This window comes from Nostoc sp. NZL, from assembly GCF_015714705.1.
Lineage (GTDB): Bacteria > Cyanobacteriota > Cyanobacteriia > Cyanobacteriales > Nostocaceae > Nostoc > Nostoc foliaceum_A.
This window is the reverse complement of the sequence record NZ_WBKL01000165.1, coordinates 115343-173013: the sequence shown is the minus strand read 5'-3', so window position 1 is coordinate 173013 and position 57671 is coordinate 115343. Positions and strand designations below refer to the sequence as shown.

At 42.2% G+C, this 57671-nt stretch carries 49 protein-coding genes and 2 pseudogenes (2 of these 51 running past the window's edge); 22 read left to right on the top strand and 29 right to left on the bottom strand.

Annotated elements, in window-relative coordinates; translation table 11 throughout:
- A protein-coding gene (locus tag F8R90_RS24180; protein ID WP_196512797.1) for a diacylglycerol/polyprenol kinase family protein crosses the window boundary here: on the top strand, nucleotides 1–197 show its end. 514 nt of this gene lie to the left of the window's left edge; the window shows 197 of its 711 coding nt (coding positions 515–711); the start codon falls outside the window, past its left edge; its stop codon occupies nucleotides 195–197.
- 39 nt (nucleotides 198–236) lie between these two features.
- Here the strand turns inward: F8R90_RS24180 and F8R90_RS24175 are convergent, their stop codons facing one another.
- The 3 genes from F8R90_RS24175 to F8R90_RS24165 form a co-directional block, all read right to left on the bottom strand.
- Nucleotides 237–1691, bottom strand: a complete 1455-nt coding sequence (locus tag F8R90_RS24175; protein WP_196512796.1) for a dihydrolipoyl dehydrogenase family protein — start codon at nucleotides 1689–1691, stop codon at nucleotides 237–239.
- Between the two features lie 102 nt (nucleotides 1692–1793).
- Entirely contained in the window at nucleotides 1794–2933 is a 1140-nt protein-coding gene (cobD, locus tag F8R90_RS24170; RefSeq protein WP_196512795.1) for a threonine-phosphate decarboxylase CobD, read from the bottom strand.
- Nucleotides 2934–2959: 26 nt separating this feature from the next.
- Entirely contained in the window at nucleotides 2960–3244 is a 285-nt protein-coding gene (locus tag F8R90_RS24165) for an HU family DNA-binding protein (protein WP_010998076.1), read from the bottom strand.
- Between the two features lie 910 nt (nucleotides 3245–4154).
- Here F8R90_RS24165 and F8R90_RS24160 point away from each other — a divergent pair.
- Nucleotides 4155–4274, top strand: a pseudogene (locus F8R90_RS24160) (Uma2 family endonuclease); the annotation flags it as partial.
- 60 nt (nucleotides 4275–4334) lie between these two features.
- Here F8R90_RS24160 and F8R90_RS24155 read toward each other — a convergent pair.
- The 5 genes and pseudogenes from F8R90_RS24155 to pilM form a co-directional block, all read right to left on the bottom strand.
- A pseudogene (locus F8R90_RS24155) lies at nucleotides 4335–4909 on the bottom strand (Uma2 family endonuclease).
- A gap of 220 nt (nucleotides 4910–5129) precedes the next feature.
- A complete protein-coding gene (locus tag F8R90_RS24150; protein ID WP_196512794.1) occupies nucleotides 5130–7472 on the bottom strand; it encodes an AMIN domain-containing protein in 2343 nt (780 codons plus the stop codon).
- Nucleotides 7473–7598: 126 nt separating this feature from the next.
- Entirely contained in the window at nucleotides 7599–8369 is a 771-nt protein-coding gene (locus F8R90_RS24145; protein ID WP_196512793.1) for a pilus assembly protein PilO, read from the bottom strand.
- Complete coding sequence (locus F8R90_RS24140) at nucleotides 8366–9142, bottom strand: PilN domain-containing protein (RefSeq protein ID WP_196512792.1); 777 nt, start codon at nucleotides 9140–9142, stop codon at nucleotides 8366–8368. Before F8R90_RS24140 ends, F8R90_RS24145 begins: the two co-directional genes overlap by 4 nt.
- Before the next feature lie 4 nt (nucleotides 9143–9146).
- Nucleotides 9147–10253, bottom strand: a complete 1107-nt coding sequence (gene pilM / locus F8R90_RS24135) for a type IV pilus assembly protein PilM (RefSeq protein ID WP_190899348.1) — start codon at nucleotides 10251–10253, stop codon at nucleotides 9147–9149.
- A gap of 142 nt (nucleotides 10254–10395) precedes the next feature.
- On the opposite strand from pilM, the gene F8R90_RS24130 reads away from it, so the two are divergent.
- Entirely contained in the window at nucleotides 10396–11694 is a 1299-nt protein-coding gene (locus F8R90_RS24130; RefSeq protein WP_196512791.1) for an ABC transporter substrate-binding protein, read from the top strand.
- Between the two features lie 37 nt (nucleotides 11695–11731).
- Here the strand turns inward: F8R90_RS24130 and F8R90_RS24125 are convergent, their stop codons facing one another.
- The 3 genes from F8R90_RS24125 to F8R90_RS24115 all read right to left on the bottom strand — a co-directional run bounded on the left by F8R90_RS24125 (nucleotide 11732) and on the right by F8R90_RS24115 (nucleotide 14032).
- On the bottom strand, nucleotides 11732–13030 hold the full coding sequence (locus F8R90_RS24125; RefSeq protein ID WP_196512790.1) for a bifunctional folylpolyglutamate synthase/dihydrofolate synthase: 1299 nt from the start codon (nucleotides 13028–13030) through the stop codon (nucleotides 11732–11734).
- Nucleotides 13031–13188: 158 nt separating this feature from the next.
- Nucleotides 13189–13314 (bottom strand): photosystem II protein Y, encoded by a 126-nt coding sequence (locus tag F8R90_RS24120; RefSeq protein ID WP_069072075.1) that lies wholly within the window; start codon nucleotides 13312–13314, stop codon nucleotides 13189–13191.
- A gap of 190 nt (nucleotides 13315–13504) precedes the next feature.
- Complete coding sequence (locus tag F8R90_RS24115) at nucleotides 13505–14032, bottom strand: gamma carbonic anhydrase family protein (protein WP_196512789.1); 528 nt, start codon at nucleotides 14030–14032, stop codon at nucleotides 13505–13507.
- A 242-nt stretch (nucleotides 14033–14274) separates the two neighbouring features.
- Here F8R90_RS24115 and F8R90_RS24110 point away from each other — a divergent pair, with 242 nt between their 5' ends.
- The 5 genes from F8R90_RS24110 to map all read left to right on the top strand — a co-directional run bounded on the left by F8R90_RS24110 (nucleotide 14275) and on the right by map (nucleotide 20173).
- Nucleotides 14275–14784: a TIGR02652 family protein gene (locus tag F8R90_RS24110; protein WP_442946757.1), complete on the top strand. Its 510-nt coding sequence runs from the start codon at nucleotides 14275–14277 to the stop codon at nucleotides 14782–14784.
- Nucleotides 14785–14843: 59 nt separating this feature from the next.
- On the top strand, nucleotides 14844–15287 hold the full coding sequence (locus F8R90_RS24105; protein WP_196512788.1) for a VOC family protein: 444 nt from the start codon (nucleotides 14844–14846) through the stop codon (nucleotides 15285–15287).
- A gap of 142 nt (nucleotides 15288–15429) precedes the next feature.
- Nucleotides 15430–18279 carry a M16 family metallopeptidase gene (locus F8R90_RS24100; RefSeq protein WP_196512787.1) on the top strand — a complete coding sequence of 950 codons (2850 nt, stop codon included), beginning with the start codon at nucleotides 15430–15432 and terminating at the stop codon, nucleotides 18277–18279.
- Between the two features lie 262 nt (nucleotides 18280–18541).
- Nucleotides 18542–19066, top strand: coding sequence for a cupredoxin domain-containing protein (locus F8R90_RS24095; RefSeq protein ID WP_196512786.1), 525 nt, complete (start codon nucleotides 18542–18544; stop codon nucleotides 19064–19066).
- 279 nt (nucleotides 19067–19345) lie between these two features.
- Complete coding sequence (gene map, locus F8R90_RS24090; RefSeq protein WP_196512785.1) at nucleotides 19346–20173, top strand: type I methionyl aminopeptidase; 828 nt, start codon at nucleotides 19346–19348, stop codon at nucleotides 20171–20173.
- Between the two features lie 135 nt (nucleotides 20174–20308).
- On the opposite strand, the gene F8R90_RS24085 is transcribed toward map, so the two are convergent.
- The gene (locus F8R90_RS24085) at nucleotides 20309–21787 is read right to left on the bottom strand and encodes a hypothetical protein (RefSeq protein WP_196512784.1); all 1479 of its coding nucleotides are present in this window, start codon (nucleotides 21785–21787) and stop codon (nucleotides 20309–20311) included.
- 208 nt (nucleotides 21788–21995) lie between these two features.
- Here F8R90_RS24085 and F8R90_RS24080 point away from each other — a divergent pair, with 208 nt between their 5' ends.
- Nucleotides 21996–23393, top strand: coding sequence for an amidase (locus F8R90_RS24080; protein WP_196512783.1), 1398 nt, complete (start codon nucleotides 21996–21998; stop codon nucleotides 23391–23393).
- 8 nt (nucleotides 23394–23401) lie between these two features.
- A complete protein-coding gene (locus tag F8R90_RS24075) occupies nucleotides 23402–24100 on the top strand; it encodes a Crp/Fnr family transcriptional regulator (protein ID WP_196512782.1) in 699 nt (232 codons plus the stop codon).
- An 84-nt stretch (nucleotides 24101–24184) separates the two neighbouring features.
- On the opposite strand, the gene F8R90_RS24070 is transcribed toward F8R90_RS24075, so the two are convergent.
- The 8 genes from F8R90_RS24070 to F8R90_RS24035 all read right to left on the bottom strand — a co-directional run bounded on the left by F8R90_RS24070 (nucleotide 24185) and on the right by F8R90_RS24035 (nucleotide 31018).
- Nucleotides 24185–24676: a hypothetical protein gene (locus F8R90_RS24070; protein ID WP_196512811.1), complete on the bottom strand. Its 492-nt coding sequence runs from the start codon at nucleotides 24674–24676 to the stop codon at nucleotides 24185–24187.
- Between the two features lie 21 nt (nucleotides 24677–24697).
- Nucleotides 24698–25045 (bottom strand): cupin domain-containing protein, encoded by a 348-nt coding sequence (locus tag F8R90_RS24065; RefSeq protein WP_196512781.1) that lies wholly within the window; start codon nucleotides 25043–25045, stop codon nucleotides 24698–24700.
- 92 nt (nucleotides 25046–25137) lie between these two features.
- Nucleotides 25138–25914 carry an SAM-dependent methyltransferase gene (locus tag F8R90_RS24060; protein WP_196512780.1) on the bottom strand — a complete coding sequence of 259 codons (777 nt, stop codon included), beginning with the start codon at nucleotides 25912–25914 and terminating at the stop codon, nucleotides 25138–25140.
- Between the two features lie 83 nt (nucleotides 25915–25997).
- A complete protein-coding gene (locus F8R90_RS24055) occupies nucleotides 25998–26537 on the bottom strand; it encodes a GNAT family N-acetyltransferase (RefSeq protein WP_230966748.1) in 540 nt (179 codons plus the stop codon).
- Between the two features lie 143 nt (nucleotides 26538–26680).
- Complete coding sequence (locus F8R90_RS24050; RefSeq protein ID WP_196512779.1) at nucleotides 26681–27517, bottom strand: EndoU domain-containing protein; 837 nt, start codon at nucleotides 27515–27517, stop codon at nucleotides 26681–26683.
- Nucleotides 27518–27688: 171 nt separating this feature from the next.
- Nucleotides 27689–28555: an aldo/keto reductase gene (locus F8R90_RS24045; protein WP_196512778.1), complete on the bottom strand. Its 867-nt coding sequence runs from the start codon at nucleotides 28553–28555 to the stop codon at nucleotides 27689–27691.
- A gap of 308 nt (nucleotides 28556–28863) precedes the next feature.
- Nucleotides 28864–29370: a pentapeptide repeat-containing protein gene (locus F8R90_RS24040; protein ID WP_196512777.1), complete on the bottom strand. Its 507-nt coding sequence runs from the start codon at nucleotides 29368–29370 to the stop codon at nucleotides 28864–28866.
- 133 nt (nucleotides 29371–29503) lie between these two features.
- A complete protein-coding gene (locus tag F8R90_RS24035) occupies nucleotides 29504–31018 on the bottom strand; it encodes an LCP family protein (protein WP_196512776.1) in 1515 nt (504 codons plus the stop codon).
- A gap of 115 nt (nucleotides 31019–31133) precedes the next feature.
- Between F8R90_RS24035 and F8R90_RS24030 the strand changes: the two genes are divergently transcribed.
- From F8R90_RS24030 to F8R90_RS24010, 5 genes are all read left to right on the top strand, one after another.
- On the top strand, nucleotides 31134–32255 hold the full coding sequence (locus tag F8R90_RS24030) for a mannose-1-phosphate guanylyltransferase (protein WP_196512775.1): 1122 nt from the start codon (nucleotides 31134–31136) through the stop codon (nucleotides 32253–32255).
- A gap of 78 nt (nucleotides 32256–32333) precedes the next feature.
- On the top strand, nucleotides 32334–32630 hold the full coding sequence (gene yidD, locus F8R90_RS24025; protein ID WP_196512774.1) for a membrane protein insertion efficiency factor YidD: 297 nt from the start codon (nucleotides 32334–32336) through the stop codon (nucleotides 32628–32630).
- A gap of 31 nt (nucleotides 32631–32661) precedes the next feature.
- Entirely contained in the window at nucleotides 32662–34308 is a 1647-nt protein-coding gene (locus F8R90_RS24020) for an ABC1 kinase family protein (protein WP_196512773.1), read from the top strand.
- A 160-nt stretch (nucleotides 34309–34468) separates the two neighbouring features.
- Nucleotides 34469–35449, top strand: a complete 981-nt coding sequence (locus tag F8R90_RS24015) for an ABC transporter ATP-binding protein (protein ID WP_190901481.1) — start codon at nucleotides 34469–34471, stop codon at nucleotides 35447–35449.
- 72 nt (nucleotides 35450–35521) lie between these two features.
- Nucleotides 35522–36310: an ABC transporter permease gene (locus F8R90_RS24010; RefSeq protein ID WP_196512772.1), complete on the top strand. Its 789-nt coding sequence runs from the start codon at nucleotides 35522–35524 to the stop codon at nucleotides 36308–36310.
- A 9-nt stretch (nucleotides 36311–36319) separates the two neighbouring features.
- On the opposite strand, the gene F8R90_RS24005 is transcribed toward F8R90_RS24010, so the two are convergent.
- The 3 genes from F8R90_RS24005 to F8R90_RS23995 all read right to left on the bottom strand — a co-directional run bounded on the left by F8R90_RS24005 (nucleotide 36320) and on the right by F8R90_RS23995 (nucleotide 40110).
- Nucleotides 36320–38056 (bottom strand): serine/threonine-protein kinase, encoded by a 1737-nt coding sequence (locus tag F8R90_RS24005; protein WP_196512771.1) that lies wholly within the window; start codon nucleotides 38054–38056, stop codon nucleotides 36320–36322.
- Between the two features lie 178 nt (nucleotides 38057–38234).
- A complete protein-coding gene (locus F8R90_RS24000) occupies nucleotides 38235–39071 on the bottom strand; it encodes an alpha/beta fold hydrolase (RefSeq protein WP_196512809.1) in 837 nt (278 codons plus the stop codon).
- 118 nt (nucleotides 39072–39189) lie between these two features.
- Nucleotides 39190–40110, bottom strand: coding sequence for a bestrophin family protein (locus F8R90_RS23995; RefSeq protein WP_196512770.1), 921 nt, complete (start codon nucleotides 40108–40110; stop codon nucleotides 39190–39192).
- Nucleotides 40111–40232: 122 nt separating this feature from the next.
- Between F8R90_RS23995 and F8R90_RS23990 the strand changes: the two genes are divergently transcribed.
- Nucleotides 40233–40430 (top strand): hypothetical protein, encoded by a 198-nt coding sequence (locus F8R90_RS23990; protein ID WP_196512769.1) that lies wholly within the window; start codon nucleotides 40233–40235, stop codon nucleotides 40428–40430.
- 445 nt (nucleotides 40431–40875) lie between these two features.
- Here the strand turns inward: F8R90_RS23990 and F8R90_RS23985 are convergent, their stop codons facing one another.
- The 4 genes from F8R90_RS23985 to F8R90_RS23970 all read right to left on the bottom strand — a co-directional run bounded on the left by F8R90_RS23985 (nucleotide 40876) and on the right by F8R90_RS23970 (nucleotide 44834).
- A complete protein-coding gene (locus tag F8R90_RS23985) occupies nucleotides 40876–41262 on the bottom strand; it encodes a VOC family protein (RefSeq protein WP_196512768.1) in 387 nt (128 codons plus the stop codon).
- 581 nt (nucleotides 41263–41843) lie between these two features.
- On the bottom strand, nucleotides 41844–42668 hold the full coding sequence (locus F8R90_RS23980; protein ID WP_196512767.1) for an SIMPL domain-containing protein: 825 nt from the start codon (nucleotides 42666–42668) through the stop codon (nucleotides 41844–41846).
- A 190-nt stretch (nucleotides 42669–42858) separates the two neighbouring features.
- Entirely contained in the window at nucleotides 42859–43236 is a 378-nt protein-coding gene (locus tag F8R90_RS23975) for a hypothetical protein (RefSeq protein WP_196512766.1), read from the bottom strand.
- Between the two features lie 533 nt (nucleotides 43237–43769).
- On the bottom strand, nucleotides 43770–44834 hold the full coding sequence (locus tag F8R90_RS23970; protein ID WP_196512765.1) for an NAD(P)/FAD-dependent oxidoreductase: 1065 nt from the start codon (nucleotides 44832–44834) through the stop codon (nucleotides 43770–43772).
- 144 nt (nucleotides 44835–44978) lie between these two features.
- Between F8R90_RS23970 and F8R90_RS23965 the strand changes: the two genes are divergently transcribed.
- The 5 genes from F8R90_RS23965 (at nucleotide 44979) to F8R90_RS23945 (ending at nucleotide 51163) form a co-directional block, all read left to right on the top strand.
- A complete protein-coding gene (locus tag F8R90_RS23965) occupies nucleotides 44979–45821 on the top strand; it encodes a hypothetical protein (protein ID WP_196512764.1) in 843 nt (280 codons plus the stop codon).
- A complete protein-coding gene (locus F8R90_RS23960) occupies nucleotides 45803–47128 on the top strand; it encodes an O-antigen ligase family protein (RefSeq protein WP_196512763.1) in 1326 nt (441 codons plus the stop codon). Before F8R90_RS23965 ends, F8R90_RS23960 begins: the two co-directional genes overlap by 19 nt.
- Before the next feature lie 450 nt (nucleotides 47129–47578).
- Nucleotides 47579–48100, top strand: a complete 522-nt coding sequence (locus F8R90_RS23955) for a Ycf51 family protein (RefSeq protein ID WP_190896596.1) — start codon at nucleotides 47579–47581, stop codon at nucleotides 48098–48100.
- 661 nt (nucleotides 48101–48761) lie between these two features.
- Nucleotides 48762–49961, top strand: a complete 1200-nt coding sequence (locus F8R90_RS23950) for an iron-containing alcohol dehydrogenase family protein (protein ID WP_196512762.1) — start codon at nucleotides 48762–48764, stop codon at nucleotides 49959–49961.
- The gene (locus F8R90_RS23945) at nucleotides 49958–51163 is read left to right on the top strand and encodes an aspartate aminotransferase (protein WP_196512761.1); all 1206 of its coding nucleotides are present in this window, start codon (nucleotides 49958–49960) and stop codon (nucleotides 51161–51163) included. The genes F8R90_RS23950 and F8R90_RS23945 overlap by 4 nt, the downstream gene beginning before the upstream one ends.
- A gap of 19 nt (nucleotides 51164–51182) precedes the next feature.
- Here the strand turns inward: F8R90_RS23945 and F8R90_RS23940 are convergent, their stop codons facing one another.
- A complete protein-coding gene (locus F8R90_RS23940; protein ID WP_196512760.1) occupies nucleotides 51183–52454 on the bottom strand; it encodes a helix-turn-helix domain-containing protein in 1272 nt (423 codons plus the stop codon).
- A 611-nt stretch (nucleotides 52455–53065) separates the two neighbouring features.
- On the opposite strand from F8R90_RS23940, the gene F8R90_RS23935 reads away from it, so the two are divergent.
- Nucleotides 53066–57253, top strand: coding sequence for an FG-GAP-like repeat-containing protein (locus F8R90_RS23935; RefSeq protein ID WP_196512759.1), 4188 nt, complete (start codon nucleotides 53066–53068; stop codon nucleotides 57251–57253).
- A gap of 192 nt (nucleotides 57254–57445) precedes the next feature.
- On the opposite strand, the gene F8R90_RS23930 is transcribed toward F8R90_RS23935, so the two are convergent.
- A protein-coding gene (locus F8R90_RS23930; protein ID WP_196512758.1) for a DUF4351 domain-containing protein crosses the window boundary here: on the bottom strand, nucleotides 57446–57671 show its final stretch. The gene runs 659 nt beyond the window's last position; the window shows 226 of its 885 coding nt (coding positions 660–885); its start codon lies off the right edge, out of view; the stop codon is at nucleotides 57446–57448.

Below are 57671 nucleotides of genomic sequence, written 5' to 3'. Positions count from 1 at the left end.
TAGTGCTGTTGCTGCTACCTGGTTCGTCGCTGAGTCCCCTAGCAATGCCTTTAGGTTTAGGATGGGCCTTGTTGACGGCGGTGATAACTGCCACTTTTGCAACCCTAGCAGAGGCAGTCTCGCCCCACGGCACAGATAACCTCAGCGTGCCTCTAGTAGCTGCGGGAGTAGTTTGGATTGTCATGCAGGGTTTTTAAGGCACTCCCAATAACCTCTCCTAACTCCTAACTCCTAACTTACAAATTCCAATTGCGGCGGAAATGGAAGAAGCCTTCTAAAAACTCTTGCAAAGCAATGTTGCTATTTAACTTTTGCTTACTCCACTCTCTTGCTGTCTGTTCCAGAATTTCTGAAAAACTCGGATAGACAGGAGATAAATTTGCTAAATCTTTGACTTTAATTTTTTGGGACATTGCCAAGGCAATCAAATTAATTAATTCTCCAGCTTCTGCCCCCAATATCGAAGCTCCCAAAATTTCGCCGTTACGTAGCACAATTAATTTACACATACCAGTGGTTTCATCCCGAATTTGGGCTGCTGCCACTGTTTTAAAATACTGTCGAAAAACTAAAACTTCATCTCGACTAAATAGGCGTTTTGCCTGCACCTCTGTCAAACCTACTTGCGCCAGCATTGGCACAGAAAACATTGCCCAAGGAATAGAGCGATAATCTACTCGTAACCTGGGGAAAAAGAGTGCATTGTTCAGGGCAATTTTTGCTTCATAATTAGCGATATTGGCAAAGTCGTAACCACCAATTACATCACCACAAGCGTAAATGCGCTGGTTAGTGGTTTGCAGTTTATCATTCACCACTAAGCTACGCCGATGCCATTTCACACCTACTGTTGCCAAATTTAGAGATTCAATATTCGGCTGTTGTCCAGTCACTACTAAAATTTCATCAGTTTCAATAGCTTTATCTCCTGCTTGAACCCACTTTTTATCCTCAATTAGCCTCACCTGAGTTACTGGTCTTTCGGTGAGGACGCGCACACCTTCGACTTCCAACTGTGCCTGAAGAAATATGGCTATCTCAGGGTCAATATTGGGTAGAAGATAAGGGTGCTTGACTACCAGCGTCACACTGCAACCAAACCGGGCTAAAGTTTGAGCAATTTCAATGCTTTGGGGAATTCCGCCGATAATTACCCAATTTTTGGCTAATGTCCCTCGCTGTAAAGATTGCCAAATATTAGATAGGGTTAGGTAGCCAGTGCTTTGCAATCCCTCAATCTCTGGAATTTCTGGACATGAACCACTGGCTAGCAAATAGGTACGAGCGCGTAGTAGGCGATTATTAACGGCAAAAGTTAGTTGGGATGAAGATTGAAATTGACCACTGCCAACGATGATATCTACCCCCAGCGCGGCTAGGATGGTTGGGGAATGCTGTTCTTTGAGATTTGAGGCTACGCATTGAGAATACAGCATAGCTTCTTGCCATGCCATAGATATGTGGCATTCTTCTGAAGTACCAGTGTGTGTGGCATGAATACCAAAACTAGCAGCATCATTCAACTTCTGCGCCAATTTACCGATTTCGGTAAGAGCATGGTGATGAGTAAACCCGTAGTCTACTTTGGGTTCCACCAGGGCAACTGTGGCACGTAGTTGGGTTGCAGCAAGGGCAGCGTAGTATCCAGCAAGACTGCCGCCAATAATTACAACATCGTAGTCAACGGTCACTTGAATTAAGAGTTAGGAATTAAGAGTTAGGAATTAGAAATTAGGAATTAGGAATTAAAACCCTTCTTAAATTTATAACTCCTAACTTATAACTTATAACTCCTAACTCTCTTTTAACGCTGTTAGTAAGCGTTGGTTATCGGAGTTGGAACGTATAGCAACCCGGAAAAAGCGATCGCCTAGTTCTTTAAAACTAAGGCAATCGCGGATTAAAATCTGGTGATGCTTGAGTAATTGTTGCTGTAACTGCGAAGTAGACTCTTGGGACTTAACCAGTAAAAAGTTAGCAGCACTTACTTGGGGTTGCAATCCTGATATTTCAGCCAAACCCTGAAAGAGTTGGTTTCGTGCAGGTGGTAGCCATGCCCAGGTTTGCTGCTGAAACTCCGTATCCTGGAGTGCCGCAATTGCCGCCGCCGCCGCTAGCGTGTTTACGGGCCAGGGGTCACGCCATAGCTGCCATTTAGCTAGGCAGTCGGGGTGTGCGATCGCATATCCTAATCGCAGCCCAGGAAGACTGTAAAATTTGGTTAGCGATCGCAATACTACTAAATTCGCATATTCCTGTACCACCGGAATCAGGCTTTGTTCCTCATTGGGTGGCACAAAATCCATAAATGCTTCATCTACCACAACCAAAGCAAATTGCTCCAGATAGGGCAAAATAGAGTCCCGTGAAAAAATTTTTCCGGTTGGGTTGTGGGGATTATTCAGCAATAATCCTTTGTCGTTTGTCCTGTCTCCTGTGTCAAGAAATAATGACCAATGACCAGTGACCCTTCGGGTTCGCAGTTGCTCATGGGGGAAACCCCCATCGCCCTTGGCGTCTCCCCTTGGGAGAAGACCGCACTGGCTCACTAATGACAAAGGACACTCCAGCACATTAGCGTTGTACGCCCTCAGGGTTCGGTAGTAGTCGCCAAAGGCTGGAGTTATTAAAATTGTCGCGGCTAATTCAGCTAATTCCCTGCCTATGAGAGTGAGTAATTCTGCGGAGCCGTTACCCGGCAGAATCCACTCAGGAGGCAATTGATGGAAGTGACTGAGAGCTAGTCTCAGTTCACTATAGTTTGGGTCTGGATAGTGCTTAAGATTACCAATTTGGGACTGGATAGCAGCGATCGCGCTGTTTGGAGGCCCCAACGGGCTGATGCTAGCAGAAAAATCCAGAATAGCATCAGGGGGACAGCCAGCCAGTGCTGCTGCCCAGGCTAAATTTCCCCCGTGTGCAGGTTGCCGCATTAAAAAATGGTTCCCGAAGACAGAACCTATGCTTTTGGGGGTGCTACCTTTTCTCTAAACAGTTTTCCTGCCGAGAAGGCAGGAACCCTCGTCGCTGGAATTTCCATCTTTTCATTTGTTTTCGGGTTGCGACCTTCGCGGGCTTTACGTTCCCGTGATTCAAATGAGCCAAATCCTACCAACGTTACCTTATCACCAGAGGAAACCGCTTCAATAATCGTTTCCAAAGCGGCAGTTAAGACTGCATCCGCTTGTTTCTTGGTAACACTAGCTTTTTCAGCTACGGCATCAACTAATTCACCTTTGTTCATGTCAAACTCCTGAAGGTTTACTTGAGATTTTTTACGGATGCACCCTGATGCATCTGTACTGAAATCTCTGTTCGCAGAAATACAAAAATCATCCTTTGGGAGTATTTTTACTCAAAACGGCTGTACATCCCATCGGCTCGACTTTTCAATGAATCATTCTAAGGTGTTGTAGCCTGATGTGGATAGATGAAACCATTAATTTATATAGATTTCAGGATTTTTTGTAATTTTAGGGTAGTTGTTTCACTAAAAACTACCCCAAAAGTAGGAAAAAATACCTAGTAAATACCCCTATTGCCAATAAAACAGAGGAGTGGAGAGGTGGAAGATGGTCAGCGTTTGTTGGGATTAATTACCGTTGTTGAAGAGTTATTGCTGAGATTAACCAATTTTTATGGAAATCGAAGGCTCAGGTTACCGATTTCTCTAAAAAATCGGGGATTTTGATCACTTTTCACGTGATGTGGAAAAGCCAACGCGAAATTTAATTCCCTAGCAAGCTTCTCTAGCAGGAAAAAAGAAAAAATTAAAACCTCTCCCCTAGAAGGCTATCCATTAGCTACATCTTTCTTAACATTTATGATGGCGATCGCTATCATAAATTCTTTTCTGCGTTCGCGCAGCGTGTTGCAAGACGCTACGCGTAGCTTACTTCTTCATAGGGGTATGACCGAAGAGGCGGAGGGGCAGGGGGCAGGGGGAGCAATAGAAAGCCCCGAAGCCGTGAAGCGGAGCGGAACATGGGTATCAAGCCCCGTCTTTCTAAGACGTTCTTGATTGGTCGGAGTACAAGCTCCGTCCAATCCTCCCCCCTGCTCCCTGCTCCCCTGCCTCTTTTGACCTTTGAAGATTTTGCAGCGTGGCGACCCGAAGGCGGAAGGTACGATTATATGATGGTGTGATTGTTGAAATCGATGGTGAATACCAAGTTACTCAATTTATAGGCAGTAATCGCATCGTTTCGCCTACTTTCCCGGAATTGAATTTAACCGCCGAACAGATTTTTCAAGCTGGATGTCTACCAACGTAGCCACAACCCCAGTTGATGTTTTATCAGTATGTGATAACTAAAGTCCACACACAGAATCGGTTACCAAATTCTTTGTATATTGAGTACAAAACCAGGTAAAACATTTTCCCCGGAAATAGTTTGAGGAAATTCTAAAACTTCCACATCTTGTCCTGGACGATAAATTTCTACTTCCTGTTTTTTCGGTTGATCAACCAACCTAGACGACAAGCATTTTCGATATACTCTTGCATCTTGTTCTGAGTTTTTTTTAAGCTGTCGTTAGGCGAAAGTATCTCGATAACAAAATCAGGACATAAAGGAATAAATTTTTCTTTTTGTTCTTTAGTCAAAGCATCCCAACAAGATTTTTCCACCCAAGAAACATCTGGAGAACGGTCAGCCCCTGAAGGTAAAGTAAATCCAGTTGATGAATCAAAAACTTCGCCCAATTGATTTTGGTCGTTCCAGAACCATATTTGAGCGTTAATAGTAGAATTACTTTTTCCTGTTTCTCCTCCCGTAGGTGGCATTATAATCAACTCTCCTTGGGCATTGCGTTCTAATTTTAAATCGGGGTTTTCTTCACACAATTGATAAAATTGATCTCTTGTCAGTTTAATTACAGAATTGAGGTTTAATGTAAGTGCTGTCATAAAAGTATTTCCCGTTTTTGTCAGCTGACTGAGCTACAAACCTATATCTATTTTGTTCTACAGCACAATGAAATACTAACTTCCAGTATTCCGCTGCAACGCCTCAGCCGCTTATCTGCTCTGCACGGAGAATTCAGTGAACAAAAAGATCCCCGACTTCTTAAAGAAGTCGGGGATCTGAGCCTTTGCCAGAAGTGACTCACCTTGTCCATTATCCTTATTACCTGCCAGGAACCTTCAACCCTCGACGCTCAAGGATTTGCCGCACTTCTGGGCTGGGGGCGTAGTTATAGCCATAGGAGGAGTTCTCTGTGTCATCCATAATCTGAGGTGTGAGTAATACAATTACCTCATTACGCTGGTTCTGTCTGTTTGTACTTCTAAATAGCGAACCAATTAGTGGAAGATCACCCAAGATGGGAATTTTAGAGACAGTTGTCCGGTCTGCGTCTTGAATGATGCCTGAAAGAATTAGTGTTTGACCATCTCTCAAGCGAATCGAGCCAGAATTAAGAGAGCGCTCCGATACCAAGAATATTTGTTGGGTACCGCCTCCTCCAACGTTGATAGTAGCTGGAGCTTGGGGTGCTTTGACGACAGGAGCTACCGATAGAGAGACAAAACCGTTATCATCAATCCGCTCAACTTTGACAGCTAGGGTTAAACCTACTCGGTCTTTTTCAGCTGAAATAGTTTCTGTAGCAAGATTCGCATCGCGAACTATTTCCCTTTTAATATTGCCTACCACTTCCTGAGTCAGATTCACATTAGCGGTTTGACCTTCTTGGACAATTAAGGTCGGGTCTGTCAAAATCTTGGCGTTGCCATTTTGTACTTGAGCCTGCAAGCTAGCGAGAAGACGTTTAGGGAACTGGAATAAAGTTGGGAGAGCAAATGTATATTGATCAGGAGTTCCAGCGGTTGTGGCTGTTGCCGGAGTTCCTGGAGTAAACTCTGTAATACCTGGTTGTAGTGGATTACCTACATCAGCAGTAGCTGATGGTATATTGCCCTGAGAGTTAAAAAACCCATCACCCAAAAATGTTCCACCTGTAACGGGATTCTGGATAACTGGCGTACTAGTCACGCTGCTCGACGTTTCAGCTCTAGTAGCTGGTCTCGAACCGCCAAAATTTAGAGATGCTGCACCGCCATCATTTGTAAAGTAGTTATTACCAACCCCAAAGGAAAAGCTAGTGTTGTAGTCCTGGGTGTTCAAGAGGTTAACATCGATAATCTTGACATTGACTACTACTTGACGACGGCGGATATCAAGCTGAGTTAGTTGAGCCATGGCCATCTCAACTAGCCGCGGAGGGCCAATCAAAGTCAGGGAATTGGTGCGCTCATCTCCTAATGCCTGTAAACCTCTAAGTAATGGGTTAGAGTCTGTAAAATTAACGCGTTGAGTTTCAACTTTGGTTTCTGTAGTTGTCTGAGTTTGGGTGATAGGAGCAACTCCAGTACCCACGGGTACGGCATTAACACTGGTAACTTGTCGTTCGCGGCTGACGGCACTTTCTGCTCCCAAGCCGACCAAAAAGTTCAAGGCGACTCCCACTGTCACCTGATTGAGTCGCAGGCTACGCATAACCATGTCACGGGTGGAATTAGGTAGTTTAGGCCCAACAAAAACCGTGCGATTACTGCGATTCGCTTCTAAACCACTCAAGCGTAAGACGTAGTTAAACACATCTTGCACTGGCTCATTTTCTATATCTAACGAGATTGTTTGAGAAACTGCTGGTGCATTAGCAGCACCACCTTGCTGACCTCCAGCAGCTTGCTCGCCTCCGATATAAGCCAGGTTCAAACTAGCAGCACGGGCAAGTAGTGACAAAACCTCACGCACCGGTGCATCTCGCAATACTAAACGGGGTACACGTTCCTGAGTTCCTAAGTCAATGGTGCTAGGAGAAGCATCAGTATTAGAGATGGCAATATCTCCCACTGGTGGCGCGACAGCTCTAGGTAAGAAAGGTGGAGCCTGACTCACCGGTTGACCTGGCCCAGCTGCTTGTGCAGGTTGTCCGTCAATGGTGACTTCCGGGTTAGGAACAAGAACATCTGGCTTCTGACCCGGTTGGGCTGGAGTAGTAACAGGCGGTGCTGTGGATGTTGGCGCTGCTGGTGTTGGTGCTGATGCTGTAGTGCCTGTGGATGGGCTAAAGCTGAGTGTAATTCCATTTTGCGATCGCACCACGGGTTGACTCTCAGGTGTATTATTACTACCAGTTACGGTCACCCGAATACTATTGGCATCAAGCTGATTAATCTCAACGGAGGCAATTCCTGGTGCTGGGCTATCTTGACGAAAACTATTGCCTTGTGGTAATCGTAATTGAGTATTGATAATATCTGCGACTAAAGTCTTGCCTCTTTTTGTAGTGAAAACTTGGGGGCGCGACCCTGAAGAAGTTTTCAAAGCAACGCTAATTCCACCATTAACTGGATTTAACTGTACGTTAGTAACTTGACTAATTTGTGCCCAAACTGGTTGAGCTGCCAAAAATACAAAAGCGGCAGTACCCAATATAAAACTATTACCGTGAAGCTGTTTCACAGTTCATTCCTCACCTTATAAAACCTTGTTTACAAACAATTTTGAGTAGGCGAATAAAATTCGCCCTGGCTCTAAGTTTACTTAACGCTAAATCGGCGCTTAGAAACCGCCCTGGCTCTAAGTTAACTACTTTTTCGGGGCATTTTTAGCCGCCGCCGCCGCCGCTACTTCTTCTGCACTAAGTGGCATCAATACCTGTAACTGGAATGAAGTATTGATCGCTGCTGGCCCTACCTGAACCGGCGTTTTATCTAATGGCGATCTTGACTCTACTGGAGCCAAAGTTGCTTGATAATCTTTAACTATTAACAAAGGCTGTAAACGCTCAATGTTACGCATTATCGATTGTGTTTGCTCATAAGTTCCTGTAATTTCGGCATTGATACTGCTGCGTTGCAGTTTACCGTCAACCTGTAGTCCTAGAGTTCCATCGATAATCGGTTCTGGTTTGGCGGAAACTGGCACAAATTTCTTCAGTTTGGCTCTCACTGCATTAATAGAAGTTGGAGTACTGCCAGAGTCAATTAATCGGTTCAGATCCAACAGCAATGTATCCAAGGTTTTTTCGTTAGCAAATAAACCCAAAACCTGAACTTTTTGCTGTTTTGCCTGTGCTAGCTCGTCTTTAACTTTGGCAATCTGTTTGATACTGGCTTTTTTTTGCTCAATTTGCCCTTGCAGTTCAGAGCTTTTGGCTTGCTGCTGCTGATAGCTTTCCCAAGCTGGCATCAGCAGGTTTAAAAATATATAACCTGCTCCCGCTAAACCAATCACCCCTACCAAGATCCCAATAATTTTTGGTGTGAAAGCAATACCAAATACCACGGGGTAGGCTGGCGTTTCCGAATCGAATTCCCCACCATGTTCGGCAAAATTTAAATCATCACTCAGCGTCATTTTGAAATGACTCCTGTTTGTTGCATACTACGAATTCGAGTTACTAACCCCACTGTGCCTTTTTTTTCCAACTCCCGGATTAATTCCGACGCTGGAACATCGTTCATACTCGATTGAATAGTGTATTTAACTACTTGGGGCGGCTTAATTATTACAGCATTAGTAGGTTGACCCAAACCTGGAGTTAAGGGAGCATCTACTAACGTTGCCGTCAGAATTCTGCTTTCTGAGGACTTCAAGAACTGAGACTGTTGTAAACTCAATAAGAAATCATTGACATCGTTAAAAGAACGAGCCAATCCGGTAATTTCTAATCCCCCAGCGGGATTGCCTGCTGGCTTCCCTTCCACTGCCGCAATGGGTGGGATTTGCTTGATGTTTTCGATTTGCACTGTCGCTGGGATGCGATCGCGCAAATCTTGCAGCATTGCTGACCAAGGTCGAATCTGGTCAAATACGGTGACTAAAGCTTGGGTTTCCCCTTTAATTGCATTCGTCTCGGCTTTGATTTTATTCAGATTTCCTATTTCTGTATCTAATCTCTTGCTTTCTTGGTCTAGTTGTGCTATTGTCCCCTCTAATTCAACAATCTTTCCTTGTAACAACCACCAACCAACTCCCAATAAAGCTGGAAGACCTACACCTAGTGCAACTCCCACATAGACTGGTGTCATATTCCCCGTAGGCAGGTTTAGAGATATGCCTCCCTTTCTCTCAGGCTTTTTCTGGTATGCTGGGCGGTCTTTAAGAAAGTTAACATCTAGGCTGTACATTTTGTTACACCTCCCGCATTCCTAGACCTAGTACGATCGCCAAACCAGAGCGTTGTACCTGTGGATATTTATCAGTGTCAACTTCCAAAGACAAAGACCCTATTGGATCTATTTGGGTAGTTGGCAAGCTCAATCGTTGCGTAAAGAATTCATCTAGCTGTTGGAGTCCACCTCCTGGGCCAGCTAATATAATCTGTGCTACCTCCAAATTTTCACTTTGATTGAGGTAAAAATCGATGGAACGGCGCAGTTCATCTGTAAGTTCTCCCAACACTCTTAATATGGCTGCCATACCAGGATCGAGTTCGGTGACACCAGTTTTGCCGCCGTCTATGGGAGTTGGCGGAATAACCATTCCATGTAACAGTTCCATATCTCGTGATGTGGGTAAGCTCATTGCCCTTGCTAAGGCAGTTTGCATTTGATAAGTCCCGATTGGGACTGTGCGCGAAAATTGCGGCACTCCGTTAACGATGATGGCAATTTCTGTACTGTCAAACTCTATATCAACTAGTACTGCTGCTTCTTGTGGCCCAAATTGCCGCAGTTGCTCCCGAATAGTCCGAATCAGAGCAAAACTGTTAATTTCTAAAACATCAATTTGTAATCCTGCCTGCTCGAATGTACTTATATAGGTATCCGTTATCTCCTTGCGGGTGGCAACTAGGAGTACGTGTACTTTTTCAATACCATCTTCATCTACAAAGTACCCAAGTTTCTGATAATCTACATCAGCTTCTTCACGAGGATAGGGTAAATATAAACCTGCTTCATGGTTGAGCACCATTTCTCGCAGTTCTTTATCATCTAACTCTGCTGGCACTGGTATGATCCGAACGATGGAATCTCGCCCTGGTACACCAGTGGCAACGCGAGAAGTTTTGATTTTGCTCTCAGCTAGCGCCTGCTGAATTAATTGCGCCATTGCTGCGGGGTCGGTGATTTGACCATCAGTAACTATGCCTTCGGGAACTGCTACCGATGTAAAGGTTTCTAGTTTCAAGCCTTGACGCTGCTTGCGTAGCTGAACTACATTTACCCGTTCGGGAGCAAGTTCAATGCCGACCCCTTTATTCGATTTGCCAAACAGACTATTGAAGCTTTTTACCACATTTGTGCCCGCTGGACTGCTAAATTGAAAATTTAAATGATACTAAGAAATGGACTTGGTGCTAAGTAATTTATTTAGCCTATAATCTCGACAATTCTGATCTAAGCTTTTCACACTGAGCAAGCGTAAAAATACTGGGAAAATGATTCAATTGCGAAAATTTAAACAACTTGTTGCTTTTACACTGCTGGGATTATTAACCAGTTGGATTGTAAGTTGCAGCACAAGTAATGTTGGTACAGGTACAAAACAGGCTAGTTCAGGAACGGCAACTGTTGAGTTTTGGACGATGCAACTCCAACCTCAATTTACCGACTACTTCAAAAGCCTAATTGCAAATTTTGAATTGCAAAATCCAGGTATAAAGATTAACTGGGTAGATATACCTTGGGCGGCGATGGAGAACAAAATTTTAACAGCTGTCTCAGCGAAAACGCCACCTGATGTAGTTAACCTCAATCCGGGTTTTGCTTCCCAACTTGCCGGACGAAATGCCTGGTTAGATTTAGATGCGAAAGTCCCAAACGATGTACGTTCCTCCTATCTACCGAATATCTGGAAAGCAAGTACGCTTAATGGCAAGAGTTTTGGGATTCCCTGGTATCTCACCACAAGGTTAACCATTTATAACACTGATTTATTAAAACAGGCAGGTATCAATAAAACACCTGCAACCTACGCAGAATTGGCACAAGCAGCCCAACAAATTAAAGATAAGACTGGCAAGTATGCCTTTTTTGTGACTTTCGTACCGCAAGATTCCGGTGAAGTGTTGGAATCTTTCGTGCAAATGGGTGTCACCTTAGTAGATGCTGAGGGAAAAGCAGCGTTTAATTCAGCACAAGGTAAGGCAGCGTTTCAGTATTGGGTAGACTTGTATAAAAAAGGTTTGCTTCCTAAAGAAGCTTTGACGCAAGGACATCGCCATGCGATCGATTTATACCAATCTGGAGAGACTGCGTTTCTAGCTTCTGGGCCAGAGTTTCTGAAAACGATCGCAAATAATGCCCCGAAAATTGCTCAAGCTTCGGGAATAGCACCTCAACTCACTGGTGACACAGGCAAGAAAAATGTTGCGGTGATGAACATAGTTATTCCCCGCGATAGCAAACAACCAGACGGCGCTGTGAAATTTGCCTTATTTGTCACCAATGACGAAAATCAGTTAGCCTTTGCTAAAGCTGCAAATGTCCTACCTTCTACAATCAAAGCATTGTCTGATAGTTACTTTAAAGATGTTCCAGCTAATGCTTCAACAATAGAAAAAGCGCGAGTTATCACCGCCCAACAACTGCAACAAGCAGAAATATTAACTCCGACTTTGAAGGATTTCAAAAAACTCCAAAAGGCGGTTTACGAGAACTTGCAAGCAGCAATGTTAAACCAGAAGACTGTAGATAAAGCCGTAGAGGATGCGGCGCAAGAGTGGAACAATAGATAAATTTTGTAATTCGTAATTCGTAATTCGTAATTCGTAATTATGATTTACGAATTATATTAGTGGGTGATAAAAAATCGCCTACTAAATAAAGGGAACCACATAAAACGATTAAATCGTCTGTGGTTGCGGTTGAGGTTACGGCTTCCAATGCTGTGAATAAATCTGGATGGATTTGGCGATCGCTTAATTCTGGGCAGAGGCTGTAAGCTAGATTTGCTAAGTAGTCTAGATCAGCGGAAGTTCTACCGGGCCAAGATTCTACTGGTATTGGTACTAAAAAAAGGCGATCGCCTGGCCGCAACAGGGCGGCAAAAATATCAGCATGATCTTTGTCAGAAAACATTCCGATAACCCAATTGACTGGCTTGTGGTTCACTGCGTCTAAGCTATCGACATACTGGCGGAGAACTTGGGCTGCGGCGGTATTATGAGCACCATCAAGTAATAATTTATGGTTATTCCAGGTAGCCCATTGCATCCGCCCTGGCCATTTAGTTTTTGCCATGCCGTTAGTTATGGCTTCTTCAGAAATCTGCCAACCCTGTTGTTGGAGAATTTCTAAAGCAGCTAAAGCCAAAGCTGAATTAGTTAATTGAATCTGTCCCGCTAACGGTAACTGGTATTTAATTAATTTAGAATTTTCGATAGTTTGATATTCTGCCCATCCAGAGGCTATTTCACGGGCGGGTTGAGGTGTAAAAATCGGGCATTGTAATTCTAAGGCACGCGATCGCACAACTTCTTCTGCATCTAGTGGCAATCCTCCAACCACAACGGGACATCCAGGTTTGAGAATACCTGCTTTTTCTCCAGCAATGTCAGCGACGGTGGGGCCAAGTTGCTGCCAGTGTTCCCGGCTGATAGAAGTGATAATTGTAACCAAGGGTTTCAAACAGACATTGGTAGCATCTAAGCGCCCTCCTAGTCCGACTTCTACCACAGCCACATCGACTTGCTGCTGGGCAAAATATAACCAAGCAGCCGCCGTAATTACTTCAAACTGAGTTGCAGATTCGTCATCAGCACGAATAGCAGCTTGGACTTTTTCTAATAATTGGCTCAATTCCTCAGAGGAAATTGGCTGTTCATTCAGACAAATACGTTCCGTCCAATCGACTAAATGGGGGGAAGTATAGCGTCCTGTCCGATAACCAGCCTCAGTGAGTACTGAGGAAAGATAGGCACATACTGAACCTTTGCCATTGGTGCCAGCAACATGAATTATCGGGACTTGGTGATGAGGATTGCCCAGATTTGCCAATAAATTGACAATGCGATCAAGTCCTAGATGGACACCAAAACGTTGCAGGGGTTGTATTACAGAATCGATATCCAAGGAAGGGGAGATTGGGGAGTGAGGGAATGAGGGAGATGATGGGGACAAGGAGAATAACCAATGCTCAATGCCCCATGCCCACTAATTGATATCAATAAAACCGACTGCCTCTGTGAAGAGAGACAGCCGATTGAAGATCGATGATATTGAGCCGTATTTTAAGCTTCTCTATCCAAAAAGCCTTGAATTTGTCTTAAAGCCGCAGCGCCAATATTAAACACTGCCCAGCTAGCGGCAATGGCAACTGGTGCTAAAACGATCGCTATACGGTAATCGATATCCATATCTAGAACCCCTCTTTTAAGTAGAAATTAAAGTTTTGTCAACTGCTCTCATTTTTATTTTTAGCTGAAGTGGGCAATTTTTCCAACTAGATATGTAAAGAATGTTTAAATTATGGGGCATTGGGCATTAGTTATTTCTTCCCTGCCCCTCTGCGCCCCTGCTCCCTCATCTTCCCCATCTCCCCACTCCCTAAGGCTTCTTAAAGCCGAGATCAGTACCCTTACCAGCATGAACTAAAGCTAACTTTTGGTAACGTTTAGCGTGTTCAATAAGTTCTGCGGCTTGAGCCTCTGTTACTTGCCGCAACACTTTGCCAGGAATGCCCACAACTAGGGACAAAGGAGGTACATCTTTGGTTACGACTGCACCAGCACCGATAATGCTACCAGCGCCCACTCGTACCCCGTCTAAAATCACTGCGCCAATGCCAATCAAACTTCCACGCTCAACGTAAGCGGAATGTACCACAGCGCGATGCCCTACGGTCACATGATCTTCTAAAATTGTCGGAAACCCAGGATCTCCATGTAAAATTGCACCATCCTGAATATTTGTGCATTCGCCAATTTCAATCCGTTCTACATCTCCCCTAACCACTGCTCCATACCAAATGCTTACCCCTGCTGCTATATTTACCGAACCCATAACAACAGCATTGGCTGCGATGAAGGTAGCTTGAGAAAAATCAGGAGATGTCCAGTAAGAAGCGGTAGACACGATAGAATATTAATATGGTACCCAGGAACACTGGAGAAAATCCAACCTTTGAGGCTGGTTGAACAACCAGGATATCACACCGTTAAGCCTCTATGGTGAGGAAAACACTAGTGAGCAATGTTGCTGCCGCAACTCCGTGTCTATGCCGCAGTGAGCAAGTAACCCAAAGTAGTGGAGCCGAAGTGTATAATCCAATGCACTAGTGCTGGTGAAGACAAAATTATGTTTGTACGCACTTCATGATGAATCCAGGCTTGCAGTACCCGATGTTTGGGCCGGAAATACAGTGTCCCCACTGTCGCCAGACTATTCCGGCGCTGACACTAACAGATACCTATTTGTGTTCGCGTCATGGCGCTTTTGAAGCTAATCCTAAAAATGGAGAGTTAATCCATTTGCAATCGGGGCGTCATTGGCGGAGGTGGAATAATGAATGGTATAGACAGCATACTCATCCCGATGGTATTCGGTTTGAAATTCACGAAGCATTAGATAAGCTCTATACCCAAGGCTATCGAGCAACAAGAGTGATTATTGCTCGACGCTATCAGGAATTGATGAGTGGCTATTTAGAACGCAGCACCCCTTGGCGTTCTGGACAACCAGAAGCCACTGCTGCGCGTTTATACGGCTTACCCGTGGAGTTTAGCCCCGATAGCTCAGAAGATCCCTGTTGGGAAGTGATCAATTTTGACTTGGAAAAAGAGCCTGGCGTCCCTGTGCGCTACCCTTATTTCAGGTTGTTTGAGTAATGGTAATTAGTCATTGGTCATTTGACTAATGACTAATGACTCATGACTAATGACTAATTATGCACCACGCTTCTATTCGGACTGCGAATATTCATCGAGCGATCGCTTTCTACGAACATTTAGGGTTTACAATTTCGGAACGCTTTACTACGGGCTACACCCTAGCTTGCTGGATGGAAGGATTGGGCGGCAGAATTGAACTAATCCAAATTCCCGAACCAAAACCAGCGCCAGATGCGTTTGCTGATGAGCATTATGTGGGGTATTATCATCTTTCGTTCGATCTGACTGAAATTACACCAGATTTACCTAGTTGGTTGACAAATTTACAAAAACGTGTTCTGTTAGCTGCCGGGAATCAACCCGGAGAATTACAACCGTTGAAGGTACTTTTAGAACCGACACAACAGCAAATAGGCGATCGCATTTACGAAGTGGCTTTCATCGCCGATACCGATGGTTTACCTCTGGAATTCATTCGAGTTTTACCAAAAAACCCATAATTTAGCTTTTTTATTACCTTTATTGCTAATATATTATTTTTCTGTATTGTTACCGAGATAACAGATTTTTTTGCGATATTAAACTGTGGTCACTCTCCAACATAACTATGTAACTTAATTTACAGATATACTTGCTAAATACATGTATGGATTTTCTAGATTTTATAAATATCCCTTGCCATTATTATTTTTAAGCTTATGGCTAGTAGCGGTTTTTTTGTTAAGCGATCAACCTGCTCATAGCCAACATCCAGCCATATCTAATAAAGAAAAATACCAGTCAACCTTGCTAACAAAAAGAATAATGCCCTCAACACTGACACTAAATGTCCGTAAGACAGTGCTGGAAAATGGTCTAACTATCCTTACAAAGGAAGTACATACTGCACCAGTGGTGACGGTGCAGGTGTGGTACAAGGTTGGCTCACGTAATGAAGAACCGGGCGTGAATGGCATTGCCCATCAGTTGGAACACATGATGTTTAAAGGTACAAAAAATCGTCCGATTCAATTTGGTCGTTTGTTTAGTGCTTTAGGTAGTGATTCCAATGCTTTCACCAGCTATGACCAAACTGCATATTACGGTACTGTGGAACGAAACAAGCTAAAAGCGCTCTTAGTGCTGGAAGCAGACAGAATGCAAAATTCCCAGATTGAGCCAGAACAACTGGCGAGTGAAAAGCGGGTAGTAATTTCCGAGTTGCAGGGTTACGAAAATAGTCCAGAATATCGCCTCAACCGTGCCGTCATGCAAGCGGTGTTTCCCAATCATGCTTATGGGTTGCCTGTAGGTGGAACCAAAGCTGATGTCGAGAAATTTGAAGTTGAGCAGGTAGAAAAATATTACCGCAATTTTTACAGTCCCGATAATGCCGTTTTAGTAATTGTTGGAGATTTTCAAACTGCAAATACCCTGGAAATAGTTAAAGAGGTATTTGGTAAATTACCCAGGAGGCAGGGGGCAGGAGTTATTTCTTCCTCATCTCCATCACTCAGCACTCGTTACTCAGCACGGGCTAAACGCCCCGCTACCGCTAACAGCACTCCCATAATATTGCGAGAAGCGGGAGCAGGGCGGCTGTTGCAGGCGGTTTACCCACTACCGGATGCAAATCAACCGGATGTGCCTGCGCTGGATGTAATGGATTACATCTTGACAGAGGGACGGAATTCTAGACTTTATCAGGCATTGGTGGAATCAGGTTTAGCTAGTGAATTAACAGCATCAGTTACCAGTCTGCGAGAATCTGGCTGGTATGAGGTGTTGGTGATGGCTGGTTCTAAACAAGATTTGAAAAAAATTGACTCAGTGTTGAGTAGTGTGATCGCCAATGTAGCAGAAAAAGGCGTGACATCTGAGGAAGTTGAACGAGCTAAAACCCAATTAACAGCAGATGTAATTTTGAGTAACCGTGATATCACTTCTCAAGGAATGCAATTGGGCAATGATGAGACCACTGCTGGTGATTATCGCTACACAGACCGTTATTTGGCTGCTGTCCGTCTGGTGAAGCCGACGGATGTCGTTGCTGTCATTAACAAATACCTTACCAAAGAAGCCAGGAAAGTAGGCTTTTTTGAACCAACCCAGAAGCTGATAACAGAGGTTATTGATAAACCAGACTCAGCCCAAACTACAGAGAATTTTTCTCCTGGCGCACCTGTGCTTCCTTCTGAGGTGGGGAAGTACTTACCGCCTGTGGATTTGGCTACAGATGCGATTGCACAAGTATTACCACAGGAATTTAAATTTACCAACGGACTGCGGATCTTACTGTTACCAGATCATAGTACTCCCACCGTTACCTTGAGCGGTCACATTCAAGCCGGAAAGGAATTTGATCCAGATAATCAAGCTGGGCTGGCTGCTTTTGTGGCAGAGAATTTGCTAAATGGCACTAAGAGCAAGAATGTCTTAACTATTGCCAAAGCTTTGGCAGAACGAGGGGCGAGTTTAGACTTTGAAGCCTACCGCGAAGGTGTGCGAATTGAGGGTGATAGTTTAGCAGAGGATTTGCCGATACTCCTTGAGATATTGGCTGATGTTGTGAAAAATAGTACCTTTCCAGTCAAAGAATTGGAATTGCATCGCCAACAAACTTTAACTGATTTGCAGCTGCAATTAGATGAACCATCAGAAGTAGCTAGAAGAGTATTTGTTCAGTCAATTTACCCGAAAAAACATCCCTTACACACCTTTCCCACAGAGGAGAGTTTACAGCAGATTCAGCGCCAAGATGTGATTGATTTCAAAGCTAAACATTATCGTCCAGATACGACAGTGCTTGCGCTGGTGGGAGATTTTGATCTGGACAAAGTGCGATCGCTCATTAAAAATGAGTTTGGTAACTGGGAAGTTAGCGGCCAAGCACCCACATTAAAATATCCCACAGTGCCAATGCCGGAGAAAATAGTCAGTGTCAACCCAGTTTTACCAGGTAAAGCCCAAGCCGTTACATATATGGGTTACACAGGCATTAACCGTTATGATTTTCGGTTTCACGCAGCCTTAGTATTGAACCAGATTTTGGGAGGCGATACCCTATCTAGTAGACTGGGTGCAGAAGTGCGCGATCGCCAAGGTTTGAGCTATGGAATTTATAGTTCCTTCCAAGCCGGGAAGAATGCAGGCACATTTTTGATAGAAATGCAAACTAGTCCTGAAGATAGCAGTAAAGCGATCGCTAGTACCCGCCAGATGCTACAGCAAATCCATCAACAAGGTGTCACTGCACTGGAAGTAGAAACAGCTAAACGCACCCTCGTCAGCAACTACAACGTTTTGCTGGCAAACCCAGAGGAATTAACACATAGAATTCTGATGAATGAGGTGTATGAACTCGACAAATTAGAATTGTACTCCTTCACTCAAAAAATCCAAAAAGTCACTCTTGAGCAAGTTAATAAAGCGGCTCGTGAGTTACTCCGCCCAGATCAAATCGTAGTCGTTACTGCTGGGCCATCTGTGTTAGCAGAGAAAAGCATTAGGTAGAGATGGGCACTGGGCATGGATAATATAAAGAATGGGTAAACTCAGAACTTGCACCAGTCCCAACAACTGCCTCAGAATGAATTCTGAGGCTAGTCTTCTAAAGAAGAGTGAATAAGGATTGGAGTCCACTTGAGTGGATTTGCGCTATGAGCCAGAGAATAAATTCTCTGGCGGGAAGTGGGCAGGTGCAAGATATAAAGTAGTTTTTCCCGCTACCTATTAATTGTTCCTGCTCATCAGCATTGCCTTTTGAGAACTACCAATGAAAACTTACAACCATTTATACCAAATTGTAATTACATTGCTTGCTTTTCCAACTACTGTTTGGCGGCAAATATTACGGCGGAACTACGTGATATTAACGTTGCTCCTAGCTCTAAATTTCATTGCTGCGACTCCAGCAATGGCAGCAAATTTGTCTGACGATTTGCTCAAGCAACCAGCCACAGAAATTAGAGTTAGCTTGGGTAATTCGGCTAACGAACTCAAATTTGAGCCAAATCATTTGGAATTCGAGGCCGGCAAACGCTATCAACTAAAGCTTACCAATCCCAGCCAACTGAAGCACTATTTTACTGCTAAAGATTTTGCCGATGGTATCTGGACACAAAAAGTTGAAGCAGGCAAAGTAGAAATTAAAGGAGCCATTCACGAACTGGAACTCAAGCCTGGTGCTGAGGCAGAATGGGTATTTGTGCCCCTGAAATCTGGCACTTATGGCTTGCGTTGTCCAATACCAGGACATACGGAAGCAGGCATGACTGGAGAGATTGCCATCAAGAATTAAAAATTATTCGACTCAGTATTTAGCAGCGATCTAATGTTTAAATTAAAGTTAATTGAGCTAAATACCATAGTGTGCAGTGGAAAATAAGTTAGGGCAATTTAGATTGAAGTCCAACACATTAAAAGTAGGCAATGTGTTATTATATATACGTTAGCGGCTAAACTGGAAGAATCCCTATTTGGGATTAAAATAACTTAAATTATAGATATTATTTCTCAAGTAATCTAGAGAAAGCATTAATACTTCAGCGCTAGAGCCACCAGTAATTATTAATTTCCCATGAACATTTTCAGTAACTTACTTTCTCAAGCGACTCAGCCTGCACCTGCGAAAAAGCAACGCCGAGGAATTGAAATCAAATCGCCGCGTGAAATTGAAATCATGCGGCAATCAGCGACAATTGTAGCAACTGTTCTAAAAGAAATTTCCGAGTTAGTAAAGCCAGGAATGACAACGGCTGATTTGGATGTTTATGCAGAAAAACGCATCCGCGAAATGGGTGCAACGCCTAGTTTTAAAGGATATCACGGTTTTCCTGGTTCTATCTGCTCTAGCATTAATAATGAAGCAGTGCATGGTATTCCTAGTCCCAAGAAAGTGATTCGTGTGGGGGATGTATTAAAAGTAGATACGGGCGCTTATTACCAAGGCTTTCATGGTGATTCTTGCATTTCAATTGCTGTCGGTGAAGTGACGCAAGAAGCTGCTAAATTAATTCGCGTAGCAGAAGAAGCTTTATATAAAGGCATTGAACAAGTAAAGGCTGGTGTATACCTGCTTGACCTAGCTGGAGCAATTGAGGATTATGTTAAATCTAACGGCTTTAGTATAGTCGAAGAATTTACAGGACACGGTGTTGGTCGTAATCTGCACGAAGAACCTTCAGTATTCAACTATCGTACCCGTGAGATGCCAAATGTTAAACTCCGTGCGGGAATGACGCTGGCAATTGAGCCAATTTTAAATGCAGGTTCTAGACACACCCGGACATTATCTGACCGTTGGACAGCAGTCACTGTGGATAATTCTTTGTCGGCTCAATTTGAGCATACAGTGTTGGTAACAGAGACCGGTTATGAGATTTTAACTGACCGTTCTAAGCTGTAATTATTAGTTGTAATTATCTGTTGTTAAGAGAGGTGAAGCGTCAAAAAAGGGCGATTTGCCTCTTTATTTTTTTACAAAAATCGAAAGGCTCGGATTCGTAACTTATTAGAGAAATTAGAAATCTTGTAATTGTTTTTAGTTCTGGATTATTTGCCTGATAGCCGCATAGTTAGTTTTATAAATCACAAGTGTTTCTTTAGCTTGTATAGAGACAGAAGTTTTCTCTGGAATCGCTTCTAACAACTTGATTGCCTGTTGCCATTTGTCTTGTGCTTGCTGCCAAACTAGTAGCGGATGAGGTGGATTTTGGACAAATAAATTAGCTTCAATTGCTAACTTTTGGGCTGATTCTAAGTTGGCTAAGGCTTTCTTTTCAATTAAGACTCTTTGATTGATAGATTTATAGTTAATCCGATAGTAAGCCGATTTCTTCTTTGCTCGGTCATAAACTGATGTTTCAACAGGAATGCTATCTAATAATTTTATTGCCTGATGCCATTTAGTTTCTGCTTGTTGCCATACCTTTAAAAAATGCGGTGGATTTTGAACCAGAGAAGCAGCTTCCATTCCGAGCTTTTGAGCAGATTTAAAGTTAGTAATGGCACTTCTTTCTTGAGTTAAACTTAGACTCATCTGCTGCGATTGTAGACTTTGCTCTTTAATTTTCCAACCAGCAAAACCTAAGATTAATAAACTTGAGGCTATGAGTAAAGCTAAACGTACTATTTTTTGTGTGGAAAACTTTGGTACTATTTCTACATGCTGGCTAATAATTGGTTCTTTACTACTTTCGTGCTTAATCTTTTTCAGGGCTTGTTCTGCCTGTTCTTTTAAAGTATCACCCTGGATAATTAAAGTTGCAATTTGTTCTTGGAAAAAATCACACTCATTAAGAATATCTGTCAATTCTTGGAATTTGCCATCACTAGATATAATTAATTCGTGATCATCATCTAACCACTCTAAGGCAAAGCCAGATTTACCACAAAAAGCAGACACACCTAATAAAATGTTTAATAAATTATGACTATTTTTAATAGTATCAAAAATATAATTTAACTTTTGTTTTAACTGGAACAATTCATTTTGAGAATTGCTAATTTTTTGAATTTGCCGTTCTAAAACTTGAGAATTTTCAAAGACTAAGTTAATTTTTAAGCTTTCAGCAATAACTTGAAATTGGGCGCAGATGCTGAGATGATTATTATCAGAATTTAATTGATTTACCAACTGAACATCACTGAGAATATCAGCAGCTATTGCCTGCAAAAAATAACCCCATTCAATCCATACATCGATTTTTGATTTTAAATCAGCTAAAGAAATTTTAGTTTTTGAGTTGCCAAACTTATCTGCTATGGCTGGATCTACTAATCCAACAGGTATCAAGAAACTAGGGATTGTAGCTATTCGAGGAAGTGTAGCGATCGCAGAATTTTTGATATTCTCAAATCCCAATTCCTGAACAATTATTTTTTTAGTATTTCGTAGTTGTTCCTGAGCATTATTGGTCAGGATAATTTGTTCCATGATTTCATTAGAATCGCCAATATTCAGTTTTAGACTCTGAATTAGTGTTGGCAATTCACTAACAAGTATTTCTAGGTTAGCCATAAATACCCCTTAGGGATTTGTCGAAAGTTTATGCGAAACAATTAAAATGGCTTGAGTAAGAACGTAAACACGCCTGTTGCATCTGAGCATCCTAGTTGAGTGACAAATCTCAGGAGCTATAAAATGTATAGTTCCCGGAAATCCTGCTAAAGTAACAATTTCACATTTCAAATCCCACAAAAAGACAAAATTACCCATTCACTGACGTATGAATGAAGTTGATTTAGCATTTACCCCAGCACTAGAGTTGGCACAATTAATCCGTCGCCGGGAAGTATCACCACTAGAGTTGGTGGAAATATATTTAGAACGGATTGGGCAGTTAAATCCCCAATTAGGAAGTTATTTTACGGTGACGGCAGAACTAGCGATCGCAGATGCCAAAGCCAAAACAGAATTATTGACAACTACCTCAGAACTACCGCCATTTTTTGGGGTGCCAATTTCCATTAAAGACCTCAATGCTGTAGCGGGTGTTACCTGTACTTATGGAAATCCAGCATTACTTAACAATATCTCTAACTATGATGATGGCGTTGTGGCAAGGATTAAACAAGCTGGGTTTACTATTCTCGGTAAAACAGCCACTTCCGAATTAGGTTCATTACCATACAGCGAACCTACGGGTTTTCCCCCAGCCAGAAATCCGTGGAATTTAGAATACACCCCTGGCGGTTCCAGTGGTGGCGCAGCGGCGGCGGTAGCAGCAGGATTGTGTGCGATCGCTCAAGGTTCTGATGGCGGTGGTTCGATTCGGGGGCCTGCGGCTTGTTGTGGTTTGGTGGGACTCAAACCATCAAGAGGCAGGGTGAGTAAAGCACCCGTAGGCGAACGCCTTGCTGGAATTGCCGCCAACGGTCCGATCGCCCGCACCGTGGCTGATGCTGCTGCCCTTTTAGATACTATATCTGGCTATGTCACAGGCGATCCTTACTGGTTGCCTGATCCTGAACCATCATTTCTCGCCGCCACTCAGACAAAACTCGGTGCATTGCGAATTGCCTTTGACACTACTATTTCTCCTTTGGGAGAAGCTGATGCCAACTGTCAGCAAGGTGTCCGCCAAACAGTTGAGTTATTAGAACAACTCGGACACAAAGTTGAACATAAATCTCCAGATTTTAGTGGTTTAGTTGAACCATTTCAAATCGTTTGGCAAGCTGGGGTAGCTGCTTCGGGACTTCCTGTTGAAGTTATGCAGCCATTGAATCGCTGGCTATTTGCACGCACAGGTTCTGTTGCTGAGTATCTTCAAGCAGTTTCCCAAATGCAGATAGTGGCACGGCAGATTGTGGCGTTTTTCGATACCGTGGATGTGCTGGTATTGCCAGTTTATCTACATTCACCCATCCTGGTTGGGGAATGGGCTTCCCTGAATCCAGAAGAGACATTCCAAAATATTATTCAATGGGTTGCCCCTTGTCCACCTGCGAATGCAACTGGACAACCCGCGATCGCAATCCCTGTAGGCTTTGATAGTAAGGGTTTACCCATCAGTGTGCAGCTAATTGGTAAACCTGCCGCTGAAGCCACACTCATCAGCCTAGCAGCCCAATTAGAAGCGGCTAACCCTTGGATTCATCATCGTCCAGCCTTTGCAATATAAGGCTAATCATGCAAGCATCCCTGGAACAACTTTCGCAAATTATTGTATTTGCAGGTTTAGAAACAGCAGAGAAGATAAGTTTGCAACCTTACACTCAGGTGCAACGCCATAGCAAAGGAGAGATTATTTTGCATGAGGGTGATCGCTTACCAGCTAAACTCTATGCTGTTGTCAGTGGATCAATTCAAGTTACCAAAACAGCAACAACGGGGAAAGAAACAATTTTACGCGCCCTAGCTGCTGGAGAAATTTTTGCGGCTCCTGCTTTGTTAGGAAATGGAATTTCTCCGGCAACTGTCACTGCTGAGTCTGATTGCGAGATTCTCACTGTAGAGCGAGATGCTTTATTAAAAGCAATTGGGCAAAATCCTGAAATCGCGTTACGAATGCTGATGGTTTTTAACAGTCGAATTCAGCAATTGCATGAAACAGTTCACGGATTAGTTTCTGAAAGAGCTATTGTTCGCCTTGCTAGGTTAATTCAATATTTTGCTGCTGTATCTGGAACTGAATCAAGTCCACAAGGTGAGTGTTTAAAAGCCAAATTATCTTATTATCGGATGGCTCGGAGTAGTGGCATTACTTACGAAGAATGTGTGCGTTTAATTAAAAGTCTCAAGTCAATAATTGCCTATAGTCGGGGTGGGAAGATTACAATACTTGATGCGGAGAAATTAGATGCAATCGCTTCTGGAGATATAGATTAGAGAATCTAACGAATACAATTCGCGGTTACATAAAGAAAACCTGCCTCCGCAGGTTTCATAAGCTTAATTTTCTGTAAACAGTTATCAGACTTCTACAGCTGCTCTATCTTGTTCACGTGCAGCAACAACTAGAACTAGACATAGAGCTGCGATCGCTTTTTGCCATTCCTGCCGAACTTGCGCGTCTTCGACACCTGCAAACATCCCTACCAAGCGGGGGATAGAAGCTTCTAAAGCCGGACGAGGCAATGGTCGGTGTAAGTCAACTAAATGAGTTAAACTTTCTTGATTATTGACAAAACCAATTACCCATGTTGTTGTGTGATCAGGACTATCAGGAACCCGCTTGACTCCCAACTCATTTTTTAGCCAGTTGTAGAAAGGTGGTAATTCCTTAGCTAAAACTTCTCCTGCTGTGGGTAAAGTTTCCTTAAGCAAATTGATATCTAAGCTGTTTAGTTCTTGCTGCAATTCAGGCGAATTTAGAACTTCAGTTAGAGGTTTTGATAGTATTTGTTCCAACTGAGTTTTAGAAAGATTTAAATTTTGAGTGAAAGTGAAAAGTAGCGATCGCATATTTCCAGACTCCATAAATAACTAATTACTCTCTGCGACTTTCTCAGAAAGAGTGAGCAGAAATGTCAAGTTCTCTTCAGCTTTTAAGGCATGGGGTGCGTTAGCAGGCATAAAGACAAAAACACCAGGTTTAAGGATGATGTTTTCTCCAGATAAAGTAAGTAAACCTCTGCCTGCGATGACGTTGATAGTGGCGTTCCGAGTAGAGGTATGCTCAGAAATATCAGTGTTAGCTGCTAGGCAAAATAGAGTGTATTGACAAGCATTATCTTTCAACAATACTTTGCTGAGAACTCCCGCACTGGGGTATTCAATTTGTTCTCGTAGTTGAGTAATCATAGATGGGGTAGTTGTGATTGAATTTGTCATAGTATTTTAAGATTATGATTCGTAAACAAAGGCTGATAATCATTCAAAGATTATCGGTATTTATCAGGCGATGGTTTTGGGAATAAATTATGTTAGCTAGCAACAGCACACAAAACTATGTAGCCTAATTCGTGTTGGTATTTATGAAAAACTTGATACATCTCTAAAACCCGTTTGCGGATAGCTCTCTGCGTCAATATATTCCACAGAATCCGAGTCGTATTAAAGATGCCTTCATCTTGAAATATCCGTTTTAAATTCAATAAATTCATTGAGTCAGTTTGGCATTTCTGCACTTGCAATCCTGCTGTTGCAAAAGCCGTCATCCAGTTGGATTCTGACAGTGGTGTAGAATTAACTCGAATTACTCGTGCTAAATCAGCATGAATTTGTTCTTCTTTGTCGCAAGCTAATAGTTCATGGGAGAGAAATTTACCTCCCGGTTTGAGTCGATTGTGAATTTCAGCTAAAAGCTTGGTTTTTCCCAATGGCGATTGCATTGTAAGAATGGCTTCTGCCAATACATAATCAAACTTTCCTGGGATTGCCTCTAGGTTAAAAATATTACCTTCAATGATTTCGACTTGATTTTCTAACCCAGCAGCGCAGATATTAGCACGCGCACAAGCTACACTATCAGGATTTTTTTCAACGCCTACTACTTTCACATGGTAGCGTTTTGCTAAAGCGATCGCACTATAACCAAAGCTAGAACCTAGTTCTAAAACTGTCTCTCCAGGCTGAAAGTTTGCCCACTGAAATAATTTCTCTGTGGCTATTCGTCCACCAGGACGCAGATATTTTTTACCCGCTGCTGCTAAAATTTCGTGTCCGGTAGCTGTTTGGAAATTGAGGATAGTGTTGGTCATGTCTGTGACCCTCGGAAGTTGTCTTACCCTCAATTTCTCAGGAATTTATGATATTGTCTCTGAGGTAGCTCATAGAAGCAGTATTACTTTGCTTTCCACTCGTGGTCAAGGATAGCGTAAAGAAAGTTGTCGTACCATCTGCCTTTGATTAACTCTTTTTCCCGCAGATGACCTTCACGACGCATACCAATTTTTTCTAATACTTTTACAGAAGCAACATTCTCTGCAACACACCAAGACCAGATACGATGCATTCCCAGTTCTTCAAAGCCAAACTTTAAAATGGATTGTGCTGCTTCTGTTGCATAACCTTGTCCCCAATACTGAGTATTTAGTTCATAGCCGATGTTTGCTTCCTGCATTTCCGGGTCGTTTACACGGATACCACAATTACCAATAAGCCGATTTTCTTCTTTAAGGACAATAGCTAACTGAAACTTTGTTCTTGGTTGCTCTTTTTGCTGATCAATAAACATCTGGATAAACTCACACACATCGTTCTTTGTGCGGTGCGTCCAATAGTTGTAACGCAAGTACAAAGAATCAGATTGATAAGCAAAAACCGCCTGCCAATCTGCCTCTACAAAGTCACGCATTAGCAAGCGGTGTGTTTCTAATATCATGTCTTTTATTTATAAGCTTATAGCGGTTCCCACTTAGATGCGGTACAACATTATATCGCAAGGTGTAGGGCACAGCATGCTGTGCCCCTACGGGTGTACCTCACGTAAATGAGAACCGCTATAGTGTAGGCGATCTATAAATTTTAACTTTTACATTTTGCACCTTGAGGAGTAGCATCGGGATAATAGGTAATGATCGCTTTTTCTTTACTGACAAAAACAGTAGGGAATAATTTTCCTGTTTCTCGATCACGCACATTATAAATACATGCTTCCTCATTGTTGCCTTGGAGTTTAAATATTTTGGTGGCATCTAAAAGCATTTCTTCGGCATTGCTGAGGTAGCCATAGCCTTTAATGACATCTGTTACTGTACGATTTTTCTGTTTAATTACTACACCCATTGTATAAATTACATTAGGAATAACTTCCTCTCGTCCTTGATTATTTGGCAAACGTCCGCCTATTCCTTCATTTTGTAACTGTAAATATCTGCCATAGAAATGTAAACCACCAATATCATCGGCGTTATATATTTCGCCACAAAAGATATGTTCAAACCCCCGCCGTTTGAACCAAATATTTGTTAAATCTTCGAGAAATTGTGCTTTATTCCTACGTCCCGGACGAAGTTCACCACCGCTAGCTTGCTGAAGTTTCTGCAACACATCTGGGTAATAAGATAACAATTGTTTAAAATTATTAGAACTAACTCTCGTACCAATAGGGCCGCAGAGTTTTAGTACAGCTTTGTCAAAAGAATTTAGCAGCGGTGGAGGTGGTGTAATATCTACCTGTTGTCCTCCGGGAAAACGAACAGAAACTGGGTTATTTACATTATCAAAAAACGGCAGAAGTTGCGTATTTGGCTGAGGCTGTGCATCTCCTGGATTTTGCCAGATGAATTGGGAAGCTAGCAGCAGAACTGCAAACACTCTTAACCTCTGCTTTAACCTATCGATTACAGAATTTAGCTGCATAAATTTTAGATTAATTACTTTCGATAATAGTCTCGCATGAATACAAAAAGACGCACAAAATTTCTTAGTATCTTTGCGTCTTTTTGTAAGATTAACAATAGTTTATGCAGCTAAACAAGCCACGGAAATCTTAGGCAACTTCTACCACATCTACATTAGCTAGTAAAATAATTAGGTTGCCCCATCAATTTTTTGCACTTCTTCATCAGATAGTTTCACATTGATAGCACGTGTTGAGTCTTCAATGCTGAAAACCTTGCTAGCACCAGGAATTGGCAAAATAGCGGGCGACTTGGAACGCAACCACGCCAAGACAATATTATACACTGACACGCCTTTTTCTTTAGCTAACTGAGCGATCGCAGGGATATCTTGCAAGCCCTGATGGCGACGCCTACCACCAAAGGGACTCCAAGGCAAAAAGGTCAATCCTTGCTGTTCGCAATACTTCAACACACCGTCATTTTCTGGCTGTCGTTGCCAAGGGCTGTATTGATTTTGCACCGAGACAATATCTACCACGTCCCGTGCCCGTTTAATTTGTTCAACGGAAAAGTTAGAAACTCCCACAAACCGAATCAAACCTGCCTCCACTGCCTCTTTCACAGGTGTAAGGGATTCCTCAATGGTGTAATTATTATCGGGAGAATGGTATTGCCAAACATCGATAGGTTTAGCACCACCCAACGCCTCAAAACTGACTCTAATTGCTTGGCGCAGATGTTCTGGATTGCCGTTGCTTGTCCAGTTTCCATCGGGACGCATTAAACCGCCTTTAGTTGCCACAATTACTTGGCTAATATCGCCTTTGTAACTAGTAAGCGCCTTGTGAATTAGTCGCTCGTTGTGGTGCTTATCTGACTCATCTTTGCAGTAAGCGTCGGCAGTGTCAATAAATGTAATACCCAGATTCAGAGCATGATGAATCACTTGGATTGATTCTGATTCGGGAGGACGATTAGAAATTGACATGGGCATACCACCCAAACCGATCGCACTTACAAAGACACCAGTTTTTCCTAGCTGTTTGGTTTCCATGCTTCTAGCTATAGCTTTCTGCCCCAATTATCTACCAGTTAGCCAAAGCTTTTTTAGCAATTCATGATAAATCTTCCCTAGTACTTAGACTAGGTAATCAGTGAATATGCTACCAAGGGAATACTTTACTCAAAGGTTAAGTATTCTATACACAGACACTTTGCTCATGAATTTTTAGGTTTTTACCTCTGAGCAAATACCAAATTAAAATCAAATTGATAATTAATAATACATAGCCTAATAAAAAAGCTTGATTTTCCATTTTTTCGGTAAAATGTCTTTGTTTTTAGGCTTAACGCTGAGGTTCTTTACTTACAACCTAAACTATCTCGCGTTGGCACACCTGTAACCGGATTTACGCCATCCGCTCTTTCACACATTAACGACACTTGATAACGATCAATCAAAGCGTCGGTAAAATCAGCGCCTGTAATTTCGGCATCAAAAAAACGGCTGCGGGTCAAAGTTGCTTCTGTAAAAATGGCATTTTTCAGGTTAGCACCATCCATAGTGACGCGATCGACTAAAGCCCCGCTCAAGTTCGCACCTTCCAGATTTGCTTTTAATAAAACTCCTTTAGTGAGAATTGCGTTGGTTAAATTCGCCCCTTGAAAATTTGTCCCCCGCATTTCTGCTGCTACAAAAGTCACACCTGCCAAATCAGCATTCGAGAAGTCACGATTTTCTAAATTTATATTGTTGTAGTTGATTGTGTTGATTTGAGCAAAAGCCGGTTTGGGATTAAGTATTATCCACAAACATGCTAGTATCAAAATCGCAATCAAACTCAAAAAGCGCAATAAAATCTTTTTCATAACTTTATTATTTCTGAGTAGTCTTTTGTCATTAGTCCTCTCTTACAAAGTTCTGAGCGGAGGTTTCCTCCGCTCAGACTTTGCGCTTTGTCATTTAACCAATAACTAATGACTAATGACTAATGACTCTTGGCTATTTCCAATCTTTACCAATCCGAATTGTGAGATCAGATTCTAAATCACCAATCGCCGACACTTCTATTTGACCCAAGCCTAAGACTTTTTGCAAATCAACTCCAACTCGTCGGTTGCCTTTTTGGACAACAATCTGAGTTTGACGTTGGGTATCTGGCCAATCAGGCACTTTGTAAATATTAGTAAAGCCTTTCTGTTTCAGATAAGCAATAACTTTTTCAGTTAGCTGAGGTTGATTGGAGGCATTTTGAATAGCAATTTTGAGGTTAGGAACCTGACGCATATCTGGTTTCAGACCAGGTACATTTACCCCAACATAATCATTCAACAGGCTCTGTTGTCCTGTCATGTTCAGCCAATAGCTGTCCGGGTCTTTGCTAAAACGGCTAAACGTACCAGGCAACACGGTCATTTGGAAATTATCCCGATCTAAGTTGAGACCGAAGTTCACCAACGCCATCATTTCTTCCATCTTCAGGTTGGTATCAAAGTATTTTCGCATCAAGCGAGTTAATTGAGGCAACCTGGGTAAGACGGTAGGACTATTTAAGCGTTGCAGCAATGCTGCTGTTAGTGCTTGCTGACGCTGCACTCTCGGCAAATCTCCCAAACCTGGTTCGCGGAACCGGGCAAACTGTTCTGCTTGTTCGCCGTTGAGGGTTTGCCAGCCACTGACTAAATTAATTGACAGCCGACTGCTGGAGTCTTTATATTCCATTGATTGGGGAACAAAGACTTCTACTCCGCCTAACTGATCGACTAACTGCCGTAAGCCGCTGGTAGAAATACGGATGTAGCGATGGATTGGGGCGTTGTTTAAGGTACGGCTAACTACCCGTGCTGCCAAGACTGGGCCGCCTTGGGCATTGGCATCAGATACCTTAGTTAATCCCTTTTCTCCCTTTTCGGGGATAGCAATCATCGTATCTCTGGGAATGGAAAGCACCCGTACAGATTTTTCACTAGGGTTAAGCCGTACTAGCAGCATGGAGTCGCTTTTCCCAGCAAAGCTTTCTGGAGAACCATCAACAGTACCGCTGACTGGTTCAATCCCCATAATTAAAATATTCATCGGTCGTGAAAGCTGGTACTGGGAAAGTTTGCTCCATAACTCTCCTGGTAGTGGTATTTTTACCTCGTCTTTAGCAGTTCCTAAATCTTCATCTGTTCGATCTAGGTTGCTCCACAACGGAGTCCAAAGGGCTAAGGTTGATACCAGCAACCCAGATAAGGTAATGCCGATGACAACCGTCATGATCCATAACAGCCATCGAGGCATGGTTAAACCCAGTCTCTCGTAAAGCTCATTGGGAATCGCACCAACAGATTCGACGACGCTACGGTTGGGATTCGCTGGCGGGTTTAGTTCGACCTCCTCCTCCTCTGAGTCGGCTACTGGTGCAGGTGTTACTTGATTTTCCGTTCGTTGAAGTTGCTGCGATCGCACCTCATTTTCAAATGCTACTTGTTGAGATGTCACCGGATTTTCCGACCATTCGACTTGTTTTATCACAATTATCTCCCCACTCAACCACTCCCTAAAAGTATGTTAATGCAAGCTACAAATATTGCCAGTGGAAAAGCTCACTGTAAACTTGTAATGTTCTTCGGTAGGCGTGTATGACAACATGAATACTTTATTGTTCCCCGTAATCCTTGCTGGTGGTAAAGGTGAACGTTTTTGGCCCCTGAGCCGCAAAGACCGACCCAAGCAATTTTTAAGTCTTGATGGTAGCTCTAGAAGTTTATTACAAGCAACCGCCGATCGATTGATAGAACTCGGTGGCGGTGAGTCCAGCGCGGTCTTGGGGGTTTCCCCCATGAGCGACTGGCGAACCCGAACGGGGTGGGATTCCTTGTGGGTGATTACTTCTAGTCAGATAGCTGAAGGGGTAAGACAACAATTACCTGATCTACCATCTCAGAACTTATTGATTGAGTCGGAAGGCAGAGACACTGCCGCAGCCGTTGCTTGGACAAGTTTAGAAATCAAACAGCGCTATGGAGAAGACGCTGTTATTGGCTTTTTCCCTGCTGACCACTGGATTGCTGACGAAAAAGCGTTTGCACACACATTAAGCGCGGCTACGCAACTGGCAGCAAGCACAGCAGCGATCGTTACACTGGGGATCAAGCCTACTTTTCCATCAACCGGTTACGGCTACATTGAACAAGGTGAAAAAATAGGTAGCTTTAATGAGTTGCCAGCTTATCACGTCAACCGCTTTACTGAAAAGCCCGACCGAGAAACGGCAGAGACTTTTTTATCTACGGGACGCTTTAGCTGGAATAGTGGAATGTTCGTTTTTCGGGCAGGGGTTGTTCTCAAGGAACTACATACCCATGCTCCAGAAATTATCGAACCTTTAGAACAACATGGTCCTGATATCTATCCCCAGTTGCCTAAGAAGAGTATAGACTATGCGCTAATGGAAAAGACAACTCTAGCATACGTTTTGCCAGTTGATTTTGGTTGGGATGATTTAGGAGATTGGAATGCGATCGAACGCTTACTGAAGAAAGAGGAAAATCCCAATGTAGAACTCGCTACTCACGTAGGGTTGGACACGCAGGGCGCTATTATTTACGCCTCAAATCCAGAAGATGTAGTTGTTACAATTGGTTTAGAGGATGTGGTGATTGTGCGCGATCGCAATGTCACTCTCGTTGTTAAAAAAGAACGTACCCAGGAAATTAAGCAGATCCTCAAAATTCTTCAAAGCGATTCCCGATTTACCGACCTGCTGTAAAAATTAAAACCCTTGGCAGAGGCGAAAAAGTCTATTTTCCTATTATAACTTGACTGTCTGTTATTTTATCTGACAGTTATGGACATTATTAGCTTTGAGCCTCTCGCCAAAACAATGGCCATCGATTCTATTACTGCCTATCAAAAATATATTTCTCCGTCCAAAGGATTTAGTTGTTCCCATCGCTTATTACATGGTGGGGATTCCTGCTCTAATTACGTCAAACGGATGCTGAGTGAGCAAAAGCTCCACGAAGCCGTACAATCATCCATAAAAAGATTTCAAGACTGTGCCGCAGCTAGCAAAACTTTAACAAGCAGTAAAGCTAGAGCCGACTTCCGTTGTATTGTCATCCCCTGCTGTTTACCTCTTTAACTCCTCTGCATCTTTGCAGTTCTTTACAAAAATGTTCCTCACCCAAACTGTTCCCCGTCAACGAGAAATTCTTGAAGTATTCCTTCGCAATGGCTGGGACTATATGCGAAGGTTACTCACTGGTGGCAAAGCTGATGAACCCCAGCTACCTACACCTGCGGTTTTAAAAAATATCCTGATAGATTTGGGCCCAGTCTACGTAAAACTCGGTCAGCTACTTTCTACGCGTCCAGATTTACTGAGTGCTGCCTACATTGAGGAACTATCAACTCTACAAGACGAAGTACCACCAGTTCCCTGGTCAGAGGTAGAAGTAGTCATCCGCAAACAACTAAAACTCTCTCTGGCAGAAACTTTCAGCACAATTAACCCGATCCCAGTTGCAGCAGGATCAATTGCTCAGACACATCGAGCTACATTAGCAGACGGTCGAGAAGTCGCTCTGAAAGTGCAACGTCCGGGAATTGATATTACAATTGCCCAAGATATTGCTTTAATTCAAGGTATTGCTGATTTAGTGGCGCGGACTGAGTTTGGGCAAACCTATGAAATCAAATCCATCGCCGAAGAATTTACCAAAGCTCTAGAAGCCGAGTTGGATTTTACACGGGAAGCGGGTTTTACAGACCAACTGCGGCGCAACTTATCTAAAAGTCGTTGGTTTGATCCCACGCAAATAGTGGTTGCGGAAATTAACTGGGAATTGACCACAGAAAAATTACTGGTGATGGAATGGCTGGATGGGGTGCCGTTCCTCTCGGCAGATTTAAACAACAACAATAATGGTAAAGATCCTGATGTAGAGCGTAAAGAAATAACTACTTTGTTATTTCGGGTATTTTTTCAGCAACTATATATAGATGGCTTTTTTCACGCTGATCCCCATCCAGGGAACTTGTTTTATCTCAAAGATGGTCGTGTTGCCCTCTTAGACTGTGGCATGGTGGGAAGACTTGATCCCCGCACACAGCAGATATTAACAGAGATGTTGTTAGCGATCGTTGATTTAGATGCTCAAAGGTGCGCTCAGTTAACTTTGCAGCTATCAGATTCTGCCCAACCAGTAATTTTGTCGCGGTTAGAAAATGATTACGATCGCATGTTGCGAAAGTATCACAACGTCAGCCTCACGCAAATAAACTTCAGTCAGATAATTTATGAAGTTTTACAAGTTGCCCGCAACAACAAAATTAGATTACCTAGCAATATGGGTTTGTATGCCAAAACCCTAGCAAATTTAGAGGGTGTAGCGCGGACATTCAACCCGGAGCTTAACTTTTTTGATGAAGTAAAACCATTAATTACAGACTTGTTTCGTCGGCAGTTACTAGGCGATAATCCAGTGCGATCGCTCCTCAGAACAGCCCTAGATATTAAAAGTCTCTCTCTCCAATCTCCCCGTCAAATAGAACTGTTATTAGACCGAGTTACCTCAGAAACCTTACAGTGGAATCTATCGCTGCGGGGGTTAGATGGCGTGCGGCGCACTATGGACGATGCGGCTAACCGACTATCTTTTAGTATATTAGTGGGTTCGCTGATTATGGGTGCAGCAATTATTTCCACCAGAGCGCAGACAACTCAGCTATCTTTTTTAAGCACCATCCTCTTTGCCGTCGCTAGTTTATTGGGTTTGTGGTTAATTATTAGTACATTGCGATCGGGACGTTTACGCTAAAGTCTATGTGTTGTGCCTGAGTAATGCCCACCACAGGAAATCATCATATGTCACTGGCAAAAATACCTACTTTAGTATTTGGAACCACAGAAAAATAGCAATCAACATCATGATTTATGTGTGTTTACCCGTGTACATCTGTGGTTCTAATATAAAAAATATGTCAATCATCATTGCTGAAAAGCTAAGTAAATCTTATCCAGTGGCAGTTAAAAGTCCGGGTATTAAAGGTACAATCACCCACTTTTTTCGCCGCACCTACCGCACAATTCAAGCAGTTCAGGATGTTTCCTTTGAAATTGCTCCTGGTGAAGTAGTGGGGTTTTTGGGCCCAAATGGTGCTGGTAAAACAACCACACTCAAAATGCTCACGGGGTTGATTCATCCCTCTAGCGGTAAAGTTCAAGTAGCTGGACAAATTCCGTTTCATCGGAAAGAAGCATTTTTGCAAAAAATTACCTTGGTAATGGGGCAAAAGCAGCAGCTAATTTGGGACTTACCAGCGCTGGATTCTTTGAGAATTAATGCTGCTGTATACAACATCTCTGATAAAGAGTTCCAGCGGCGGGTGGGAGAACTAACAGAGATGCTTTCCCTAGAAGGCAAACTTACCCAACCAGTGCGGAAGCTATCTTTGGGTGAACGAATGAAAGCGGAATTGCTAGCAGCACTTTTGCACCGTCCTCACGTATTATTCCTAGATGAACCAACGCTGGGACTAGATGTAAATGCTCAGGTGGCGGTGCGCGATTTTTTGCGCGACTACAATCAGCGTTATCAAGCTACAGTGCTGTTGACGAGTCATTACATGGCTGATATCACAGCTTTGTGTCAGCGAGTGCTGTTGATTCACCAAGGAAGGCTGATGTATGACGGTAGTTTAGATGGACTACTAGAACGTTTTGCCCCTTACCGAGAAGTTCATATAGAGTTAGCCCAACCTCTACCGATAGAAAAACTTATGACCTATGGTGATGTGCAACACTTAGAAGGGCGATCGGTGCATTTTATGGTGTCAAGAGAGGCGCTCACCCGCACGGTTTCTCAGATTTTGACGGATTTAGAGGTAATTGATTTAACAGTTACCGAACCGCCTGTGGAAGAAGTGATTGGACGAGTTTTTCAGGCGGGTGTCGTGTAGTACAGACGCGATTAATCGCGTCTGTACAAGAGTGGAGAATTCTGGATAATTTTTGTAGCGGGAAGTGAATAAATGAAGCAGATAATCAGAAAAGCCTTAACTTTGCTGTCAGTATACTACGCCTATATGGTTGAGTATCGAGCAGAACTAATCTTATGGGTTTTGGCTGGCTCTTTGCCGATTATCCTTATGGGTATCTGGATACAGGCAGCACAAGGAGGACAGTTTGGACTATCACCTGTGGATTTTGCTCGTTACTTTATCACAGTTTTCATTGTTAGACAATTAACAGTTGCTTGGGTAATTTGGGACTTTGAAAGAGAGGTAGTAGAAGGCAGGCTTTCGCCCAAGTTGCTACAACCACTCGACCCCGTATGGCATCATGTTGCGAGTCATATTTCTGAAAGATTTGCTCGGCTAACGTTTGCTTTTCTACTAGTGGGATTATTTTTTATTCTTTATCCCCAGGCTTTTTGGTTACCAAGTTTGAGTAGGTTTTTGCTGTTTACATTGGCGGCGGTGCTAGCTTTTGCTTTGCGGTTTACGATTCAGTACACCTTTGCCATGTTCGCCTTTTGGACAGAACGGGCTAGCGCTTTAGAAAATTTTTGGTTGTTATTTTATCTATTTTTATCTGGTTTGATAGCACCTTTAGAGGTCTTTCCAGAACCTGTGCAGAAAATAGTGATGTTTACGCCTTTTCCCTATTTGATTGATTTTCCTGCGAGTCTTTTGGTAGGGCTACCCGTGGATATAGGGCGAGGATTTGGGTCAATGGTGGGATGGATATTAGTGTTTTTGGGTGCGAATCGTTTGCTGTGGCGTGCGGGTTTGAAGCGGTATTCTGGGATGGGAGCATGATTTACAATGCTAGAGATTTTCTAAATTACTTGGTATCGTCTTAAAGTTTTCTGCCGTCCCCAAAGAATAATCTTCTAACTTAAAATCAGCAAAAGGCTTCTTCTCTAACCTATCCCGTAATGCCTCATCAATAATTACACTTGCTGATTGTTTTTTAACACCAATGATTATAATACTTTTCTGATATTTAGTTAAATCCTGATTTGCCTGACAATCACTCCGTTGAAATTGTCCCAAATTTAATATACGATAGCCTTTGACACTTGGTGTATTAATAAATAAATTTTTCACTAAAAGTTGTACTTGTTTGGAACGTTCTAAAGACATTCGCTGTTGAACTGCTATATTACCTTTACAAGAAACTGTGCCTACAGAAATAATCTCACTAGGATCTTCCATTATCTTCTGTATACCTTCCTGTTCTAAGTTCAACTTTAAAAGGTCTAGACTAATAATTTCATCATTATATTTAATTTGAAAATTGCTACCTAAAAGCCATTTATATTCTAGTGATAAAACAGCTATATTAAATTCGGCTACCTTCCCCTGACTATCCCTACCTTCTTGATAAGGAAAATAATCAATATTACCTTTTTTTTGTGGAGATTGACCGTAATTTTGCCTCACAGAAAATTTTGATGTCCGCGTTGCTAATACCACTATACTAAGTAATCCTAATATGACTAACAGGGCTACAAAAAATGCCAGTAGTGGTACTTCTTCTGTCTGTTTCTGTGGAGATAATGAAGTTTTAGTAATTAGTGCTGGCAATTCCTCAATTTTACAATCATCTAATAAATTAATGTTTTCAGCAGTAGTTTCTATTAGTTGGGTTTCAATTTCTTCTAGGCGTTGTAAAATCTCCTGAGTATTTGCAGGACGCTTTTCTATATCCGGTGCTGTGAGCCAATCAATTAAATTCAATAGTAAGGGTGAGATATGGATGGCATGATTTTGCCAGTGCAACAAATTTTGCTGGACATCATACATATCTAAAGGATGGTATCCCGTGAGTAAAAATACAAAAGTGCGTCCCAAGGCAAAGAAATCTGATTGCGGTACTGCTTGAGCATTCATTTGTTCTGGAGCGCTGTAGCCAGATGACATCAGTGCTGTCATCCCGTCGCTGTTGTTGAGTTTGTCTGGGTAGGTTCTGTCAATTTCTGTGGCGGTGCCAAAATCAATCAGTACTAAATCCCCCCAACCCTTCCCAAGGGAGGATCGAATCATGATATTAGATGGCTTAATATCTCGATGCAGGTACTGTTGACCATGCACTAAATCCAAAATTTCTACCAATTGTTTTAACCAGGCCAAAGCTTGTTCCTGTGAAATAGGGTAATTCTGCTGTTGCTGCTTTAGCCACTCTTCTAAGTTGTACCCATCGATTTTTTCCATTGCAATGCAATGCAACACTAAACCATTTCGGGTTTGATACTGGAAGTAACTATCCTCTTTGGGAATGCCAGGATGCTTGAGTTGTCTCAATACAGTTACTTCTTGCTGAAATAGTTCTACTGCTTTGGCATCGCTTGATAGATCGTCTTTGAGTATCTTGAGGATTTTAGGGGTATCTTGTTCGTATGCTTCATAAACTTTACTAAACCCTGTTTTGTCACTCAACAGGCACATCACCCGATAACGCCCTAGCAATTCCAAATGGGAACCACAACTTTGACAAAAGCGGTTTTGATGATTATTCGGATGGTTTGGTTTAGGGCAAACGGGATTGATACAAAGGCTCATGACTGGCTTATCCGTACATTAACAGTTATCAGTTATGAGTTATCAGCGTTCACGAGTTACTGATAACTCATAACTGATTTAAGAGGAATACAGACGCGTAGCAGTTTGTTGCTAGACATCGCTCCTATTAATTCTTCTGTTGCCGTATGATAATCCCGTCCAATAATTATGAGATTTTCTATCTGTGTTCTGCCAATAAAGCTGCTACAGTTTGGTTAAATGCCTCTGGTTGTGTCAAAAACGGCCAATGATTGCCGGGAACTTGGCAGATGCGTAAGTTTTTAAGATAGGTTTTGTAGGGTTTAATTTGCCAATCTTGGCGGTTCAATCCTTGTTCTGGCTGGACGAAGATGGCAGGGGTGTCAAGGGGGATTGTAAAACCAGGCACTTGCATTACTGCCTCAAAAATGCTGTCACGGGCGGCTATGGTAAATTTGCTGCCCCAACTACCATCGGGTTTTTGTTCTATTCCTGCTTGAAAGACTTGCTGCTGTAAGGAACTCCATCCTTGATATTGCTTTAACTGCTGTGCTTGTTGTTCGGCTTCTTCATGAGTGGCAAAGGGACCCATACTTTTGAGAAAAGGCAAGAAGCGATACAACATGGGAAAAGTTACCCTGAGAAGACTGGGCATTTTCCAGATGAAAATTGGATCGACCAGAATTATACTCCGCAAACGCTTTGGGTTTTGCCTTGCCCAGATGGCGGCTAATTTGCCTGTCCATGAGTGGCTGACAATATGGGCAAAAGTCCATCCGAGATGATCCATAAGTGCTTCGAGGTCTGCGATCGCACTTTCAAAGCTATAATCTCTCTCAGGTTTACTACTTTGGCCATGTCCGCGCATATCTGGTGCAACTATGTGGTAGTCTGCCGCTAGGTAATTTCCTAAACTAGACCACACTAGAGCATGGTCGCCTAAGCCGTGTAACAGCAGTAAAGGTTCTTGTCCTTGGTTCCACTCTAAATAAGAAAGTTGGATATCAGGCTTTGATAAAGTTTGACGTACAGGCATCATTGCACATCCACCAATGAAGAGATTGTTTCGCGTTTATATAGTACTGCGAAAGAAGATGGACGCGGCGAGATGGGACTTGACAGCTATAACCAAATCTTGGAACTTCTTTCCAATCTCAACTTTTCTCATAGGTCAAATTACTTGAATGCGATCGCGTATTTGGAGTTAGAGTAATTAAATCATCAATGTTGCGTTTCATTGTGTCGCAAATCGCATCTAGAGGTAAGTCGTTAGGATCATAACCAAAGGGGTTTTCTATCTCCAAGCCGATGGCTTCAATGCCAAATACTGTAAAACCAACTAAAGCAGCAATTAAACCTGTCCACCAACCCAGAGTCTGCACTATTTGAAAGGGTAGCAGGAAACAATATAGCAGCAATAATTGCTTAAGATGAATGGCATAAGCTAATGGCATAGGTGTTTTTAAAATGCGTTCGCAAGCACCTAAATTATCCACAAGATTATTCAATAATTCTTGCATAGATGTTAACTGGTAGCTATTAAGGCAATTACGATGGTACTGCTCCTGTAAATAATCTCCTATCCAAAAGGCGACCTCTATAGGGGGATTATTCATAATCTTCAGTTTTATATACTTACTAGATGGCAATAAATCTTCTAACTCGCTATTGACTGCTTCTCCCCGCAAATGTAATTTAGTTGTCACAGCAAAAGCTACCAACAAATTTAATGCTGTAATTTTATTATCTTTATCTTCTGGAGAGATTTCATCAATTGATACCCAAATTTGCCGTGCCAGATTTCGGATATTATTTACTAAGGAACCCCAGCATTTTCTGCCTTCCCAAAATCGATCATAAGCGGTATTTGTGCGAAATACAAGTAACAAACCTAAAACAATACTAGGAATAACGCTTCCTAAAATAGGTTGGGATACAGGCAAATCAAAATGGTAAAGTATAGAAATCAAAAATCCGAAAGCTCCGCACCATAAAATATGTTTATAAACCGCTTTCATTACCGAACCTTTAAGTTGTAATGTTGTGCGTAGCCATGTGAGTTTTTCGGCTTTCATACAGTCACCCTAAGAGAATATTTACTGAACCGATAGATTAAACATCGATACATTAAAAATAATAACTATAGAAATAGCACAATTGGCAAAGAGGATATTGTAATATAGCGGTTCCCATTCAGATGCGGTACAACATTACATCACGAGGTTTAGGGCACGGCACTGCCCATACATGTCAACTTAACGTGAAAGCCATCCTAGAAGCAGCTTTTAGATATTGTCTCGTTCCCAGTCGGAGACTGGGAATGCCGTCCTCTCTTGCTGGCGGCAGAGCCGCCAGGAGCAGCATTTCCAGCCCAGAGGCTGGAAACGAGATTTGAAAAGGCTTTTAGCTTAAGTTGACACCAATGGGCACTGCCGTGCCCCTACGGGTGTACCTCACGTAAACGAGAACTATAAGTAGTGATGGAAAGATAACAGTATATGCTGGCGGTGATGGCTGTATCCTGCCTTCTGTTACAATCTGCTGAGGTAGGTAGGGGAGGCTGTTCCCAAGCGTATTGCCTTATGTATATCAAAGCGATAGCTACGGCTGGCTACGCCTACGCGGCTAATTGTAAGTAAATGTAAAGATTTCTCGGTAGCTGCATAAATCCCGCACCTCACGCCGATAAATCGATAGAAGAAAAGGTACATGGCTATCGATAATAGTTATACAGCATTAGTCAGTATCATGTACTCCAGTAAATCAAAAAGTTCTAACCTGTATAAATCCTGCCCTGTAAATTAAACGTTTAGACATAACTTATTTAGTTATGTCTTTTTTTAGCGGTTAGTCTCAAAACGTTGAATTTCAATTAAATAACCACTGGGATCACGCAAAAAACAGTGGTAAATGTTGTACTTTTTGTTTAGTTTAGGTGGCTTTTCAAATTCGATGCCACGTTGTTTGAGATATTCAAACCACTCATCCACCTGCTGTGTAACCAAGGTAAAAATAACACTTGATTGCATGTCGGCTGGAGGAGTTGATATTTCGCTTGCTTGACACAATCCTAAATATCCAGAACCGCTAACAGTGTAAATTCTACAGATTCCTTGGTCAAGCCACAACTCCAAGCCCAGCTTTTGTTCGTAGAATTCTGCGGACGCATTGAGATCATGAGTATAAAAGAAGGTAACCTGCTGTTCTATTGGCGGACGATCAGACATAAAATAGATTTGAGTATATACCCTAACGACATCTGGCGATCGCATAGGTAAAAATTGATTGATGTTAGAAACCTGTTACTACTCCAGATGCCTTAAGTGCATCTGGAGTTTCTTTTTGGAAAAAGCGATGTCTACGACGGGCTGCGCCTACGCAATTTTCCAAATCATCCGGATATGCCAAAACACGGCTGAATAAGGATGCATACTGAATTATCTATATTTAACACGGGGCATCACTTATTGATGTACCCCTTCTGCCAAACAACTCTCGCAAAACAGCCTCAGTGCATCTGGGGCTGTTTTGCGTTACTTTCAACAGAGAAGTTGTGTAAACGAGAAGCACAGCAGTTGATCCTTAGACATCTTTAACTGTATTTGAGTGTATACCCTGATGACGTAGAATGCTCGTCACGGTGAAAATTTGGTATAGGTAAATGCGTATCTTTCCTGACTCCAGATTTGTCACAAACATTTCTGGAGTTTTTTCATTATTAGAGTTGTTTACAGCTAAGGCAAAATAGTCAAGCGATCGCACTTATAATCTTGACTCAATCAAAGTGAGATACACGTAATATAAATGATTATTTCGTTGTATATGTCACAAAAATATCCTTTTTCATCTCTACTTCTGCCGGGGCATCTGGATTATAAGCTGGTGATAATAAAAAACTAGCAAATGACGGCAAAGGAACTCCAGTTTTGGAACTACATGAGGGATAGAATAATGTATAAAAAGGTTCGGCTATAGAAGGAGTATCAAGTTTAACACTCATAGCAGTTGCTAAAGCCTGAGCGCGACTTTGAGCGTCTTTCATCGCTGATTGATAAACTGAACTCTGCAAAGCTTGACAGTCATTGGCTGCATACTCAACGCCCACGCTCTTGACAGAAAGATTTTCAATTTCACTTGTCGCTTTGTTCGCTGTAGCAACAATCTCCTGGACGCGATCGCGTGTTGGCTTTTCCAATCTCACCAATATTTTGGCGCTATTTTCACTGGAATTAGTGCTAATTTGCACTTGAATTTTATCAGCCCTAACTCCTTTTGCAACTAGGCTATTAACTACAGGCTGGAGAGTTGCTTTAGTTAGAGATTTTGTGTTTGGTAAAGGTTCTGCTGCTGTTTTGTAATTTAAGAGTAGAGTCCGTGAGGGCAAGCGACGGGCTTCAGGTAGAGATGATGGTTGCGTTTCTAACTCATCATTGCTAGCTTCCCTACTGAATACCAATTCAATATCCGCTGTATCTGCTGGCACTCTCACTACTCCTTGCCCGATTACCATTATTGAATGGCGATCGCTTGCTGGTGGGTAAAATAATTGGGCATTAGTGGCTTTGGGTGTTAATGCTCCCATCCCGACAGTCACAGTAATACTTACCAACATTAGAGCAGTTATTTTTCTCATGTCCTGGGATGTCCTTTGAACCTCTTAATTGTCAAATTTTACACCTCAATAGCAAGCAATATGCTTAAAAAAATATTGAGCTATTCCCACGAGTTTTACACTGACTTGAGTCATGGGATTAGCTCAAAAATTAAAAATTCACTGCGGGCATTATGATATCTCAGCAGAGAGCCAAATCTTGTTAAAACTATTAACCAAACCAGTGAGAGGGTTCACAAGTTGATTGAACTGTTTCACAAACATGGTGGCTAATCCAATCTGACTTTTCTTGAACGATTAAACAAATACCTTGGTGAATCAAATTCTGTAAGTGTAGTTGCTGCTCTAAGGGTTTACGAGGCAATTTGTAATAAGCCAAGTTTCCTTGTTCAGCTTCAGCTAGCGGAATCTGTGCGTCAGACATCGCGCTGTAAAAGGAGGGAATGCGGTTGAGGACGAAAGCAATTAGCTCTTGGCGTAAGTCAGGAATCGCAAAGGCTTGTTGATATGGATGGTATGGATATGTATCCAAAACGCTTTCAATCTCACTGACTATTGATTGCTGTGTTAAATTGACTACCGTTTTCATGATTTTTAAACCCCTTTTTTATTCCAGTCAATGATTGGTGGAGAAAATAACTTTTTTAGATGGCAACGTCGTTATGACAATCAGTTAGAAATAATCCAACTGATAGATGTAATAAATCCCGAAACTAGTCTTTTATACTGGGTGAATGTCAGACATTTTTCCTTGCTTATTTTAGTTAAAGTTTATACTTTTTAACAGTATGAATTAATTAAAATAGCATCCGATATGCTGACATCTTCTCAACATTTTATATTTATAATCCTAATTATTTCAAATTTCTGCCTTTTTGGCAGAAATTTACACAAAACGCAGCATTAAAGATAGGGGATCAAGACTAACAGCAATAAAACAACTTGAATTAGGAACAAGTTTTTAATGAAGTTAACCTTTCTTGGTAATTTACATCACATTTTACGTTTGCTGCAAAAATTGCTGTTTCATCTAAAAAACTTATTTGTTGCACCTTGATTTAGTGAGTCATAAAAATAGCGACTCGCTATAGTGCAAAATCAGTCTAACGACAGATGAAAGGATCAGGTAAAAACGTTGAGAAAGTTCACATTTTCTAAAGGTAGATGACGTAACTGATTATTAATTTCATCAGCAGCCGCTAATCCAGAAACCATCGCACTTTCCACAAGATTGCCGCCACACCAATCACCACAGCAAACTAAAGGTAGAGGAGTTCCGGCAGACAGAAAGGCCTCGTGCCAAGGACGGCTAGGAAAGGCATAACGCCAACGATGTACTTGCATCCATTCGGGAGTATTCAGCCAAGGGAGCGACAGAGATTCAGCTGCTCGTTGCAACATATACTGTCCGGCCGGTTGTAAATCCTGGGATTCTAGATGGCGTTGGGCAAAATCCGCGCTACTTTGCACCACAAAATGTGGTTGTTGAGGATTAGAACGCTTGCTACTATCCAAACCAATCCATGCTAAATCAGCATCATCCACAAAAGTTAGAGCTTTCCACTGAGGGAGTGGTTGGGATGTGGGAGGATATCCAGCGATCGCACTAATCGAAGGATAAAATTCTACAGAACGCAAGTTGTCAAGAAAGGCTGCATCCAATCCACTTTCACCCAAAGGTTCTAACAGCATCACAGCTTGGGGTGCAGGAATGGCGACAACTAAAGCTTTTGCAGTTAATTCTTCGTTGCTAGATTCGAGAGCCAAACGCCAACTATTTTCGGGAGTTGGGGTAATAGCAATGACACGCTGATTCAGTAATATTTCTAAACCTGGGGCGAGGGATTTAGCAATCGCACTCATGCCTCCAGGTGCAACATATCGCGGACTGCGGTTTTTGGGTTCAGATAAAGGAGCACCTGCTGTGAGTTCGTAAACCTCCTCCGTCCAAACTTCGAGGATATGGCGCGATCGCAATATCTCCACAAAACGTCCCAACAATTCACCCTTTGGCTTCAGGTAACAAGCCCCATGATCCGCCAAAGTTCCATGCAAGCGGCGTGTAGCTAGTCTTCCTCCCAAACCACGGGACTTTTCTACCACTAGCACCGAATATCCAGCTTGACTTAACTGCTGGGCGCAGACTAAACCAGCTATTCCGGCACCAATCACTGCAATATCAGTCATGAGTCAGTAGTCCTTAGTCATTGGTTATTAGTTATTGGTCATTAGTTATTCGTTATTATCAAAGGACAAAATTACTACTAATGACTGCTGAAAGCTAATAGTAGAATAAGGTACAGAAAGCTGCATGGAAGGGAGGAAGGGAAATTGGATGAGATGAGGGCGGCGCTAGAGTTAGCGACCGAAGAAGAATTGCAAGACTTAACGGCAATTCTATTTAGTCGTAAGTTCAATCCCCTAGACTATGTACACACACCCGAACCCATCGAAGTGCAAAGCCAAGACCGTAAAGCCTGGCTAGACGCACTAGAGGGTCGCTTTCGTTTTTTGGCAGCAGATGGAATGACGGTATTGCGGGGACGCACAGGCCAGGTAACTTACCGACAAGCCTTAGTTCAAGTATGTAAGTATCTAAAAATTCCCTATTCTAATCAACTGGCAACCATTGATTTAGAAGCAGAAGTATTTTTGCATCTACTAGGACAAGTGTGGAAAAAATTGCCTGAACAAGAAAAGCAGAAATTGACTCTACGAGTGCAGCGTCACCTTGTCAAATCAGAACTAAAAGAACCGCTACCACTTTTATTGCAGCGTGACCCCTTGGGGTTACTTTTCAAAGGCGGTAGTGCATTAGCGGTGACTTCTCTTCTCCAGCCACTTGTGCTTAAGCAAATTGCCCGTCAATTTGCCATCCACTTTGCTACCTATGAAGTAGCCAAACAAGCGGCGATTACAGGTTCAGAAGCAGCTACAACGCAGTTTAAAAGCCATGTAGCTATGCGAATGGCCCAGCGAGGTATGACTGTGAATGCTGCTCGTTATGGGGCAGCCCGCAGTATGTTTGCCGTGATTGGGCCGATAATGTGGACTTGGTTTTTTGCGGATTTAGGGTGGAGAGCGATCGCCACTAACTATGGTCGGATCATCCCTACTATTTTTGCTTTAGCTCAAATTCGCCTCACTCGTGAGGAATGTTGGGAACCAGCTTGAACAAGGTTTTTGACTATTTCAAGTCTCGTTGGCAATCTTCTTGGAACTACTCTCTATGGGCACTGTTAATTTTCCCATTGAGTCCTTTATTGGGGGCTGTGACTATAGGTTTTGTATCATTAATAACTTGGTTGAAACAATACCGCAAAATTAGTCGCCGCCCCCTCAATTGGGGATTTGCCCTTTTGAGTGTGTTGCTAATCGTGAGTGCTGGGTTTGCCGATGACAAGACAGCAGCTTTCCTCGGCTTATTTAATTTATTACCATTTTTTTTACTTTTCGCTGCCCATAGCGCTCTAATTCAAACATTTGTTCAATTGCGGCAAATGGCTTGGATTTTGGTAATCGGTTCTATGCCGATGGTGATTATTGGCTTGGGGCAATTATTTTTGGGCTGGAGTTTGAAGTTAGAGATTTTGTGGATTGTGTTGGATTGGACGATCGCACCAGGAGGAAATCCGCCAGGTCGCATAGCTTCACTCTTCTTGCACGCTAATACTTTCGCAGCTTATCTAGTGATAGTTTTCATCCTTGGTCTAGGGTTGTGGTTAGAAAACTATCAGCAACTAAGAGTCAAGAGTCAAAAATCATTTCTCCCCCTCCTCTTCCTAACCGTGGCGATGATTACAAATTTCATCGCCTTGATTTTTACCAACTCGCGCAATGGGTGGGCGATCGCTATTTTTGCCTGTTTAGCTTATGCACTCTACCAAGGTTGGCGCATTCTTATGGGTGGTGTGGCTGCGATCGTCTCTAGTGTGCTTTTGGCAGCTTTCGCACCCTCACCAGTCGCTCAATTTTTTCGCCGGGTAGTTCCTGCTTTCTTTTGGGCAAGATTAAATGACGATATGTATCCAGATAGACCAGTTGCTTTAATGCGAAAAACTCAGTGGCAGTTTGCTTGGTCTTTAGCTCAAGAACATCCTTGGACTGGCTGGGGGTTACGCAGTTTTAGTGGACTCTACAGAGCAAAGATGCAGATTCCCTTAGGTCATCCCCATAATTTGTTTTTGATGTTATCTGCTGAAACTGGTTTTCCCAGTACTTTTTTATTTTGTGGTTTACTTGCTTGGATTCTGATTTCAGGCGGGCAATTATTGCGAAAGTCAAAATATATAAATACAGAAGACAGATTGATATTTTTCAGTTATTTTCTGGCTTTTGTTGGGTGGGTTCTATTGAATACAGTAGATGTAACCCTTTTCGATTTTCGATTGAATGCGCTTTCATGGTTAATTTTGGCTGCCATTTGTGGAGTAGTACATCGTTATAATCAACAACACAGGCTGGGATATCATCAAAATTAGGCATTAGTTGTTTTCAGTGTATGCACTGGGGACATTTAGAGTTTGAAGTTAATAAGATTACTATATTCACGTCTGTGACTGTGAGTGTGACTAATACCTAATTAGTCACTGTTGCTGATTGTTGGGAAGGTGTAGGGACAACCCTTTGGGGTTTTCCTGCATGACGGGCATCTCTTGTAGATGCCCTTTTGTATTTTTATTATTTTTACTCAGTTAAGCACAATTTTAAAAGATATTGAATTTGACGGAATATCTAAAAAATTTTTATCTTTTATAAAGAAGTATAAAACATGATTATTGAAATTAAGCTAGGTTTTTGTAACTCGCTACAGCCTATCTATTTGTATGTGAAAAACGGAGAATTAAAGACTACGATAACCTCTATAGTGTAAGCTCTCGGTAAAATGGGTGTGTCGGTAACGAAAAAAAGACGCATTCATAACCAACCTTATGCTCACAACAGCTGACTTTCTTCAGTACACCCAATGGTCAGGCATAGCTACCTTGGTATTTGCTGCCTTAACAGTTTTGGCTTTTATTCTCAAATGGGGCATCCGCTTTCGCCTGGTGGGTACGACTGGCTTTATGCTGGTGCTGACGGGTGGTTTATTTGGACTTTCGATAGTCCCATTGAGTCGGACTGTGATTCCAGGAGCAGCCCGGTACACTCTAGTTTATGACAATGGGTCAACACAAGCGGTGATTGCCACATCACCCCAAATTACACCCACACAATTAGAAGCAACTTTACGTCAAGCAGCCAGTAATTTGTTTTCTTATGGTCGCTCAGGTACACGGGAAGACGAAAAGTTGACAGTTCGCGCCCGTACCATTATCCACCCAGAACCAGGGACTTCTGTACCAGTTTACTTGGGTGAGGCCAAGCGATCGCTCGTTTCTCGTCAAAATTCTCCAGTCACAGTCAAAATTTACACAGACAATTTCGCCCAATTGCCAAAACCCACAGCTTAAGAAGCACGGAGTTAGGGGAGCAGGGAGGAATTTTTGTAGAAGTTTCTCCTTATCCCCTCTGACCCATTTCACAGGACACAATAATTTACCTGTCATCAGGATGACAAAATTTATTTTGTATTTACTGATACATTAATAGTTATTTTTAGATTAAGATATTCACACTTTAGTAGTTCCACTGTGGGTAAAAGTCAATCAGCGTGCAGGTAATGGGTATTGATAGTTGTGATTTGTCAGTTGTTATCCTAATTACCACTGTTGCCATTTTCACAAGTCTTTGCGGCACATGAGTTGGCTGTGGAGGCATACAGATAGATAGATGTATGTACCTAGGTACTTATCCATAGCTGACAATGACCATCGACACATTATTCAGTTCTCAATGACTTTTCTTGAGAATCTGAGAATGGTAATGTTAAATACGGTTATTCAAAACTTTGATAGTTCGGAATTTCAGACTAATGGACATCACAGATTCAAGCAAAGTCGTCAATTTGCTTAACCAGTTGGCGATAGGCTTTGTCTTTTTTATTAAATCGGTTAAAACCTAGTTGAGTCAGATACAAGCTTGTAGCCATCCTGAAAAAAGCGTGGCAACAAGTATCCTTGGCTGCAAGTCTATTAGATTAAGAAATATCAAGGTTTTGGCAAACTAGATTATATGTCTAATCAACTTTCTACTCAACCTTCTTTGTCTACTCAAACCTCTAGTCCGTTATTGACGCTCACAGTTGCCCCTGCAAAAGTAATTCGTGGTTCTGGGGTGCTACAAGCAGCCGCAGCAGAGATCGCCTGTTTGGGAAGTCGTCCCTTAATTGTGGCAGGTGAGTCTACTCTCGCCATCAGCAGAAAGAATTTGCAACCGATTTTAGAAACGCAACAGTTACATCCTGTCCAAGCTTCTTATGGTGCAGATTGCTGCGAAGCTAGCCTGAAATCTTTACAGAAAAAAGCAAAAGAACATAAAGCTGATGTAATTATCGGCTTTGGTGGCGGCAAAGCCTTAGATACAGCGAAATTAGTTGCACAGCAATTGCAGTTGTCAGTGGTGACAATTCCGACATCAGGGGCTACTTGTGCCGCTTGGAGTGCCTTGTCGAATGTTTATTCGGAAGATGGGGCATTTCTCTACGATGTGGGGCTGTCTCATTGTCCCGATTTATTGATACTTGATTATGACTTGATTAAAACTGCACCACAACGGACTTTAGTAGCTGGAATTGGTGATGCGATCGCTAAGTGGTATGAAGCCTCAGTTAGCAGTGGGCATTTGCAAGACACTTTAATTATTGCTGCGGTGCAACAAGCACGAGTTTTGCGAGATATCCTCTTACAAAAGTCAGCGGCCGCCTTGAAAGAACCAGGTAGTGAAGTTTGGCGAGAAGTCGTAGATGCTACTGTTTTATTAGCTGGGGTAGTTGGGGGACTTGGAGGGGCGCAGTGTCGCACAGTTGCAGCCCATGCCGTGCATAATGGTTTAACGCACATTTCAGGACATGAGAGTATTCATGGCGAAAAGGTTGCTTTTGGGATTTTGGTACAACTGCGTTTAGAAGAAATGCTACAAGGCAATCAATTAGCCGCATCAGCAAGACAACAGTTGTTAAAGTTCTACGCAGAAATTGGACTACCCCAAAAATTAAGTGATTTGGGATTGGGCAATATTACATTAGGCGAGTTGCAAACAGCCGCTGAAATTGCTCTAGTTCCTAATTCTGACATCCATCGACTACCATTTAAAGTCGCGTTGGAACAATTGATGGCGGCAATGGTTTCCACCACTGCACCCATAGATAGTAGAGACAGTAGAGACATAAATCGAGTTTCGCCCAAGGGAATGAGTGACGAGGTTGAAGCATGAGTTTAGATTGGATTGTCCCAGCAGAACGTATACAAAAACTGCCACCCTATGTATTTGCCCGTTTAGATGAACTAAAAGCTAAAGCACGGGAACAAGGGTTAGATTTAATTGATTTGGGTATGGGAAACCCCGATGGTGCAACACCAGCACCAGTTGTAGAAGCTGCGATCGCAGCCTTGAAAGATCCCGCCAATCACGGTTATCCTCCCTTTGAGGGGACTGCTAGTTTTCGCCGTGCGATCACCAATTGGTATCGCCGCCGCTATGATGTCATTCTCGATCCCGATAGCGAAGCTTTACCGCTACTTGGTTCTAAAGAAGGATTAACCCATTTAGCGATCGCCTACGTTAACCCTGGCGATTTAGTTCTGGTTCCTTCCCCAGCTTATCCCGCCCATTTTCGCGGCCCTGCGATCGCAGGGGGGAAAATCCATAGTTTGATTCTTAAACCAGAGAATGACTGGTTAATCGATTTAGCTGCTATTCCTGACGAAGTTGCCAGACAAGCTAAAATTCTCTATTTCAACTATCCCAGCAATCCCACTGCTGCCACAGCCCCCCGCGAATTCTTTGAAGAAATCGTCGCCTTCGCCCGCAAATATGAAATTTTACTGGTGCATGATTTGTGTTATGCCGAGTTAGCTTTTGATGGTTATCAACCCACTAGCTTGCTAGAAATTCCCGGCGCGAAAGATATTGGTGTGGAATTTCACACCTTATCTAAAACCTATAATATGGCTGGTTGGCGTGTTGGGTTTGTGGTGGGGAACCGCCATGTCATTCAAGGTTTGCGAACACTAAAAACTAACTTGGATTACGGTATTTTTTCCGCTTTGCAAAAAGCAGCCGAAACCGCCTTGCAATTGCCAGATGTCTATTTGCATGAGGTACAACAACGTTACCGCACCCGCCGCGATTTCCTGATTAACGGGTTAGGAGAGTTGGGTTGGGATATTCCCAAAACCAAGGCGACAATGTATCTTTGGGTGAAGTGTCCCGTTGGCGTTGGTTCCACGGATTTTGCCCTGAACGTGTTGCAGCAAACAGGCGTTGTAGTTACCCCAGGAAATGCCTTTGGGGTTGCAGGTGAGGGTTATGTAAGAATCAGTTTGATTGCCGACTGCGATCGCTTGGGTGAAGCTTTACATCGCTTTAAACAAGCTGGTATCCGCTATCAACCGGAAGCTGTAGTCTCTGCTTGAGGAGCGATCGCTGATCTCGTTAGTTGATTAAAGGAAAAATTTCCTCCGTAAATACCTCTTTCACATATTCCATTACAATCGGTGACTGGGTATAGCCACCAACCTCTGTCTCAATTAAAGAACGCCTAATCAATCTTTCTACAGCATCAAACAGTTTTGCTTTAGATACAGTAGGCACAATTTTGGTGTGTAAGTAATTAATAGTAGTAAATTGCTGATTTATTTGTAACCAGTACATTACCTGCTGTTCCAAAGCCGAAAGGTGATGGAATTGCCGATCAAGTAAGTGGCGGATACTACTGAATACGAAGGTATTTTGCTCTAGAAAGTTGTTGATATCTTTATTAAATAAGTTAATGATGGTATTGGCAGCCACCCGGATTTTTAGGGGGTTATTATTGTATAAATTGCATAATTTATATTTATCCTCATCTGTACCCAAGAGCGGATAGGATTGCAGTATGAGAAAGGCTGCTTCAAGTGAGCCAAATAATTTAAGGGAGCTAACCCAACGGTTAGCTCCCTCCAAAAAATTCATTTCTACTGGTTTCTCTCTAGTAGTTAAAATTACGCAGCTTTTATGCTCTACTTCTGCTATTACCCGGATTAACTCAGTATATTCTTGATAATCGGAGCGATATTTACCAGTATGACCAACATCTAAGACTGTTTCTAGGCTATCTAAAATAATTAGACACCGGGAAGTACGCAGATAATAAATGAGTTTGTTGATGTCGGGTTTGGGTTCTTGATAATTGGATACAAAGGATAGCAAATCAGTTATGATCTCATCAAAGGATGGGGCTTGACGGAGCGATCGCCAAATCACAGAATCAAATTCACCCTGGATCTGTTTTGCCAGCTTGGCAGTTAAAATGGTTTTACCAACCCCACCCCTGCCGAAGACTGTAAGCAAGCGACACCTATCTTGCAATATCCATGATTCTAACTGTGCCATTTCTTGGGTGCGATCGTAAAACACTGAGACATCAACCGCAGTTCCCCAGTCTTGGTATTTGTTGCTTTTTAACTCCTGTGTATTTATACTTTTTTTGAGAGAGGTAGGCTCAAAATCAGGAGTGGAAATTTCTCTCCAATCTAGGTTTAATTTCCGACATATTTCTTCAAAGGTTCCATACAGAACGGGTTTACAATTGAGGAATCTACTAATTGTGTCTATGGATAATCCCGTTTCATAAGCCAAGGATTTTTGGGTAGGATATCCATTCTCAGAAAGTGCAATTTTGACATGGTTAATCCTCTGATGATTTACTCTCAATGAGCGTGTCATTAATTCTTTTGTTATTTTACTTTGTAAGTATCTAATATAAAAACCTTGATATTTTATCAAGTTTATGTAAAGTTTTCGCTGCATCGGATTTTTCACTGAATCATATATATATATTTATCTATGTTCAAGCTGAGTTAAGCCTGTAATAGTTGATGAAGCCGTAAAAGTCAGTTAAAACTCATAAGAAAGTCATAAGAAAGCCATAAGAAGTCAGTGATTATCAGGCTTGTACTCAGCAATGGGTAGTATATGATGTTGGTGTTTATAGTAAATGTACCAATTCTAAATTATTTGTGAAAATTCATTCATATTGCAGAGATGCAGCAATGCTATATCTCGTCTATAACGCTGAATTGTATCTTCACTAATAATTTAGGATTGCTATCGGTTTAGGAATCCAACCAAATTCTCAAATGAAACAGCCCTGCCTTAACAAGGGGGCAAAAAATTCTCAAAATTCCCTTTTTTAAGGGGGATTTAGGGCGATTTTATGATGTTTTGCAGTATAGAGATGTGTGTACACCGTAGCCTTACAAAGAAGGCAAATGGAGTATCTGCATAACTATTGATACTGCAAAGCATTTTCCAAATACCAAATTCAGGGATCAATCATGTCTAATATTATTTTCGCTAACAATCTGGAAATTGATGTCACCATTCAACAGGAATGGCTTGATATTGTGAATGTAGCCCGAAACGATGCCTATTATTATCTCAGCAGTTTCCGAAATGATACAGGGTATACAGAGAAGTTACAGACTGCGTTTGGTAATAATTTTGATAGTGAAGTAGCTAATCAATTATTTGATGGTTTTTCTCAAGGGAATTTTAGTACTATTCCTACTATCGAGATTGTGAATCGAAATGATCTCAATGGTGCAAATGGTGCTTTTGCTATAGCTACAGGCAAGATTTATTTAGCTGCTGATTTTATTAGCCAAAATGCTCAGAATCTTGATGCTATTGTGGCGGTATTGCTGGAGGAAACTGGGCATTCTATTGATGCAAAAATTAATGTAGCAGATGCAGCAGGGGATGAGGGTGATATTTTTGCGAGGTTGGTGCAAGGGAAGAGTATAAGTCAGCAACAGTTAGCGGTTTTGAAGGCTGAGGATGATACTACAACTGTAACGTTGGATGGTCAGGTTGTTCAGATTGAGATGAATTGGCAATACACTAATCAAGCTTGGTATGGTGATTCAAATGATGATGATTTTGGTGTAAACAACTTTAACAAAATGAACATATTTGACACTGTAAAAAAATCATTTGGACCTGTACATGGACTGGGTGGTAACGACGTTATTTTTGGAAGTGGTTATTTATGGTTCAATAACGTTGGCAATGACAACCTATATGGCGACTCAGGTGATGATAAGCTCTGGGGTCTCAAGGGTAATGATGCCCTATATGGTGGACAGGGCGATGATGTACTTGGTGAAGATAGTGGCGACTATGAAGAAGCCGGCAATGATGCCCTATATGGTGGATCTGGTAATGATAACCTGTACGGCGGACCTGACAATGATTATCTCTTTGGTGAAGAAGGCAATGACTACTTAGATGGTGGAACAGGCAGTGATCAACTTGATGGTTATAGTGGAGATGATCAACTGTTTACTGGTGAAATTTCCGATACAGATTCACACTATTTAACCGGCGGTCTTGGAGTGGATACATTCAACGTTGGGTTGAGTAGAGGATCATTCAATGCTTCTTACGCCGCCTCAATAGCAGGTCATGTTGATAAAATCGGAAAAATTACTCTAGATGTATTCAAGAATTTTTCTACTAGTGCAGAAAAATTTATCAAGGACAATGCTTGGCTGGCAAAATTATCACTAGGTTCAACTGTAATCAGCGAGATATTCGGATTAATCAAAGATTTTACCCCAAAAGTCACTACAGGACTTTGGAAACAAACAGTAGTGATTAAAGATTTTACTCTTCTAGATACGCTTGTTTTACCTGCTAGTCTCAAGGACAAACTGGTTTTAAACTTGAGTAGTATTACCCAAGTGAATATTGCCACAGAACTTAACGGATCTGTCGCTCTTCATCAAGGATATGGGCAACTACAGCAAGCCAATAATCAGACAACGCCATATATTTTTTTACTGGATGAAGATTCCAATGGAGATCGCACAGAGGATTTGCGGCGTTATGTGTTTAAAGAATATACAGACCCGACGAAACCAGACGTAGTGTTATATAAGCTAGTACCAGTAACGGTTGTGGTTGATAAAAATGAAGATATTAGAGGATATAGTAATGACGATGTTCTATTTGGCTGGGGAGGTGATGACAATATCAATAGCGGTGCTGGTAATGACATCCTTGATGGTGGTGATGGTAATGACACTCTGATGGGGGGTGCTGATATTGACACCCTTAATGGTGGCACTGGTGATGATGCTCTTGATGGCGGCACTGGTGATGATACCGCAGTTTTCACTGGGTATGCTGTTAATTATCAAATCTCTTTATTAAGTAATGGAGATGTGCAGGTTAAGGACTCTCAAGGTAATGATACCCTCAAAGACATTGAACGAATCAATTTTGGAGGGGTAACATATAAAGTCTTCAAAGGAGACGGTTTAGATAATACTTTAACAGCAGACGTATACTCTTTTTCAGCTTTAATGTTTAGTGGTGCTGGCAATGACAACATCTATGGTGGTTTTGGTAATGACATTATCTATGGTGAGTCAGGTAATGATAATATTTCTGGCTCTCGAGGAGACGACACTATCTATGGCGGGTCAGGAAATGACATCATTGATGGCTGGGAAGACAATGACTATATAGATGGTGGTGATAATGACGACACCATCAATGGCAATATTGGCAATGACACCATCTATGGCGGATCAGGAAATGACAACATTTATGGTGGTAATGATTATGACATCGTAGTTTTCACAGGAGCTTCTGTTAATTATCAAATCTCTTTATTAAGCAATGGAGATGTGCAGGTTACTGACTCCCAAACTAGTAGAGATGGTACTGATATCCTCACAGATATTGAACAAATCAATTTTAATGGAGGGGGGATATATCAAGTTTTCAAAGGAACCGATTCCAATGACACTTTAAGAGCAGGTGGTTACTGGGCTTTAATGTTTGGTAGTGTTGGTAATGATACCTACGTTGTCTATCAAACCGCCGATATCATTACCGAAAATGCCAATGAAGGTACAGATACAATTCAATCCAGTGTAACGTTTAGTCTTGCCAACCAGCCAAACATCGAAAACCTTACCCTTACAGGAATAGCCGCGATTAACGGTACAGGGAATGCAGGTAATAACATCATTACAAGTAACGCTGGTAATAACACCCTCAATGGTGGTGCAGGTAACGATACCTTATATGGTGATGATTATGATGTCGCATTTAATCCATCGCTTCAAGGCAGTACTGAATTTACTTACTCAAAAGCATGGACTAGCTTTAATGCCATGCCACACCAGTTAGCAGATGTAAACGGTGATGGTCGTGCTGATATTGTTGGATTTACGGGCTATGATGTCTATGTGGCTATTGGACAAACTAACGGCACATTTGCTCAATCATTTAAAGGATACACTCCCACTGCCTCCACTAATTTTTTTGGAGGTAGCTTCAATAGCAATCCACGGCAGGTAGCAGATGTGAATGGCGATGGTTGTGCTGATATCATTGGGTTTGGTAACCATACTCTCTATGTCGCTCTTGGTCAAGCTAATGGCACATTCGGTTCTGCAATTGTAGCCAGCACGGAGTTTGCTACATCTGGATACAGTTTTAATCAAAATCCACGGCAGATAGGAGATGTCAACGGCGATGGTCGTGCTGATTATGTTGAGTTTGGTAACGGTGGTATCTACGTGGCTCTTGGTAAAGATAATGGCACTTTTAGTTTATCATTTCCAGCCCTTTCTAACATTAGTTCCACGGACAACTGGACTAACTTTGATCAAAATCCACGCCTTTTAGCAGACGTAAACGGCGATGGTCGTGCTGATATTGTTGCTTTTGGTAACAATAATGTCTATGTCGCTCTTGCTAAATCTGACAACACAGGCACATTTAATTCAGCGATTTCAGCCACTACTGAATTTACTTACTCAAAAGCATGGACTAGCTTTAATGCCTTGCCACGTCAGGTAGCAGATGTAACTGGTGATGGTCGTGCTGACATTGTTGGATTTGATCGCGGTACTGTCTATGTGGCTTCTGGTCAAGCTAATGGCACTTTTAGTACACAATTTCAAGCCCTTTCTAATATTAGTCCCACGGACAACTGGAATACCTTTGATCAAAATCCACGTCAGGTAGCAGATGTAAACGGCGATGGTACTGCTGATATTGTTGCTTTTGGTAACAATACTGTCTATGTCTCTGTTGCTAACACAGGGAAAGATACTCTAACTGGGGGACTTGGAAAAGATACTCTAACTGGGGGTGCTGGCGCAGATCGTTTTGACTACCGCAACTTAGCTGATTCCCTCTTCAATAGTTGTGATGTTATTACTGATTTCAATGCTAAATCTGGTAATGATTTATTCCTCGTTTCCACTGCACGCAGCGTATTTTCTAATGCGGGATCTGTTGCAACACTTGATATAGCAGGCATTGCAGCCAAGTTAACTACCGCTAATTTTGGAGCAAACTTTGCTGCTCAATTCACCTTTGGTAGTCGTACCTTTGTTGCTATTAATGATGCAACAGCAGGGTTTAATCAGGCTACTGATGCCATCATTGAGGTGACAGGATTCACTGGAACTATTGGGCTCAGTAATTTTACAACAGTGTGATTTGGTAATGGAGGGGGATAGAAGTATTAGATCCTCCCTAGCCCTGCTTACAAAATAGGGGAATGAAACCCCCTTTTTAAGGAGAGTTGGGGGATCTACATCTTGGACAACTGCTGAAAAACCGCTTCAAAATGATTCAAAACATGATCGTGTTCATATCAACTCCCTATCCTGATCACTTATCTATTGAAATTAACTTTGTGCTGACAACCAGGTTACTAAATCATCTAAATTAGAGAAATCTAACTGGGCATCCACCAACGCCTCCAACTGGGGAATCGATAAACTGGTAATTCTCTGCTCTAAATCAGGAGCAATTTCCCCAAAGCGTCGCCGGAGTAAGCGAAGTAGCAATGTCACCTCTCCTTCTTGTCGCCATTCTTCCCGTTGCTTAAGATAAGCTGGTGATAAGTTCATA

Bases quoted from the DNA above. Each gene is read 5' to 3' on its own strand.
- F8R90_RS24010 (WP_196512772.1), top strand. From the start codon at position 35,522: ATGAAGCAGATAATCAGAAAAGCCTTAACTTTGCTGTCAGTATACTAC.
- F8R90_RS24030 (WP_196512775.1), top strand. From the start codon at position 31,134: ATGAATACTTTATTGTTCCCCGTAATCCTTGCTGGTGGTAAAGGTGAA.
- F8R90_RS23935 (WP_196512759.1), top strand. From the start codon at position 53,066: ATGTCTAATATTATTTTCGCTAACAATCTGGAAATTGATGTCACCATT.
- F8R90_RS24130 (WP_196512791.1), top strand. From the start codon at position 10,396: ATGATTCAATTGCGAAAATTTAAACAACTTGTTGCTTTTACACTGCTG.
- F8R90_RS24000 (WP_196512809.1), bottom strand. From the start codon at position 39,071: ATGCCTGTACGTCAAACTTTATCAAAGCCTGATATCCAACTTTCTTAT.
- F8R90_RS23945 (WP_196512761.1), top strand. From the start codon at position 49,958: ATGAGTTTAGATTGGATTGTCCCAGCAGAACGTATACAAAAACTGCCA.
- F8R90_RS24075 (WP_196512782.1), top strand. From the start codon at position 23,402: ATGCAAGCATCCCTGGAACAACTTTCGCAAATTATTGTATTTGCAGGT.
- F8R90_RS24070 (WP_196512811.1), bottom strand. From the start codon at position 24,676: ATGCGATCGCTACTTTTCACTTTCACTCAAAATTTAAATCTTTCTAAA.
- F8R90_RS23960 (WP_196512763.1), top strand. From the start codon at position 45,803: ATGTTGGGAACCAGCTTGAACAAGGTTTTTGACTATTTCAAGTCTCGT.
- F8R90_RS24020 (WP_196512773.1), top strand. From the start codon at position 32,662: ATGTTCCTCACCCAAACTGTTCCCCGTCAACGAGAAATTCTTGAAGTA.
- F8R90_RS23955 (WP_190896596.1), top strand. From the start codon at position 47,579: ATGCTCACAACAGCTGACTTTCTTCAGTACACCCAATGGTCAGGCATA.
- F8R90_RS24165 (WP_010998076.1), bottom strand. From the start codon at position 3,244: ATGAACAAAGGTGAATTAGTTGATGCCGTAGCTGAAAAAGCTAGTGTT.
- F8R90_RS24055 (WP_230966748.1), bottom strand. From the start codon at position 26,537: ATGATATTAGAAACACACCGCTTGCTAATGCGTGACTTTGTAGAGGCA.
- yidD (WP_196512774.1), top strand. From the start codon at position 32,334: ATGGACATTATTAGCTTTGAGCCTCTCGCCAAAACAATGGCCATCGAT.
- F8R90_RS23980 (WP_196512767.1), bottom strand. From the start codon at position 42,668: ATGAGAAAAATAACTGCTCTAATGTTGGTAAGTATTACTGTGACTGTC.
- F8R90_RS24145 (WP_196512793.1), bottom strand. From the start codon at position 8,369: ATGACGCTGAGTGATGATTTAAATTTTGCCGAACATGGTGGGGAATTC.
- F8R90_RS23995 (WP_196512770.1), bottom strand. From the start codon at position 40,110: ATGAAAGCCGAAAAACTCACATGGCTACGCACAACATTACAACTTAAA.
- F8R90_RS23940 (WP_196512760.1), bottom strand. From the start codon at position 52,454: ATGACACGCTCATTGAGAGTAAATCATCAGAGGATTAACCATGTCAAA.
- F8R90_RS24065 (WP_196512781.1), bottom strand. From the start codon at position 25,045: ATGACAAATTCAATCACAACTACCCCATCTATGATTACTCAACTACGA.
- F8R90_RS23950 (WP_196512762.1), top strand. From the start codon at position 48,762: ATGTCTAATCAACTTTCTACTCAACCTTCTTTGTCTACTCAAACCTCT.
- F8R90_RS24120 (WP_069072075.1), bottom strand. From the start codon at position 13,314: ATGGATATCGATTACCGTATAGCGATCGTTTTAGCACCAGTTGCCATT.
- F8R90_RS23975 (WP_196512766.1), bottom strand. From the start codon at position 43,236: ATGAAAACGGTAGTCAATTTAACACAGCAATCAATAGTCAGTGAGATT.
- map (WP_196512785.1), top strand. From the start codon at position 19,346: ATGAACATTTTCAGTAACTTACTTTCTCAAGCGACTCAGCCTGCACCT.
- F8R90_RS23985 (WP_196512768.1), bottom strand. From the start codon at position 41,262: ATGTCTGATCGTCCGCCAATAGAACAGCAGGTTACCTTCTTTTATACT.
- F8R90_RS24050 (WP_196512779.1), bottom strand. From the start codon at position 27,517: ATGCAGCTAAATTCTGTAATCGATAGGTTAAAGCAGAGGTTAAGAGTG.
- F8R90_RS24015 (WP_190901481.1), top strand. From the start codon at position 34,469: ATGTCAATCATCATTGCTGAAAAGCTAAGTAAATCTTATCCAGTGGCA.
- F8R90_RS23970 (WP_196512765.1), bottom strand. From the start codon at position 44,834: ATGACTGATATTGCAGTGATTGGTGCCGGAATAGCTGGTTTAGTCTGC.
- F8R90_RS24105 (WP_196512788.1), top strand. From the start codon at position 14,844: ATGCACCACGCTTCTATTCGGACTGCGAATATTCATCGAGCGATCGCT.
- F8R90_RS24060 (WP_196512780.1), bottom strand. From the start codon at position 25,914: ATGACCAACACTATCCTCAATTTCCAAACAGCTACCGGACACGAAATT.
- F8R90_RS24080 (WP_196512783.1), top strand. From the start codon at position 21,996: ATGAATGAAGTTGATTTAGCATTTACCCCAGCACTAGAGTTGGCACAA.
- F8R90_RS24005 (WP_196512771.1), bottom strand. From the start codon at position 38,056: ATGAGCCTTTGTATCAATCCCGTTTGCCCTAAACCAAACCATCCGAAT.
- F8R90_RS24140 (WP_196512792.1), bottom strand. From the start codon at position 9,142: ATGTACAGCCTAGATGTTAACTTTCTTAAAGACCGCCCAGCATACCAG.
- cobD (WP_196512795.1), bottom strand. From the start codon at position 2,933: ATGCGGCAACCTGCACACGGGGGAAATTTAGCCTGGGCAGCAGCACTG.
- F8R90_RS24045 (WP_196512778.1), bottom strand. From the start codon at position 28,555: ATGGAAACCAAACAGCTAGGAAAAACTGGTGTCTTTGTAAGTGCGATC.
- F8R90_RS24095 (WP_196512786.1), top strand. From the start codon at position 18,542: ATGAAAACTTACAACCATTTATACCAAATTGTAATTACATTGCTTGCT.
- F8R90_RS24110 (WP_442946757.1), top strand. From the start codon at position 14,275: ATGAATCCAGGCTTGCAGTACCCGATGTTTGGGCCGGAAATACAGTGT.
- F8R90_RS23990 (WP_196512769.1), top strand. From the start codon at position 40,233: ATGCGGTACAACATTACATCACGAGGTTTAGGGCACGGCACTGCCCAT.
- F8R90_RS24100 (WP_196512787.1), top strand. From the start codon at position 15,430: ATGTATGGATTTTCTAGATTTTATAAATATCCCTTGCCATTATTATTT.
- F8R90_RS24085 (WP_196512784.1), bottom strand. From the start codon at position 21,787: ATGGCTAACCTAGAAATACTTGTTAGTGAATTGCCAACACTAATTCAG.
- F8R90_RS24040 (WP_196512777.1), bottom strand. From the start codon at position 29,370: ATGAAAAAGATTTTATTGCGCTTTTTGAGTTTGATTGCGATTTTGATA.